The organism is Methylotuvimicrobium sp. (assembly GCF_050611805.1).
Taxonomy (GTDB): domain Bacteria; phylum Pseudomonadota; class Gammaproteobacteria; order Methylococcales; family Methylomonadaceae; genus Methylotuvimicrobium.
Map to the genome: position 1 here is coordinate 1 of NZ_JBNGHF010000033.1, position 49,816 is coordinate 49,816.

Here is a 49,816-nt window from a genome sequence, read left to right on the forward strand (position 1 = left end):
TGGGTTGGCCGTTTTTAGCTTGACGCGCATGGCTTGCGAACCCCGTCCTGCTAAGAGTATGCTGATCTTTGGGCTTTAGCTGAAGAAACTTGCTAATCAGGACCGACTAAGGTCTACCGGCAAATCACAACCAAGGCTGGGGCATTGATCGCGGCAGGAACAGTGTAACCGACTAAGGTCTACCGGCAAATCATAACCACGAAAGAACACCATAGTGTCAAGGTTCACACTGTGTTGTTCGATGGAATATTGTCGATTACCGATGCGGATATTTTTCAAACTCAAGTCGTTCGAGGTATCGGCCCGGCCAAAGCCTTCGGCTGCGGCTTGCTTTCTGTTGCCGGGGCTTAGTGTTATAGTCGACCGACAATAAGTCAGACAGGAGACGTGACATGCGCATTACTGCTCGCATAGATGAAGAATATGAGAAAAAAATAAAAACGATTCAACAAGTTACCCATTTAAATACGACTGAAATTATTAAGCAAGATTTGGACTTACTCTATGATAAAACTGAAAAAATTAAGTTAACGAGTAAAGAAAAAAACCAGCGTTTACTTGATATGTTGACAGGTACAGCGGGAGGTCCTGAGGACTTGTCGGAAAATTATAAAGAATATTTGTACCAAGGATGGAAAGAAAAACATGATATTGACTGATAATGGGTTTTGGTACGCTTTATTTAACGCTAAAGATAAACATCATCTGAAATCGGTTCAGATAATTCAAGAGTTGGATGAAGGATAGATTACAACCTGGCCCGTTATTACTGAAACCAGTTATTTGTTAGGGACAGCATTAGGCGTTCGGAGCCAACTTCGTTTTCTTTCTGCATTAGAATCTAATTACATTGAAATTTCAGCGATATCTACTCAAGATTTAGTGCGAATTTCCCAGTTGATAGAAAAATACGAAGACCTTCCCATGGACCTGGCTGATGCTTCATTAGTCATTTTGGCGGAGAAACTGGGGCACGGTCGTATTTTGTCCACCGATATCCGCGACTTTAAAACCTCCTATCGCTGGAAAAACCGCAAACCTTTTCAAAATCTCTTGTTACCCGATTCCTGATGCTTCCACCACTCAAACCCATCGCTATGAAAGAACGCGTTTCGATGGTCTTCATTCAGAAAGGCCAAATCGATGTCAAAGACGGCGCCTTTGTCGTCATCGACGAAACCGGTACCCGTACCCATATCCCGGTCGGCAGCATCGCCTGTATCATGCTGGAACCGGGCACGCGTTCCCCACGCCCGTGGGATTGATCCGATGTTCACTGGGTCGTTATCAAGCATAAAAAGTACGCGATGCGTTCCCTACGACTCACTTTGAATTTTCAATCGTTTCCGGAAATAGTTTTGGTGTTCTCAACTATTGGCGCATACAGAGCCTTTTTCAATCTATTCAAACATAGCTCGTTTTGTATTTAGCTTTCGTGAAAGATCGCGATTTTCTTGCCGTAATTCGTAAATATTAAACGCATCGCCGATTACTTGGCAAAGCGCTTCGTCTTCCCACGGCTTGGTCAGAAACTTATAGACTTCGCCGTGGTTTACCGCATCGATCACAGAGTTTAACTCGGTATAGCCCGACAGCACGATGCGTATCGTGTCGGGGTAAATGTCCTTGATCCGCCTTAGAAATTCGGTTCCGGTCATTTCCGGCATGCGCTGGTCGCAAATTACGACTCCCGGTTGATGAATCGCCATCAATTCGAATCCTTCTTTAATACTGGTAGTGCCGACGATGCGAAATCCTTTGCGTCGTAATACGCGCGTCAATGCCGAAATGATATTCGACTCGTCATCGATTAGTAATACGATCCGTTCCGGCTTCTCGATTTGCTTGGGCGGAATGCTTCGGCCCTCTCGTAATAACAAGGTAAAATCATCGGGCGGCAATGGGCGGCTGAATACAAAACCCTGGATTTCTTCGCAGTTGATGCCGCGTAAAAAACCCAGTTGTCCTTCGGTTTCGACGCCTTCGGCGATGACTTTCAAGCCTAAACTGTGCGCCATTCCGACGACCGCGCGAACGATCGCTGCATCGCTCGGATTAGAAGTGAGATTGGCTACGAAAGATTTGTCTATTTTGATTCGGTCAACCGGAAGCCGCTGCAAATAACTGAGCGATGAATAGCCGGTACCGAAATCGTCCAATGCGAAACCGATGCCTTCAGCCGATATCTCGTGCATCGTACGGATGACTTTATCGGCATCCATCAGTACGATGCTCTCGGTCAGTTCCAATTCCAGCCATTGCGGTTCAAGACCGGTTTTCTTGAGAGTTCGCTTGATTATGTTCGGAATATCGCCGCCATAAAATTGTCTAGCCGAAAGATTGACCGCCATGCGTAACGGCGGGAGTCCTTCGTCTTGCCACTTCCGATTGAGCCGGCAAGCCTCTTGCAGCACCCATTCGCCGATCGTGTTTATCATGCCGTTTTCTTCGAGCAGCGGGATGAAGTTCAGCGGCGATACCAAGCCGTAATCGCGGCTTTGCCAACGCAGTAAGGCTTCGGCGCCGACGATTCGGCCTGTCGATAAATCCAATTGCGGTTGATAGTGCAGAATAAATTCATTGCGCTCCAGAGCACGGCGCAAGGCGGTGTCGAGATTCAGTTGACGCCGCGAGCCTTCATCCATGTCGGCGAAGAAAAAACGGCAAATAGTATCGGTATCGGGGGAAGAGGCGGCCAGTATGGCGTGCTTGAGAACCTCCTTCGGTTCTCCGTCTAATGGAAATCTTGCGAGTCCGATGAACGGGTCGAGATAGTATTCTTGCCCGTCTATCTCGACGGCCTCGGCCAGGATTTTATGAGCTTTCCAGGCCAGCTCTTCCGCGACATGCAAGCCTTCCGGGTCTTGCAATAGCAGTGCGAATTTTGCCTCGTCGATGCGTGCGCGAGGGACGGCCGGCAATACCGATTCGAGTCTGTCGACTAGAGTCCGGATAATCGCCAGACCGGTATCGGGTTCCAGTAAATGCAAGACGATTTGTAGTCTGCGAAGATTGACGACCATCACGACAACTTGATGCGCATTTCCGTTATAACAAGACTCGCCCAAGCGTTCTTCGAACAGTGCGCGGCTGGGCAGGCCGGTTTGGGAGTCGTAATAGACGAAATAGCGCATTTTACTCTCGGCAACGATCCGCTCTTCCTCTCGGCGGATAATGTCGATCGCGAACGAAATATCATCCACCACTTCCAGTAATAGATTGATTTCGGCGTCGCGGAAAAAGCCCGGTTCTTTTGCCGCGATATTGAAAGAGCCGACGGTCTTGCCTTCAAGCCGTATCGGAAAGGAGGCGCCTTCAAGCAAGCCTAATTGCTCGGACATTTCGGTCCAGGATGCCAAGCGCGACCCGCCGGCGGTTTCCTTGTCGCTCGACAAGGTTTCGAATGTTCCCTCATCTAAATTCTTGAGCTGAGTTACCGTGACGTTACCGGCAGAGGCGACCGGTATCAGGCTTCCGGCTTCCGAATCGATCAAGCCTATCCATGCGAGTGCGAAACCGCCGCTTTCGATGGCGATGCGGCAAGCTGCAAAGTAAAGCTCCTGAGGGTCTTTGGTACGGATAATACACCGGTTGATATGGCTTAACATCGTATAGAGCCGGTTCCTCCTCTCCAGTTCTCCTTCCGTATTGGTTTCTCCGATAGGCGTATCACTCGATCCCATGACAGCCTCCCAGCAATTGATTGATACAGCCTTGTAAAGCCCAGCGGTCCAAGGGTTTGTTCAGGATCACGGAGATCCCGGCCGAAGTCAGTCGGGCTCGCGAGCCGGCGTCATCGAGCGCCGTCAACATCACGATAGGGATTCGACCGGTAGCGGCATCGGCTTTAAGCCGCCTGACCACTTCGAAGCCGTCCATGCCCGGCATCATCAGATCGAGCAGAATCAAATCGGGCGGGTCGAAGTCGACCGCATCCAGCGCGGCTTGTCCGGAATCCACGCTGCGAACATCGAAACCATTAGGTTTTAAAAGGCTTTCCACCAGTTTACGGTTGATCGGGTCGTCGTCGGTAATCAAGATTTTTTTAGGTATGGTCATGGCGTTCTTCCTTTTGGAGATTCATCGAAAGCGTTTTTTCAACTTCTCCAAGAAAATTTTTGTACTGAATCGGTTTGGCGATATAGCCGTCGCAACCGGCCGCGATCATTTTTTCCTCATCGCCTTTCATTGCGAAAGCGGTCAGTGCGACGACTTTAATATGCCTTGTAGCGTCCGCTTCTTTCAAAAGACGGGTCGCTTCCAACCCGTCCATGTCGGGTAATTGAATGTCCATCAAAATCAGGTCGGGCAAATGTCTTTGCGCCAGCGCGATGCCGTCTTTAGCGTTGTCGGCCCGCAACACCCGATAGCCGGCCTTTTCAAGCAGCATGCAGACGAGTTTCATGTTGATGAAAGTATCTTCCACTACCAGTATTTGCGCAGTCATATTGTTCTCTTGTTCAGTAGTAAGGCTCTTCGGACTTCGTTGGCGAAAGTCTTGTGATTGAAACTGGATTTTTCCATGATGGCCGCAACGTTTCCGTTCAAGACGGCGCGGTCTTCTGCCGCCAAGGTTTTGGCGGTCACCACTACAATCGGAATGTCGGCGGTTTCGGGGTTCTGCTTCAGTGTTTCCACGACATCGAATCCGTTGATACCGGGCATCATCAAATCCAACACCAGCAGATCGGGTCGTTGGCGTTTAGCTAGGGCGATGCCGTCCATGCCGCCATAGGCCTTCAATACAATATAGCCGGGTTCGAGTAGATAAGCCGATAACAGCTCCACGGATTTCGGGTCGTCGTCGACGACCAAAACTTTGACGCCTTTCATCGGCGCTACCGGCCTTAATTTTTTCAACACGTTAACCAATTCGCTTCGCCCCACCGGCTTTTGCAAAACCGCGCTGGCGCCAAGAGCGAAGCCTTTTTGCGCGTCTGCGACTATCGATACGATGACCACCGGGATGTTCGTTGCGGGGCTGTCGGATTGTTTGATACGGGCCAGCAGCTCCCAGCCGTCCATATCCGGCAAAAGGATATCCAGAATGATCAGGTCGGGTTTTAGGCATGACAGTAGCTCAAGTCCCGCTATAGCATTTTCGGCAAGCTCTATTTCGAATCCTTCCGGTTCCAGTTGCAAACGGATTAACTCGGCGGCCGCAGCATTATCCTCGATCACCAGAGCCAATGAATGCCCGGAGTCCAGTTCGGTTTGGCGAGTGGGGAGGGGAATGATACGATCGGCACCGATGCCGCGCCAAGGCAGCCAAACGATGAAACGGCTGCCCTGGCCGGGCGTGCTGGCCACGGCCATGGTGCCCCCGTGTAGATGGGCTAGTTTTAATACTAACACCAAACCTAGTCCGGTGCCTTCGCTTTTACGGGACAGTGAGGAATCCAATTGCGAAAAGGCATGGAAAAGGCGCGGTGCGTCTTCGGCAGAAATTCCGATGCCGCTATCCTCGATCTCGAATTCCAAAAATTGCTCGAAGCTGTTTACCGGCAAAGGCATTCGCAGACAAGTTTCCGCATCGGAAGTCCAGGCTTCGATGTCGGGGCGGCTTACACTGCGGGACCGTAGTGTCACCCAGCCGTCTTCAGGCGTAAATTTGACCGCGTTGGACAGCAAGTTATAAATGATCTGCTTGGTCTTACGTCCGTCAAGTATGGCCGGCCCTATCGGTTCTGCCGTTTTAAGCTGCAGCCGGACGCGGTGTGCCGCGGCTTTTTCCTTGATAATAGCAAGACTGTTGCGCAGTAAATCGTCGATATCGAGCGTTTCGAGATCCAAGACCATCTTGCCGGCTTCGATTTTCGACAGGTCGAGGATGTCGTTGATCAACGAGAGTAAATGCTGGCCGCTGTGAAAGATGTCGGTGACATATTCTCGCTGCTCCGGCGTCATTTCTCCGATCAGCTCGTCTTTGAGCACTTCGGAAAAACCGATGATTGCGTTAAGCGGCGTGCGTAATTCGTGGGACATATTGGCCAAAAATTCGCTTTTGATGCGGGATAAGGTTTCTGCGGATTCTTTGGCCTGAAGCATCGCTTCTTCGGCGCGTTTTCGATCGGTGATATCGTAAATGGTCGACCGGCTTGACACATAGTTACCGTTTTCGTCGCGAATCGAGGAAGCATTCAGTAATACCGGAAGAATCGTGCCGTTCTTGCGCAGCATCTCGAATTCGAGTTCGCGTATCCAGCCTCGTTCTTTGAAAATAGGAAAGTTTTCTTCGAAGGTTTTTCGGCTCGACGGCGTCAAGAGATCGAAAAAACGCATCTTACCGATTACTTCTTCCCGTGCGTAGCCCAACCAAGCCAATTCGGTGTCGTTGATGCGAGTGAAGCATCCCTGTTCGTCCAGCGAATGATATCCGCATGGCGCCTTATTGTAGAGGTCTTCGATTTCGTCGGCTTCCCGGCTACGGGCTTGATCGCGCAGTCTGCAAATGCCGTAAGCCAAATCGGCGGCCGCTTCCTTCAATAATTCGATTTCGACGCTGTCGAAAGCATCGGATTCCGTGGCATATATAATCAGCATGCCCAAAGTTTCATGATTACCGATCAATGGTAGTGCGATGCAAGAAGCGAAGCCGCATTGCAAAACCGCCTCGCGACATGAACGATATTCCGGCGCCATGGCGATGTCGGGCACGACTATCGGGCGGCCTTCGGCTATGGCTCGTTCGCAAGCGCCATGACGCGTGCCATCTTCTCCCCAACTAAGCTTTAGGCGGTCGACATAGTCCCGATCGCTGCCGGCATGCGCCACGGGTTCGATGCTTTTGTCGGCATCGTACCCGGCATATCCCACCCAGGCCATGCGGTAACCGCCTTTTTCCACAATCATCCGGGTGATTTCATTCAGCAAGCTTTGTTCGTCCTCGGTATGCAGCATGGCTCTATTGCCGGCGCTCAAGACATTCAAGGCGCGGTTGGCGTGCGACAGCGCCCGGTCGGATTGCATCAGGCGGGCCTCGCGGCTCTGTAATCGAGCGGCCGTTTGGTCGAATATGCGCGCGAGACGGCCGATTTCGTCATCGGATTTATCGAGGTTGGCGCGCGCGGACCAATCGCCTTCGCCCAGTCGTTGAGCCGCATCGGTTAAAATATTCATTCGATGCAAGACCAGCCATCGGCTACCGAACCAGGCAATTAACAATGCCGCAAAGCTAGCGGCCGATAATACGGCGATGTTCCGATACAGGCGCGATTCGACCGGCTCGAAAAAAACCTTTTTGGGCACGCCGACCCGCACATGGATGCATTTATCGTTGATCCATAGCACGGGTTCGGAGGCATAGATTCGTGAAATGCCGTCTACACCCTTAAGTTCTTCGAATGCCCGGCAGTTGTCGTTCGGTATTTCCCATGCCGGCGCGGATCGCCCTGTCCATTCGTAATCGGTATCCGGAACGCGCAGCAACACGGTATTGTCGGTATCGATGAGCGATACCACGGTCTCGTCGGACTGTAATAACGGTGTCAGCGCCGCTCTAAGCCAAGCAAGGTCGATCGAGGCATAGAGTACTTTCAATAATGCTCCGTTTTCAGCGAAGACCGGGTAGCTCATGATCAATTCAGGCGATTTTAAAGGTAGACCGAAGATGACATCGCCGATGGCGAACTCACGGTCAGCGACGGCGCGGCGAAACCATAACCGGTCGGTAAAATTGGCGGGGTTTTGAAAATTCAGAGCGTTGCATAATAAATTACCTTCGCTGTCCGCCATGCCAATGTCGGCGAATAAAGGATTTTGGCGATGAATGCGCGGCAAGGATTCTTGACAGAGAGGCAATAATTCGGGAACGGTGACATAAGGTATATTCGGTAATAACATCAGCAATTGGCGCGTTTCTTCGAATAGCCGGTTTTGTTTGTCTGCGATTCGTAAGGCTAAAGTTCGGGTTTGTTCTCGAGCTTCTCGTTCGGCGGCCCTTTGATCCTCGATCGCCGAATAGATGATTAAACCGAAAGCCGGAATCGACGAGAAAAAAACCAGCAACAGCAAGCGACCTCTAAGACTCATCGATACATTTTTGCGTAAATCGCTAGTGAAGATCTGCAGCAATGTTTTTTTCATGAATCCGCCTTGCTTAATCGATTAATTAAGCTGAAATGAATGTTAGGCTTGCTCCCGCGTAAAAAAACTACCTACAACACAGTGCATCCGCTCCTTTTTGGATAAAGGTTTTTCCTCGTTTCCAAGGCCCTCCGTTCGTCGTTAAACAAAAATTGTAGGATACGCTGAGCGTACCTTCATGTCGCTAAGGAATATGCACAAAGTAACTTATACAAGTAGTAGGTTTTGTGGCGGTTTGGTGACTCGCTTGACAGGACGCCGTGAACCCAGCACCTAAATTATCCACGGTAGTTAACCATAGCCAATGGACTATGGAATTTAGGTGCTGGGTGAATACGTCCATGTAGGTTTGACGGCGGAATCTGATTGCCATGGATGGCATGAATGCAGATTTTGCATTACGCCATGGATGGCGTGTATTAGGGCAATGCAGGAGCAATTGCCGAGGAGCAAAAATCTGCCCTGCCGCCGACACCTGTCAATTGAGCCACCAAACCCCCTCCAACAGTTGTCTAAGTTATTTCATGCTCGTTCCTAAGTATCGAATCCATACTCGGATCAAACCATAAGGGATTGTTTGGCATTGGTGGGGTTGCCGTGGTACGCATAGCGTACCCTACGGGGCTCGGTCGTTGCTTTTTGTACAATAGAATATTTGTACTTGTGTGTAACAGCGAGCGGAGCACCGAGAGAACCGGACAAAATTTGAGTTAACAAAAAAATAGACAAAATAGCGCTCCGGCGAAAACGATTTCTAACGCCGATTCTCTTGCTAATATGAAGGCAATGCACCTTTTATTATTGAAAAATGAGACGATTATCACATTTTTGTTTCTGTTGGCATTGCTTGCCTGTCCCTGACGTTTCCGCTTACCCAAGGAGCGTGGCCCAATTCCCGTATTCCGCTACGCTGCATACGGGCTACGGGCTATTTAAATATTTTCGTGTGTTTCGCGGACAAAATGCTTTTTTTAGGTTCAAGCTTCGAGATTATCGGATTTCATTTTACTAAACCCGAGGCGCTCTATTTAGAAATCCAAAGCTTCGATTCGCTCATCGGCTTTACCGGAAAAACTTTCCTCAAAGCGCCCTAACACGCCGGCTTCTCGGGCTAGGCGGCGGAAATTTTCGGAGCGATTGGTGGTTTCCGAGGCGAACAGGATAAGTTCCAATTCCAGCGGCTGCATCGCCTTCATCAGATTCTTAACAAGTTGCGGATTGACGCCGTTACCCCCGAAGTCGCCGAGCGACAAGGCTCTTGAGAATCCATAAAACTGTTGCATACGGCTTTCGCATAATTGACTGTAACGCAAGCGGTGCCGTTCGTGCTTGAGCGATTCTTTGATCGCCAGCGTTGCCGCCGCCGCATTGTATAAGGCATTTTGCACGCCGTGGGAAAATACCGGGTCGACAAAGGCCGCGGCATCACCGATGCAGTAATAGTTTTCGCCGCAGATATTCTCGGAATAATAAGAATAATTCGGTCTGAATTGTAGCGAGCCCTCGATAAATTTCGCAGGCTCCAGCAAGCGGTTCAAATGCGGCAAGCGCGCACAGGTTTGTAAAAAAAAGGCTTCCCGTTGTTGCCGATCCATGCCTTTGGTGCGTTCGGTCGGCGCGATGAGGCCGACGCTGGTTTTGCCGCGCAATACGATATGCCAGATCCAGCCATCTTCAAAGGACATGACAAAGGTGACCGGTTTGACTTTTGCCAGCTCGTCTTCGCTATGACTTTGACGATCGACGCCGACAAATCGTGAGTTTGTAAAATAACCCCACAACGATAAAAAATTCGTCTCGGTACTGATGGTCCGGCGGGTTTTAAACTGGTTGGCCAACAAGGAGCTCGGGCCACTCGCGTCGATGATAAAGCGGCAACGAATGCTGCCTTCATCGTTGCTACTGCCTCGCTTGTCGGTATAGTGTACTTTCGGCCAAAGGCTGTCGGAAAGGTCGATTTTTTTGACCGCGACTTCGTGAAACACCCGGGCGTCGCAGCTTTGGGCATGCTTTAGCAGGATGTCGTCGAAAATATCGCGTTCGACATGCAGGCCGGGGCGGGTATAACCGAAGTCCGAAAAGCGGATTTGTTTGATCTTGCCGTTCCAGACCGTGATGCTGCCGGCTTTAGCGAGAAAGCCTTCATGTTCGATTTTTTCCGATACGCCGGTCATATCGGTAAATTTCCAAATATGCGGAATTAGGCTTTCACCGACTTGATTGCGAGGGAAAGTCGCCCGGTCGAGCAACACGACATCGATGCCGGCTTGCGCCAGATGCGTGGCCGCGCTGCTACCGGCCGGGCCGCCGCCGATCACCAGAACGTCGCAAGAGCTGGGGATAGCAGTCATAAAGTGACCTTACAAATCGCCCAAAACGGCCTTTGCCGTCGGATGCGTCATCCATTCGGCGACATCGCGGCCTAAGGTTTTAACGCAGCGGCCCAGAATGGCGCAAGTGCCTTTATAGGCGCCGAACATGCCGCCTCCGGAATAACGCCGGGCCTTGAAATCGCCCAACTCTTTGCCGTTTTCAGTGAGCGTTCCGGTAATCGTGACGGTTTTAGGACCCGACCATGCTCCGCCGGCGGCGCCTTGCACTTCATCGATCGTGACGGTTAGAACTTTCGCGTCGGCAGATCCTGTTTCACTATCGGTAAGGATTTCGGCATATTGCCGCGCGGCATTTTCCTTGATGAACTGAGATAGCTTGCCGTCTAGGTTGCATTCTTCTTTGACTGCGCCTCGAATATAAGACTCGTCTTTAAACGCGATCGGTTTAATAATTAAGGTGCCGGTGCCGCTGGTTTGTATCGGCTGGCTGGCGGATTTCGAGCCTTGCGAAGCACAACCGCTCAAACCCAACAGAAAAACCGATAACACCAAATAAGTTAATTTCATCATTTACCTCCTCTTAGTATTAATAAACAAGCGTATAAGCATAGCGTAAGTATTCAGTCACACAGCAATTATCGTTCCTTCGCTCTGCGTAGGAACGATAGAGGGATGTGAATAATTAGCTCTTCATGATCAATACGGCTTTTACCATTATATATACCCGTCAACCATACGCTGTATACTGTTCATAAGCGAAGCTTTAAAAGCGGCATCATTTGCCCAAAGCTTATAGAAGTCCAAATCATCCTTTCGTTTTTGTAACATGATTTCCTTCACCATTTTTTCAAAAGCCAAATGCTGGTTGTGGGGATCGGCGCTTTCCAGATACTTACTTTTAAAATCCGGATGCTTAGTCAGTGCATCTCGCATACTCAATAAACGAATTCTTTGCTCTTCAGGCGTCACACTCCACCCTTGGAACCAGCGCTCATTAAAGGTACGGATGATTTCGTCTAGCGGATCAGCCTCTTTCTCGCCGCCATGCGCACCGCGAGGATTAGGGTTTTGCGGGTCGAGCTCTGTTTCTTGATCGTTTAGCTTGATTACATGGTTGAGTTTCACACGTTGTAAACCGTATGAGCTCAAGTCTACTGACTCCAGCAGTTCATCGATGGCATCCGCATCGGGGTCTGCCACTTTTAGTTTAGGGATCAAGAACTTCAGGAACCAGAATAGCTTTTCCCATGCCACCATCTCATAAGGCATGATCGATGCCATTTGTCCGTATATCTTAACAAACTGCTTGGCCTTGATTTTGAAGTCTATTTTAGCTTCAGGCGCCAGTTCCAATTCGCTCTCAAATCTGGCCGCTGCGGTATCAATAATCGGACTTAACGTTTGCGCGTCTTCATTGTTAAAAAAACGCGCAACAAAATTCTCTACCTCGTACCACTCATATACCCCTACCTCGTCCAGAGCATCCTTTAACTCATGCAGAACATTGATATCGGTTGCCTGAGACAACGAAGTCGCCGTATAGAACGGATCAAATGCAGCCTGAATATCTTCAGCGGAGTTAAAGAAATCCAAAACAAACAAGTCTTCCGTTTTTTTACCCCACTTCGGCGCACTACGGTTAAGGCGGGATAGTGCTTGCACGCACAAAACGCTGGCGAGTTTTTTATCGACATACATGGCGCAAAGCTTGGGTTGGTCAAAGCCGGTCAGGTACTTATTGGCAACCACTAATAAGCGATACTCATCGGTATCAAATTTGTCTTTGGTGTCGGTTTCTGCAAAGCCGTTGATATCCGCTTCGGTGTACTCAATACCGTCCACTTCCTTGGTACCGGAAAAGGCGATTAGAACCTTAAACGGATTGCCTTGCGCTTCCAAAATACGACGAATGGCTTTGTAGTAGCGGATCGCTGCCTCAATATTTTGAGTCACCACCATCCCTTTACCCTTGCCCTTAAGCTTTTTGGCATTCACCACCTGCGGAATGAAATGCTCAAGCATGATTTCGGCCTTGGTATCGATGGTGTGCTGGCTTCGCTCAACATAAGCCCTTAACTTTTTCTGTGCCTTCTTCGTGTCAAACTCAGGATTCTCGGCAATGGATTTTTCAATCTCATAGTAGCTTTTGTAGGTGGTGTAGTTGGCCAGCACGTCCAAAATAAAGCCTTCTTCAATCGCTTGCTTCATCGAATACAGATGAAACGGTTTGAATGTGCCGTCTGCTTGCTTCTGGCCAAACTTCTCTAAGGTGCTGTTTTTCGGGGTTGCCGTGAACGCCAAATAAGAGGCATTGCCACGCATTTTGCGTGAATTCATGGCTTGCAGAATTTTGTCTTGCGCACCTTCCGCTTCTTCGACATCTGTGCGCCCCATGGCTCGGTTCATGCTATCGTGCGCCGAACCCGACTGCGAGCTGTGAGCTTCATCGATAATCACGGCAAAGCGTTTATCACTCAGATCGCTAATGCCGTCAATAATAAAGGGGAATTTTTGAATGGTCGTGATGATGATCTTCTTGCCATTCTCTAATGCCTGTTTCAGCTCGGATGACTTATGCGCCGGGGCGATGATATTTTTGACCTCAGAGAATTCCTTAATGTTGTCTCTGAGTTGCTTATCCAATAAACGCCGATCCGTGACAACAATCACCGAGTCAAACAAAGGCTGCTCCAAGCCTTTGCCGCCGGATACCGCTTCAGACGCAGGGTAGGTTTCAATCAACTGATAAGCCGCCCAAGTGATCGAGTTTGACTTACCTGAACCGGCAGAGTGCTGAATCAAATAAGTCTGACCGACGCCGTTGTTCGACGCATGATCGACCAACTTTCGAACAACATCCAACTGATGGTAACGCGGGAAGAAGAGCGTTCGCTTTGGCAATGGATCTTTGCGGCCGCCATCTAGCCGAACAAAGTGCTGAATGATGTTGACCATGCTGTCTTTGGTGAAGATCTCTTCCCAAAGATAAGCTGTTTTATGACCCTGCGGATTTGGAGGATTACCCTGGCCCAGATTATGTCCTTTGTTAAACGGTAAGAAGAAGGTACTCTTCCCAGCCAATTTGGTGGTCATGTAAACTTCATCCGTATCCACCGCCATATGCACCAAGCAACGTCCAAACGTCAGTAACGGCTGTGTTGTATCTCGGTCTTCACGGTATTGTTTCTGGCCGTGATAACGCGCAGTCTGCCCCGTCCAAGCATTCTTTAGCTCAAGCGTGACCAGAGGAATGCCATTGATGAACAGCACCATATCGATCTCTTGCAGCGGATTGGCAAGCGAGTACCGAACCTGTCTTGTGCAGCTGAAAATGTTATTTGCAAAATTCTGCGTTACTTTCTCACTGCTACTGGCGAGTGGTGCGGGATACAGCAGGTTAAAATGCGCATCATCGACACTTAAGCCTTTTTTCAATAGATGTAAGATACCGTGCTTTTTGATCAGTCGGTCATAACGTTCAAGCAGCTTACGTTGCCAATCGCCCGGGTTGTTTTTCTGAAGCTTGGCCAGCTCTTGTTCCTGAGTTTTTTCCAGAAACTGCCAGAAGAAACGTTCATCGATGGCGTATTGGCTATTAAAATCTGATGCCTGACCAACTTTATAAAGTTTATTATGAAAATCATGTGTTACTTCTTGAACGCCCGCTTTTAGCTCCTCTAAGCAAGTGCCGGTTAGGCATTTTTCAATCGCCGCTTCAAGCGCTTGTTCGTTTGTTTGACTGACCATATACCCCGCCTAAAAATGTACTATTATCACCAAGCCTATGATATACCTTTCGCACTTCAAATTTCGGCAGTGCCTTAGGAGGCGCCGGGGTGTTCGGCAAAGGCTTTGCCAGCATGTAGCTGGCATAGAGCCTACATGGATGTATTTACCCAGCACCTAAATTCTATAACCCATTGGCCATGGATAATTGTCTTGGATAATTTAGGTGCTGGGTTTACGGCGTCCTTTGACGGGCACCCCGGTGCCGAATTTTGATCTCCGATGGGTATAAATAGCTTTCTTTATGATTCTTTGTGGTTTTTCTCGTGAGAACCTAACAGCTCAGTTTCAAATTCTGCTTCAATATCTTCGACGCTCGGTAGGCTTGGCTTTAAATCTTTCGGTAATGATTTAGTTAATTGATATTCAGATACGCCTATAGGTTTATTGATATCACTAAGCGCATATTCCACCACCATGCGATCTTTATTTTTGCAAAGTAAAAGGCCAATGGTTGGCAGATCGCCAGCGCGACGTAATTGCTCATCGACGGCTTTAATATAAAAGTTCAGTTTTCCCGCATACTCGGGTTCAAAGTCGTTGATTTTTAGCTCAATCACTACATAACAATGGAGCTGCGTATGATAAAACAACAGATCCAAATAGAAGTCTCGTTCACCCACAGCAATTGGCACTTGTTGTCCCATGTAGGCAAAGCCTGAGCCTAATTCAAGCAAAAATTGGGTAATGTGTTTAACCAAGCTTTGTTCAAGCTCGCGCTCGCTGTGATCGACGCTTAGCGTCAGAAAATCAAACATATAAGGGTCTTTTAGCGATTGTTGTGCTAAATCAGATTGGATGGCTGGCAGGGTCTGTTCAAAATTGGTGACCGCCATACCTTCTCGCTGCCATAAGCCTGATTCCATTTGATGAACCAGTACTGCTCGGCTCCAGCCGTGGTTTAATGACTGCTGAACATAATACAGCGCCTCTTGGTGATCTTGAGTTTTGCTAATAATGGCTAGGTTATGCCCCCACGGCAGTTGGCATAATTGGGCAACAGCCTGTTGCCCAATTGCAGCGTAAAAACTGCGCCATTGGCGGATATATTTAAGATTACGAACCGAAAATCCTTTGACAGCAGGAAATTCCGCCATTAAATCTTTGCTCAGTTGGGGAATAAAACCCTCGCCCCATTGCGTCTTTTTCTGTTTTTCTAAAATTTCGCCACCAAGCTGCCAGTAAAATTGCAGCAAGGCCTGATTCACCTTGATAACGGCTTTGAGTTGTGATTGGCGAAACTGCTGTTTTAATGCCTGAATCCAGTTAGCGTATTGGGTGTCTTTGATAATTTTCGTCATCACACGTACCCTATCATTTCTGGTGTGATTTTGATCTTCCCGGTGACGGCGCTGTTGATCAGGGTAGTTTTGTATTCTTTGAGTTTTTCGATTTGGGCATTCAGTAGCTTGTCTGCTGCTTCAGTCTTGGTTGCCAAGTCTTGTATGAACTGGATAATCTTTTCTTGTTCTTTCTTAGGAGGAACAACTGTTTTCAACTGCTTGAAGCCATCCCAGTATAATCTCTTACGAAAATCTGTAATTCCTTTAGAGTATCTATCCATCTGCTGTATAAACTTAGGGCACCGATACTGATACTCAAAAAAATCAGCAACAATTGCACCAATGGGCTTGGCAACAATATATGCAGGGCTAACCATTCCATCTGTCGTTACAGCACCAATTCCACCTTGCCAAGCACGCATCATGTTGAAAGCGACATCCCCTTTTTTAACAAGTACATATTTCGTTTTGTCCTCGATTTTGACGCGACGACGAACATTATCTTCCTCTGAGACCTCCTCAGAAGAAACACCTGAATGAATTGAAACTGAAAGCAGGGGTAATCCCTCTCTACCTGATTCTACGCGCTCAATAAACAATGTGCGATTAGCCAGCACTTCCCAATTTTCAGGAATCATCCCAATCCAATCCACGCCCGAATCTTTCATGGGTACGTTGGGGTCGAGGCCTTGCGTGACTGCTTGCTGGATGATGATTTGTTTGCGCTCTTTGAGCAGGCTGATTTGTTGCTGTTTGATGGCAATGGCTTCGTCGATTTGGGCGGTTTTAATGTCGAGGAAGTTGGCGATGAATATTTGTTCTTGTGAACTAGGAACCGGTATGTATTGATTTCCGATAAAATCAGAGCTTGCCCTTGGCATTTTTGAGCCATAAGTGCTCGAATCAATCAGGTTAATAAATGATTTTGAACCTAACAAATACCTAAAGTATTGAGGTTGCCCATTGGTCGCTCGGTAGACTAAAAACTCGGTTGAACAAGTACCTCTAAAATCAGGAATTGCTACCTTTGCCAAATAAGGTCGAAGTTTTCCAAAAAGGATATCAGAAGGTTCAAATCCACTTGCCAAACCCTCTACATCTGAGTTGTCCCCTAAGATTTTTCCGCTCCAAGATTCTATATTTTCCATGCCAATATAGGGGAGACCGGATTTAGCACTGACAATTTTTTCAGATACGAGCTTAAGAGAGTACTTTAAGCGAATACATTTCCAGTGTTCCGGAATAACGCTAAACCATTCGTTTTCAGAATCCTTATAAGACTCGTATTTCGGTATTTCTACAACGCTAATCATTATCTGTCCCGATCTCATTGTTCCCTTCGACTCCGCTCCCTTCGACTCCGCTCCCTTCGACTCCGCTCCCTTCGACTCCGCTCCCTTCGACTCCGCTCAGGGAACGGTATGTCCCGCTAACTGGGTTCAGGGAGCTTTGTGTTCCGTTGGCTGGGCTCTGGGAGCGTTTATGCACCGCTTCGGTCAGGGAGCGTTTATTCCCCGCTTCGCTCAGGGAGTGATTATGCTCTGCTTCGCTCAGGGAGCGTTTATTCCCCGGTGGCTGAGCGGAGTCGAAGCCGCCGGCATAATGAGTATTATTTTTACAAACAGCTAGCAAATGCAGTTGATTAAAATCACCTTGCATTAACGCTTCTTTCTTTTTTCTACTCCAGCCCTGTATTTGTTTTTCACGAGCAAAAGCATCATCAATTCGATCAAATTGTTCGACAAATACCAATTCCACTGGCAAATGTTTACGCGTGTGATTAGCACCTTGTCCATTCTGATGTTGCCAAAGTCTGACTTCGATGTTGTTTGTACTGCCCGTGTAATAACTATGATCCGCGCAACGGAGTATGTATACGTAACCTGTCATATTTTAGATTCCTTTGATTTTCCCTTCGACTGCGCTCCCTTCGACTCCGCTCAGGGAACGGTATGTCCGCTCGCTAGGCTCAAGGAACGGTATGTCCGCTGGCTAGGCTCAGGGAGCGTTGTGTCTCGTTGGCTGAGCGGAGTCGAAGCCAGAAACTCCTAAAATCTGGGCAATCAAGCCTTCGGCTTTTTGCTCCAGTTGGATAATATCAGCGGCAACGTCTTCCAGCGAGCGCAGCGGTTTATGGCGATAGAAATATTTGTTAAAGCTGATTTCATAACCGATTTTCACCGAATCGAGGTTAAGCCAGGCTTCGTCGACATGGGGCTGTACTTCATCCACAAAGTATTGATGAATAGCGGAATGTTCGCCCTTGGCTGGGTAGGTCAGCGGGATGGATTCGCTGTCGCGCAGGTCGGCGCTGCTTTCATAGGTGATGAATTCATTGCCCTTGAGCGGATAATAACCAAAATCGGGTAAATCGGCTTCGGTGCATTGGTAGCGTTCGAGCAATTCAGTCATTTTGTCGTTACTGAGTTTAACCACTTTTTTCACCACCTTGGCGGCGCTGTCGTCATACCAACTCACGGCGTTTAAAATGGCGTTTTTTTCTGAGGCGCTCAGTTTGGTTTTTTGCGCTTTCAGTTGGGCTTCGACTAATTCTTTAAACGGGTTGTAGTCGTTGTATTCCTCCTGGCCGATGGCGGCCATCAGCTCGGTGGCGACGCGGTGAAGGGCTTGCAGTGATAGCCAGTGTTTCACATCGAGTAATTTGCTTTTGGCTTTGGTGTTCAGGCTGATGTCGTTGTCTTCGCACCAACTGAGAATGGCTTTGTCGATGGATTTTAAAAAGCCGGCGTCGTAGACGCGCTCGCCGTGTTCTTGGTAAAGGTACTCCATTACTTCGCTAAGGGCTTTATCAAAGCGCAGCGGCGCGATGGCCTCTGGCGTGAATTGCGCTTTGCGCCGGTCAGGGCGCTCAATGCTGACTTTGTAATAGCCAAAGTCGGCATTGTTAAACACCTTGCTGGCCAGGCCAATGGGGTCTTGGTTGTCGTTGAGTTGGCGTTCAACTTCGGCGCAGGCCAAATAGGTATGGGTGATTTCTTCAATGTGCTCGGGGGCAAATTCGCAGTTTTTGTTACCCAGGTTTTTGCGCAGTTTGCGAAACAGCAGGCTGGCGTCGATTAACTGCACCTTACCTTGGCGTGATTCGGGTTTGTTGTTGTTCAAAACCCAGATATAAGTGGTGATACCGGTGTTGTAAAACAGGTTATTCGGTAATTGCACGATGGCATCCAGCCTATCGTTTTCGATGATGTAACGGCGAATGTTGCTTTCGCCACCACCGGCATCGCCGGTAAACAGTGACGAACCATTGTGAACAGAGGCGATACGGGTGCCGAGCGGGCTTCCGGCCGGGTCTTTCATCTTGCTGACCATTTCCATCAGGAACAGCAGCTGGCCATCACTGGAGCGAGGCGTGGCATCAACCACTTCCTCATTGCCCCAGTAGTCTTTCAGGTTTACTTTGAAACGCGGGTCAATCACATCACTACCGTCTTTGATGTGCTTCTGTTCACCGGCCCAGCTTTTGCCGTAGGGAGGGTTGGACAGCATGAAGTCGAACTTGGTACCGGCAAATTCATCGGTAGACAGGGTTGAGCCTTCTCTGATGTTTTCCGGGTTATTGCCCTTAATCATCATGTCGGATTTGCAGATAGCGTAGGTTTCGTCGTTGATCTCTTTACCATAGAGATACACATCACGATTGTCGTTCGGGTATTTTTCTTCGATGAAGTTTTGCGATTCGGTCAACATACCGCCACTGCCGCAAGCCGGGTCGTAGACAGTCATGGTCAGTGGAAGCCGGTCTTTTACCGGGTCAAAGACCAAATGGGTCATCAGTTCAATCACTTCCCTGGGTGTAAAGTGTTCTCCCGCTTCTTCGTTATTTTCTTCGTTGAATTTGCGGATCAGCTCTTCAAACACATAACCCATGCCCAGGTTGGTCAATGCCGGCATTTTGTTGCCATCCGGATCTTCAACGGATTCGTGCGTTAGATTGATATAAGACGAGACAAACTTTTCGACGACATCCAGCAGCACTTGCTTTGACGCCATGTGGCGAATCTGAGACTTCAAGTTAAAGCATTCAATGATTTCTTTGACGTTGTCGCTGAAACCGAGCAGGTATTCTTCAAAGTTTGCCAGCAAGATTTGCTGGTTGTTCGTTGCGGTATTGAAGAGTGACTTTAGCGTCCACTTGGACGTGTTATAAAACACATAGCCACTGGCGGCTTTTAACGGTTCGTCGTCCAACTCTGTGGCTTGCATTTCTTCTTTCTGAAATTTTACTTCTTCAAGCACCGCTTCTTTGGTTGGCTCAAGCAGGGTATCGAGCCGACGCAATACGACCATAGGCAGAATGACATCACGGTATTTGCCGCGAACGTACACATCGCGCAGACAGTCGTCGGCGATATTCCAGATAAACGAGATCAGCTTATTGTGTACACTGTGGTCCATTTTTTTCCTTTGAGTGCCCGGTTTCATCGGGAACTGATTCATTTCAGATGTTGTTCAATTTTTTTAAGGATTGGGTCGTAAATAACTTCCCCATTTTACGGAGGGTTCGGTTGCTCGATTGGCAGGTGTCGGCGGCAGGGAAAGCCGCCGTCAAGCCTACACGGACGTATTCACGGCGTCCTGCCAAGCGAGTTACCGAACCCTCAACAAAGCGCATAGTTCAAAGACGTTATTTATCACGAAATCCTAAGGCTTCTGATGCGTGTCATTCAAACCATTAGCCCGAGCGCCCCGGCGCCGAAATTTGACTAGATAACGACGAGCGCGGAGCGTGGAAGTAGGCTGTCGAAAAAATCCATTTTAGCTAAATTCTGTGTTCCCACTTTTTAATCTCAAAAAATCTTGGAAATTGTTGGTGAGCATAGGTTATAAAACGCCAGTTGTAGGGTGCGCATCGCGCACCTGGGTCGGGACATCTCGCCGGGTTCGCTATCGTGGAAAGGTGCGCGATGCGTGCCCTACGGCGCTCAAAATATCTTGAAAATCGGTAAATTACGACAGCCTAGCGTGGAAGCCATTTGGGGATGTTGTTTTTTACCGTATCATCAAGCGCCTTCCCGGTGCTTGATAATCAGCGGACAAAACAAAAAGCCCAGCAGCACGCCGAGCACGACGACGCCGGCCAGAATTCTAAGCGACGTGCTCTCGGCCGTACCCAGACAGCCGAAAGCCAACGCGCTGGTCGACATCGAGGCGGCCATCGCTTGATAGGTTAGTTTGATATTGCCGCCGCGGTTTTCCTGGTAAAAAATGCCGTAATCGACGCAGATTGCGACGACCAGCAGAAAACCGACCAAATGCAGAAAACTGATCGCCGCGCCGCCGAGCGACCAGAGACTTAAAATGAACAGCGCCGCCAGTACCGCCGGCAATAGGGTTTGCAGCGTTTTTACCAGGCTTCGGTAGCGCACGGCCAATAGCAGGACAATGATGACTAATCCGACCGCCAGCAAAGTTTGCGCACGCTCGGTATAGTCGCGGGTCATGTCGTTGAGCAGGTCGCGCTGGCTGAAATAGCGCGCATCCTCTATCGTAGCTAGCGCCGCCCGGAGCGCTTCGGGGTCATGTTCAGCCAGCCAGATCATCACGACGCTTTGACGCTCCGTGCTGATGATGCGGCTGTCGATCAATCTTTTGACCGGTGTTTCGAATACCTGCTTTAATGTCAGCGCGTCCTGTTTGTGATAGCCGAATCGGCCTAGCCGCTCGACCGACAAGCCTTGCTCCCGCAAAGCTTGTTGCCAAAGCTTTAGATTTTCGTCGGTCAGAGAGTCTTGCAATAGCGCTTGATTCCGTTGTTGTTGCGTTGCCGACAGCAGCCACGGATATAGGCCGAAATACTCGTTCAGTTCGCCTTGTCGTTTCAGTCGCTCCAACACAGGATAAACTTGCTCGGCTTTTTGCAGTACGGTTTCGATGTCTTGCCCGGTAATTAGCACGAAACGCCCCGGCTCTATGCTGACCATGCGCGCCCGGATCCGTTTGTCGTTTTCTTTCAGATAATCCAGTTCCGGCGTTAGATCCTGCATGTCTTCGAGCCAGCGTAACGACGGCAAGGCGAATAGCGATGAGCCCAGTAACACCAACAATGCCGTCAATAGCCAAGGCCGAAAACGCGCGCAGAAGTTTGCCCAACGCGAGACCAACGGAACCCTTAAGGTTCTGCGGTCGCCGCCCGCGACCAAGCCCGGCAGAATGAAGCGAGTCAACAATAAAGCGACAATGATGCCGGTGCCGGCATAGACCGCTATTTGTTGAAATCCCGGATAGCCGGACGCGCCTAAGGCCGTATAACCGACCAAGGTCGTTATGCCGCCCAGTAACAGGCTAGGCCAGATTCTAATAATTGCTGCGGTCTTGTCCTCGACGCGAACCGTTTGCGCGTGCGCAATCGCATGTATCGGGTAGTCGATACAGATACCGATCAGCGTGGAGCCGATCGCAATGGTCATGCCGTGCACATAACCGAACACCCAGGCGGTGCTCAATATCGCGCTCAGGATCACGATAATTAATAAGGTGAATACTTGCAGCAATGCGCCGAACGAGCGGAATAGCAGCAGAAACAGTGCCATTAAAGCAATGGAAGACAGAATGCTGATTTGGACGATATCGCCCTGAATCAATTGTTGCGTTGCCACCGCGAATACCGGCACGCCGGTCATTTCTAGTCGCCATGATTCCGGGCGCCCCTGCATCAGTTCTTTGAAGGTTTGTTCGATTGCCGCCTGAATTCGGCTTTGTCGCGGCGCGTCCAATCCGGGCATCTCGGTTTCCAGGATCAAATTCCGGTATTGCGTATTGGTGATGCCGGCTTGTTGCATTTGCGCGCCGACGGTGCTAAAGCCGTTCAGCGTCAATAACAAGGGATCTTGCAAGGCGATGCTTTTGATCATCGCGCCCTGCGGAGATAAGAGCGCTCGTTTCAAAAACTCGGCGCGTTGCGCCAAGCCTTGCGGCGTGAACAGCTCCGCCAAGTCCGATTCCGGGGTAAGACTGTAGAGCGCGCCGGCGTAATCGCGATATAGTGCTTGCACCGCTTCGATGTTTTGGTTTTGTCGTTCGGGCGACCAGACTTCGAGCACGCCGTCGATGGTGTTCAAGCGTTCTTGCAGCATCTTGATGAAAGCGCCGGTGACCGGTTCGCCTGTATCCGAGCCGACCGAAATTAAATAACGCCGCGACAATGCGCCGGACTGCATTTCGCTCGCGAGCAGCAGTTCCTCGGCATTGTCGCCGGCGATGATGAAAGCGGAAAGGTCGGTCTTGAATTCGACCGTTAATGCCACCCACAGTGTCAGCAATGGCGGCAACAGATAAAACAGGCTATTGCGTAGCTTCGGCAAATCAGTTCCCCAGCAATTCTTTATACAAGCGATTCACTTCGGTTTCGATCGTCTCGCCTTCGGCATCCTTGCTCAACAAAAATTCGCTGAAATCACCGTCATCCTGTCTGATTTCGATACGCTCGGCTTGTTGTCCAGGCGGGCCGGAAATAACGACAGTCAATCCGGATCGGTCGCCCCGCCTGGGCTTCAGCGTCATCAGCCAGTCTTGCTCCCGGGCGTCGAAATCGACGCGGTAGACTCTGTGCAGCAAGGCGACATCGGCATTGACCAAGGCATTGAAGAAGGCGATATGCAAGCTTAGCGGATTGGCCGCGTCCAGCTCGCCGCGATGGCGCATATTAGCCGCCGGATCGAAATAGAACATCCGGTCGCCCTTGATGCCCATCAAGACCCGCTCCGGTCGCAATTGTTCCTTGATCATCAAATCCGGCGCCTGCGAGTACAGATAACCGCTGCCTTGCCAAGGTTGGTCGATGAGTTCCAGCGTGCGGGTCTCTTGATAGGCGATTCGAACCGCGGTATTTGATTGCATCCTTTGCATGACTTTCCACTCGGTATCGACGGCATGGGCAGCTTTTGCCGATAAAAAGAACGGCAGTAGCAAAACAAATGTTGAGCAAAATGAGGTTATGTTAGGTTTTTTCATTAACGCGCCTGCGCATCCATCCAGATTCTACGTCCATTGACGATCATCGTTTTAATCGTCGAGCGCGGGTCGGGGATGCCTAGGCCGGGAAAGCGGAAATGGCGATAAATGTATTCTCCGATCATCAGAGCGCCGATCATCGCATAGATCAATGCGCCGTTATAGAGCGTCCACCAAAAATCGCTGCCCCAGATTGCCAAGACTGTACACATCGCGGCATTGAATGCGAAAAATCCGGTCCAGAGCAAAGTCAATTGACGGCAATAGACCAGGATTTCGGGAGGAATCTCAGGGAATTCCAGCCTTACGAAGCTTTCGATAAACGGCGGTCCCTTGTCTTTCAGCAAAGTCCGCCCGAAAACGCCCATCAACATGAGTTGAATCAATACCGGCAATATTTTCGCGGTGACGGTTTGCAGATAATACGCGCCCAACAGCAAGGCCAGCGCGAACAGGCCTTTGTAGATTTTGACTCTCAGGCTGGGCGCGGCCAACGCCCGCATCAGATAGAGGCCGGAAAAAATAGCCGGCGCCAGCCAGACCATGCCGCTTTCGATCCCCCGGTAAACCAGGTACGGATAGGATAGAAACAAGCCGGTGGCGATAATGCTTTTTATGAGGGCGATCATGTCGAAAAAGGATATATATAGTAGGAAAAAACAAAAATGGCGTTAGCGCCTGCCACTCATTTTCGCCTGGATCCATAAAGGGTTTCTGCGTATAGGCAAGACAGCGATGATATCAATGAAGTTGAATCGAATGTCGTAATAAATTGCATAAGGAAATCGTTTTGCCAGCATTCGGTAATAACCGTATTCCTTTAGGTGAACACCTGAGTGTATTAGCAATGATTCGATAACGGACAGAAGGCTATCCCAAAAATAGTTGCCGACTCCATGTTTTTGGTAAAAAACTCTTCCCTCTTCAAGATCCTTGGCGGCATCGTCCAGTATGCGAATAATTGGCATTTACCGACCATTTCCGGATTTTAGCTCGTCAAGGGAAAAAAACGTTGCTTCGCCTCGTTCAATACGCAAGCGTCTTTCGTCGAGAATGTCTCCGTGCCAGCCGGGCATGTCGATTTCAGTTTCGTCACGAACCAAGGAATCCCAAATTGCCTCCATGGTTTCAAGACGTTCTGTCGTAGTCATTTTGTTGATTTCAAATGTATTCATAATCATTCCTCGACCCAACTCACCTTGCCGTCTTTGAAATGCACATTGAAGCGATTGAAACGGTGGCTCCAGTAAACCCAGCGATTGCCGTCCAAGCTCGGTGTTTCGGTGATCGGTGGGTAACCGATCGCGACTATTACTGCGTCCTTACTCATGCCTTTGGCTACCGTGCCGTTTTGAATATGTTGCTTTTCCAAGGCGTTGAACCTTGATAAATCGATCTTATTTGGCGCGAATAATTTATCGAAGGCCTGATAGACGTCATCTCCGGTATGTTTTTGAACATTTTTTATCGTCAAATGCTGGCTGGAATTATCGACCTCGACTTCGATCGTTTTATTGGTCATTTTCAATAGCCTAACCGGGGTATTGACCGGAATCGACGCGCCGCGCCGGTAATTGGTCGTCGGATGGACGTCTTTTTCGTAACGCATCACGAATTGCGTGTAATAGGTGTCCCCCAATGAGATATGTGACGGGAGGGCTTCGGGCTTGATGGCCCTGGTGCAGGAGGTCAGCGAAAATAGTATTAATAAAAATAAACCGTAAGTAGTCGTACGCATCATTATTCTTCTCCTCTTTCACAAGCCGGCCGGTAACGCGCCGACCGGGCCATTCGATAATAGAACCACAAAAAAATGACGAAAACCGTCAGGCTGATGCCGATAATATTAGCAGTTAATGGAATCAATATCAGCGAGCTGAGCAACTCGACCAGGATCAAAAGGATCAAGATGACGGCAATGGACCGGCTATTCAGCTTAGTACAGCAAAAAGCGCCAAGCGGCGCGCCGATCACGACGACCGGCACTGCCGCTAGCCAGTAACGCTCTACTGTCGCGGTGAAGCTATCCAGCAAGAACCCATGTAGCGCAAATCCGGCCAGCGCATTGACCGCCATCAAGATCACCGAAGTCGGCGTCGACACCTTTTCCGATAAACGGAACCACAACACCATCACCGAAAAACAAATGATATCGATGCCGCTACCGACCAAGCCGGTCATGCCGCCGCCGACGGTTCCGGTCAACAGCATAATGGCTTTTTCGCGCGCGCCGAAAAACGGCAGCGTGTCATTATGCAGTCGCTTTTGCCAAGTCAAGATCGTCAACGGCAATGCAAAAGCGGCGATCATCGCGGTGAACAGCATTTTTAATAGAGCGGGCGGCAACAAGGGCGCCAATGCCGCCGAACTGATCGAAACGCCGGCCAAACCACCCAAACTGGCCCAAGCAATGACCGGCCAGGCCACCGGAACCCGCAGTGCGATAATCGTCAACGACGCGGCGGTCATGCCGACGCTTTGAATCACCAATGAAAACACCTTCGCATCGAGCGGGGCGATATGCAGTACTTTCGTGAACACAGGAAAAGCGACCGCCCCGCCGCCTTCGCTGGTCGCGCCGGCGATGAACGAACCGAAGACCATCGTCAAAGTGACGGTCCAATATTCTTCGATGATCGATAGGCTATCAGGCGAGCTATAGGCATACCAAGCAAGCCAGACCGCGAGTGCCAAAGCCGTGCTAAACAGTAATGGTTTATTTATACCCATCGCAGATCAAAATTCGGCACCAGGGTGTCCGTCAAAGGACGCCGTGAATACATCCCTGTAGGCTCTATGCCAGCTCCATGCTGGCAAAGCCTTTGCCGCACACCCTGGTGCCTCCTCAGGCACTGCCGAAGTTTGAAGTGCGAAAGGTATAAACGGCTGGTTGGATGAATTATCGTTTGCTTGTCGATCAAGGGTGATGAATGCTTAATCCGCAAGAACATCCTCAAAAATTTCAGCGAGCGGAATCGTTAATTCGAGACTGGAAAATCGGCAATCTTGTTGGCCGGTGTAATCATGCAGCAGCCATTCGTTGTCCGAAGTTCGCTGATAACACTCTACCCGTAGCGCGTCGATATCGACAATGACATATTCCTTGAGCGACTCCAAACTGCGGTACGCGGCGAATTTATGGCCTCGGTCGAATGCCGCCGTGGAATCGGACAAGACTTCTGCGATGAGCGTCGGATGGGCTAAAAATTGTTCGGCCTTGCGGTCCTCCGGATGGCACGTCACCATGACATCGGGATAGAAGAATGCGTCGGCCGACTCGACCCGCAGTTTCATGTCGGCCATGTAGGATTGGCAGGGCGTTCCGCGTAATCGCTGTTTTAGCGAAGAGGCTAAATTTAGGCTCACCAAGACATGCTCGCGCCGCGCGCCGACCATCGCGAAGATTTCGCCGGTAATGTATTCGTGCTTCTCGGTTTGGGACTCCTCCCAGGCCAAAAAATCGTCGGCGTTGAATGTTAATGCTTCTGCTTGTTGCATAAATCTATTTATCCTGAAAATCTAAAATGACAAAATGGTAACGAATCAAAACCGGTCTTCGGGTCGACGGCTAGCCATTAGCGCGTTATGTTCGGCTAGATAGTCCGGGCGGTGCATCGGCTTGATTAAAATCAGTCCTGCGATAAAACCGCCTGCATGCGCCCAAAAGGCGACACCGCCGGCTTCATCGCCGATTGCCGGAATGCCGCTCAACAATTGAATCAAAAACCAATAACCCAGCATGAAGCCGGCGGGAACGGAAAACGAAGTGATATAAAAGCCAATCGGAATGATCGTGTGTACCCGTGCTCTCGGATATAAGCGGGCATAAGCGCCCATGACGCCGCCGATCGCACCTGACGCGCCCACCATAGGTATCGCGGCTCCCGGATTGCTATAAATTTGAGCCCCCGCCGCGGCGAGCGCGCACAGCAAATAAAATGCCACGAAGCGAAAGCTACCCATCACATCCTCGACGTTATCGCCGAAAATCCATAAAAACCACATGTTGGCGATTAAATGAAACCAACTGCCGTGCAAAAAGGCATGGGTCAACAGAGTGCTATTGCCGGTTTCGCCGCTCAGAATACAGCCGTAGTTCGCAGTCACTTGAATTGTCATGCCCTTAGGCACCGTATTCAATAATTCACCCGGAATCAAGCCGTAATGACACAGCGACTTAACCAATGCAGCCTCTACGCCCGCACCTTGTAGCAATAGCCATACCGCGATATTCGCAGCAATGATTACGATCGTGATCACGGGAGGGCGAACGGTGGGGTTATCGTCTCGTATCGGTATCATGTTTAATCTCGGTAGGCTTTAATGCTTTTCACACTAAAACTTTTTTGCAGGGTAGGCAAACGGTTTAGCAAGCGGTTCGCCGATAAAAATACCTTGACCGGGCCGTGCCACGCTTTTCCAATAGGACTCAATTAGCGTGCTGCCTCTAAGATAATAAAACATCAGTACACCGGGGTGTGGAAATTTTTCCGGAAAATTGCACGGCTCGACTACGGCTCCATAGCTTCCGGTGAGGCCGGCCTCAATCCACTCGATGATGCTCATTTGCTTACTGCCGGTTAATACGCCGCCGGTCGATGTTAAATGATCGGCAACGGCTCCGGGCGGGTAACGATTATCTTGTATGTGCGGAACATGTGTTAGGCCGGTAAAATAAAACATCACATCTGACTTGTCCTTGATGAATTCGCGCTTAAGGAAATTAACCGGCCATGTACCATTAAAACTCTCGCTTATCCTCGGAAATAATGCCGCACGCGAGCTGCGTGCCTTATCATTGGTTAGCAGCAAATAGGCCGATCCTTTGGGATGCGTATAATCGGCGGCGATACCTCTATCGATTAATTTTTTAGCTTCTTCAAAATTTCTGCCGGCGAGTATGATGCTGGGGCGCCATTGATAATCTTTGAAGGGTTTGGCGCTCTCCGAAGCGAAATAGGGACTTTTGCGGGTATTTAGGCAACCTTTGGCGCAGAACTGTTGGTTGTAGCCGGCAGCGAATGCCGTGGTAATCGACATGCAGTCGACCCGGAACGGCTGCAGCCAAGTCAACACGAATGCCTGAACATGGTCCGGTGTCTGCGCATCGACTTCGGCCTTGATCGCTTCGAATTGCTCCGGCTTCATGACTTTCATTGCCGGGTCGAAACGAACGCGAACAATTTGTTTGTTCGGAATGCCTCTTTTGCGTCCATAATAGTCGGCAATCTTAACGCTAAGTGGATCGGCTTCATTGACAATAACAACTAAATCATTGGCCGTGAGCGCAGAAGCCGGTCTTAGCATCTGCAGTGTGCTTGCGCCGAGTGCCGAAACGCTGAAGCCAAGCGATAAAAGACTTAAAAAAACGGCATATCTTGTTAAGATTAGAATAGATTGCACTGGCATCCTCATCGGTTATACAAAAAAACGCTAATTTTTATAAATTGAGCGTTATTATTTGAGTGGTAATATGGGGAAATAGAGGGTTAAACCATTTCGTCCGTTTTTCGAGGTCATCACTATGGACAAACAAAATTCCGATAATTTCCTGAAAATATTAACCGGTTTTCTGATTCAATTACTGAAGTCGCTCAAAACGGCGTTGACCGGTCTTTATCGGACATTATTCAAGCCCGATCCGGAAAAGGAAATCAATGCGCCGGAAAAGCCCGATAAGAGCGAAAAATTGACACGCTATTTGTTGATTGGCCTGGGTGTGTTGATGATTTTGTCTATCTTCAATCAGGCTAACGAACTGCAAAAAGACGAACTACCCTACAACCAATTTCTCGAATTGGTTAAGAATAACAAAATCCAGCGTGCCGTGGTCACCGAAAAAACGATTACCGGCCTGATAAAACCCGACGAACCGTCTGATTCTCCCCAACACTTCATGACTATTCCTCTGTGGGATGAACATCTCGCAGAGACGCTTGCCGAACACGATGTCGATTATGTCGTTAGAAGCGGAGAAAGTTGGCTTGGCAATATACTATTCAATTGGATCATTCCGATGCTGATCTTAGTCGCGATTTGGTCCTGGCTGTTTCGGCGCATGGCCGGCGGTGGACCGGCCGGACGCGGCTTTTTGAATATCGGTAATAAAATCAAGATACATCCGGAAACGCAACCGAAAATTACGTTCGACGATGTTGCCGGTAGCGAGAGTGCGAAGCAGGAACTGAAGGAGTCGATCGAATTTCTTAAAGCCCCGGAAAAAATTCAAAAACTCGGCGGCCGTATGCCGAAAGGCGCATTGTTGGTCGGCCCACCCGGTACCGGGAAAACCTTGCTGGCGCGAGCGGTGTCGGGCGAAGCCGGCGTGCCGTTTTTCAACATTAGCGGTTCGGAATTTATCGAACTGTTCGTCGGCGTCGGTGCCGCACGAGTTCGCGATTTATTCGAACAGGCTCGCCAAAAAGCTCCTTGTATTATCTTTATCGACGAACTCGATGCGATCGGCCGCTCGCGCGGCGGTCCGATGGTGATGGGCGGCCATGACGAACGGGAGCAAACGCTCAATCAATTGCTGACCGAAATGGACGGTTTCGATCCTTCATCGGGGGTGGTCGTATTGGCCGCGACCAATCGTCCGGAAATTCTCGACAAAGCCTTGCTGCGCGCCGGGCGCTTCGACCGGCAGATTATTGTCGACAAACCGGACCTCGAAGACCGTGTCAAAATTCTCAAACTGCATACCGCGAAAATGCAGCTTGCTTCCGACGTCGATTTGACCGTCGTCGGCAAACGCACGCCGGGATTGGTCGGCGCCGATTTGTCGAATATCGCGAACGAAGCCGCGATTCTAGCGGCGCGCGTCAATCATGATAATGTTGGCATGGAAGACTTCGAAGCGGCGATCGACCGTATTTTGGCCGGTCCCGAGAAAAAATCGCGTGCGCTGGGACCCGAGGAAAAACGCCGCGTTGCTTACCACGAGGCAGGCCATGCATTGGTCGCGAAGCATGTACCCACCGGTCAGCCGATTCACAAGGTGTCGATCATTCCGCGCGGTGTTTCGGCTTTGGGTTTTACGTTGCAACTTCCGGTCGAGGAAAAATTTCTATCCACCGATGCCGAACTTAAAGATCAAATTGCGATTTTGATGGGCGGGCGCATGGCGGAAGCGATCGCATTGGGCAATGTGTCGACCGGCGCGCAAAACGATTTGGAAAAAGCCAGTGAAATTGCTCGGGCCATGGTGTGTTATTTGGGCATGAGCGCCAAACTCGGTGCGTTGACTTACGGCAAGCGTCAACAACTGCAATTTCTCGAAACCGAAGGGACCGAATATCGCAATTACAGCGAGGAAACCGCTAAGCTGATCGATGCCGAAGTCAAGGCGCTGGTCGATGAGGGAATCGAGCGCGCAATGGATATTTTGACTGCTAAACGGCACATTTTGGATCAGCTTGCCGAAATTCTTCAGGAAAAAGAAGTGATCCACGGAGAGGATATCGATGCACTTTTGGGTTAAGGAGAGTCAAAGCGGAAATAGGCAAGGCCAAAAGACATTTATCGGCGAAAAATACTGCTCTCCCATGAGGGAGTTCAGGGCGTACTGACTTGGAGTATCGGTGAGACGAACGTAACCTCGATCTCATTAATAAGGGATGGTATTGGAGTGGACTTCTATGGCAAGAACAACAATAACAATTCTAACTTTTGGGGAGTTTTACTATGAGTATTTTAAGTGAGTTCAAGGAATTTGCGGTTAAGGGAAACGTAATCGACATGGCGGTCGGTATTATTATCGGAGCTGCATTCGGTAAAATCGTTTCCTCATTTGTCGGTGACATTATCATGCCTCCAATCGGCGTTTTGATCGGGGGAGTAGATTTTTCCGATCTGGCTATTGTGCTAAAGGAAGCCACGGAAGGTGCAGAAGCCGTCACATTAAGTTACGGTAAATTCATTCAAGCATTAATCGACTTTACTATCGTCGCTTTTGCAATTTTCATTGCAGTCAAATTTATTAACAGGCTTAAGAAGCAAGAGGCGGCAGCGCCGGAAGTTGAGCCGGAGCCTTCCAAGGAAGAACAACTATTAACCGAGATTAGGGATCTGCTTAAAGAGAAAAAATAAAAACTCATAAATCTTACTGATTAGTAAGCTTCTTCAGCTAAAGCTCAAAGATCAGCATGTCCATAGCAGGACGGGGTTCGCAAGCCATGCGCGTCAAGCTAAAACGGCCAACCCACATCACGCTCTTTCCCAAGCTCCAGCTTGGGAAAGCCCCCCCGGAAGCTCCCCCTTCGACAAGGCTCTCCTGAGCGCAGCCGAAGGGCTCAGGGCAAGAGCTTCCTGAGACCGACACAACCTCCGCACATTCTCAATCAACCCCGACTCGCTCGTTCAATCTTTCTTGATTGTCGGGAAGCTAGAGCTTCCTGAACAGGTTACCCAAGCTGGAGCTTGGGTAACAGCATATTTTAGTTTTTGCGACTACGACTAGCCCCTGCTCGGACACTTGACTTCGGTAAGCTGAAGCATCTTGCTAATCAGGTGGCGGAATGACGGAGTTTCCTTAACTTAATGGCAGTAAGCTTTTCCATCGGCTACCCACAAGGCATTGAAAACATAGTGCAAATAAAAGTTTTGGCGCTAAGATGTACCCAGCCTTGGTTGTAACGGCTGGGTTAATTATGCTTTGGCAGATAAAAAAGGCAGTTATGTCTGTCGGGAAATGACGGCCAGAAGCGCAGAAGGAACTCTCAAACTAAACAAAGAATGAGCTAAATCTCTTTTATTGCGTAATAAGAAACAATCTATCAATTATTATGTCTATTGTTAACACAAAGGTAACTAGGTATAGTTGTCCTCAATCCCACTAATTCATACCTTTTCACTAGGATATTGCGAAATGACTGATTTTCAGAAAGATGTCGCGCTCGGTTTGATGTTTATTATCGGAATTTTCGGATTCATTTCCGGAGCTTTTATCGTTTCAGCAATGATATTTGCCTCGGCCGCGATGTTTAGCATCATGTTTTCCAATCGCCGTATTCGCGATTAATTCTCTCCCCTCGTTACCTTTTTTACCTCGTGTGTTGTTTTGCCGGAGCTTTACGCTCCGGCTTTTTTTTGTCCTGCGAATTCTCGCAAATAAATAAAGCGCCTAAATTTAATCTATTACTCCCTTTAACTCAAAAATTAGTTAACTTTATGAAGGTATGGGTGTGGCTAGCGAGGATGTCGGCAGCAGGGCAGATTTTTGCTCCTGCAAAATCTGCATTCACGCCATCCCTAGCGTTCGATTGCTGCCGTCAAGCCTCCATGGATGGGTTTACCCAGCACCTAAATTCCATAGTCCATTGGCTATGGTTAACTATCTGAGATAATTTAGGTGCTGGGTGAACGGCGGTCCTCGATAGACACATCCCATACTTTTTATTCTTAGACGGTTTTTCGACCAAAAGGGAGTATGGTTAAACTTCGAGCGAATGTGGCCTCGCAAAGTATATTATTATCCGCGATATTTTATCGTTAGAATAAGTTACGTAATTTTGCTACGGAGCCACAATCATGTCGGGATTTTTCGCTACCATCAATCGTTTGAAATATATTCAACGTTGGGGACTTAAGCGTAATTCGATCAATGAAAACGTCAAGGAACATTCATTCGATGTTTGCGTGATAGCGCATTTATTATGCACCATCAAAAACGAGCTATTCGGCGGGGCGATCGACCCCGGCGAGGTTGTCTTGGCCGCGCTTTATCATGACGCGCACGAAAGTATTACCGGAGATTTGCCGACGCCGATCAAAAAATTCAATTCCGGAATATTAAATCATTATAAGGACATCGAGTCGGTCGCCTCGCAGGCCTTAGTCGATACCTTGCCCGATGCGTTAAAAGACGACCTGTATAACTATGTCACCGAATCTTGCGAGGAGTCGATTTCCGAATTGGTCAAGGCTGCCGATACGATCAGCGCCTATGTCAAATGCGTCGAAGAGACTCGGGCCGGCAATTTCGAGTTTAAAGACGCTATGGACGACATTGAAATACGACTCAACAAGATCGATTTACCGGAGGTCGATTATTTTCGGGAGCACTTTCTGCCGGCCGTACATTTAACGGTGGATCAGCTATATCAAGGAGAATAATGTCGGTTAGCGGTTAGAAGGTGGCGGTCGCTACAAAACTCATAGCTCCAGGAAGTTATTTTTCACGAAATCCTAAATTAAGCAGTCCATGGTTCGACAGGTTCATAACGAACGGCTTAGCTTAAGGCTATGTTCTCGTTAATAGTTGATACTTTTGAATTTAAAGCCAACATGAAACCCAAGGATACAACTCTGAATAACTTTCCTTTTTTCAATATCGCGCTAATGGTTGAAAGGAGGGTACGGTTGCTCGATTGACAGGTGTCGGCGGCAGGGAAAGCCGCCGTCAAGCCTACATGGACGTATTTACGGCGTCCTGTCAAGCGAGTAATCGTACCCTCTTCCACGCTCAGTGTATTGGAAAACAATCATTGACTAGTTCCAAAATGGTTTATTTAGTAGGAAGGAGAACTGTTTCAACTGCTAACGCGAACATAGCCTAGTTTAATAACAGTAAGGTAGCGGCAATTCTATGTTTGCCCAAGCGTTTCGATCAATCGCCAGAACTCGGCTTGCTGTCTAATTCCCAACACTTTTTGTGCGGCCTGCACGCCGGATACACTTACGCCGTATACGCCGCCGCCAGGCGAAGTCCAATGGCCGGCGAAATACAGTCCCGGCAGCGGCGATTGATTGGGTAGGCGCGCGGGGCCGACTTGGCTCGGCGAAACGTCCCAGCCGTAAGCCGCGCCCTGAAAATTTTGCGTGTAGCGGCGCATCGTCGCCGGAGACCCGCCTTCGATAAACAAGACATGATCCTCGAGCCCGGCGATATACTTTCCAGCCAGTTTTAGCATCGCATCCATATAGCCCGGTTTGGCCTGTTGCCAAGAGTCCGTTGCTTGATAAGGCAGCAAGGTCGTTAGCATCAAAAGATGCTGACCTGGCGGGGCCAGATTCGGGTCGACCAGCGTCGGAGCGGTGATACTGAGCCAAGTAATCTCGCCGTTGCAGGTCGCGGCAAAATTCTTCTCATGGTCGAAGTCTTGGAAACAAAACGACTCGTGAGCCAATTTCTGCGCGATGAGATCGATATCGGTCGCGATATAGACCGCGAAAATCGACAAAGAATGCTGCATTTTTTTGATGCGTTGAATATAGCGTGTCGGAAAATGCTGTTCGCCGATCATCTCGCAAACCGTATGCCGGATGTCGGCATTGGCGATCACGACCGGCGCGGCAAACTTTTCGTTTTTTACCTCGACACCGGCAGTCCTTCCGTTTTCGATCAGAATTTTATCGACCGGCGATTTGAAGCGGATCTCGCCACCGTGCTGTGCGAGACCGTCGACCAGCGTATCTGCCAAATGCTGGAAACCGCCCTTGCAGTAATAAGCGCCGTCGACCATATAGCCAATCAACATCGTCGACCAATAGACAAATGAGACTTCCGAAGGCGGCAGGCCAAGATAAGGCCAATTGCTTGCGAAGAGCCCCAGTAATTTCGGGTTGGCGATGAACTTCCGCGCCACTTCGGCCAGGGTTGCTTTGCGGTATTTGCATAAGGCTGGCAGCAAGCGTTGTGCCTCGGCTAGGTTCGTTCCGGCTATGATCTCATCGGCGACGGTAATTTCTTCGGCCACCTGCAGACATAAACGGGTCAAGTCGCGCAAACCCTGCTGCTCTTCCGGAAACAGCCGTCCCAACCGTTCACAAAACGCCTCGACCGACTGCGGCAAAGCGGTGTCCAAATCCGGATAACGGGCATGGCTGAATGGGTCTATGTTGATGAATTCGATACTATGTTCGACATCGAGCGCCTGTAACACCTTGTAGATGATTTGTCCGCCCCGGTAACCGTCAGGGCCGCAGCCGCTGATCAAATGCACGCCGGAATCGAAACGGTATTTTTTGCGCCTGAATCCGTGCGCATAACCACCCGGCCGGTCATGGCTTTCGAGTACCAACACCGACTTACCGGATTTCGCGAGCAAGCCGGCCGCAGTCAAGCCTCCGATGCCGCTACCGATCACAATGACATCATAGTCCTTCACGATGCGTTAAGTCCCAATTTTTCCAACAATACCGGCGGCGATTCGTAGCACATTTCGCCGCCGGAGATCTCGACCGCGACTTGGTAGGTATAGCCGCGCGTCAAGCGCGCGCCGGTTTGTTTGTCGAGAATCAGATAATTGATTTTCATGCGGTTTTCCCATTCGGTCAATTCAGCATGCACGATGATTTTTTGACCGAACTTCGCTGGTTTCGCATAGCGGACGCGCACATCGACGACCGGCCAGGCATAGCCGGATTCGCGCATTTGCATATAGCCGTAATCGATCTTATCGAGCAGTGCGCAACGGGCGATTTCGAAATATTTTAGATAATGGCCGTGCCAGACAATTTCCATCAGGTCGACATCGAAAAATGGCACCTCGATTTCGACTTCACAGGAGACGATGGCCTTAGTCATACAGAACCCAATGCCGGTCGCGGATCAATTGCAGACAGAGGCGCAATTCCCGTTCCAATGCTCGGTCGGCTTCGAGAAAACCGATCTCGGCCCTCACTTGTTGCAGCGTATGCTTGAGACCGGCGCTCAAACCCGACCGTCCCCCGCGCAATTCAACGCCCTGGATGACGGCGATCAAAACGGCCGCCGCGACCTGCTCGGTCAATTCGATGATGCGCACGCAGTCTCTCGCGGCAATCGTGCCCATGCTGACTTTGTCTTGATTGTGGCATTCGGTCGAACGCGAAAACACGCTGGCCGGCATCGTCAATTTAAGCGCTTCGGCGGTCCAGGCCGACACGGCGATTTGTACGGCTTTGAAACCGTGATTCAGCATCGCCTCGTCGCCTCTCGCGCCGGACAGATTGGCCGGCAAGCCGTGATTGAACTTGGTGTCCATCAATTGCGCCATCTGCCGGTCCATCAGGTCGGCCAGATTCGCGACCGCCGTTTTCAAGCTGTCCATCGCGAACGCGATATGACCGCCGTAAAAATGTCCGCCGTGCAAGACATGCTCGCCTTCGGCGTCGATAATCGGGTTGTCGTTCGCGCTGTTCAATTCGTTTTCGATAAATTGCCGTAGCCACGGCAGCGCGTCTTCCAAGACGCCGATCACATGCGGCGCGCAGCGTAGCGAATAGCGGTCCTGCAGGCGCGTATCGTTGCGCGGCGTCTGTTCGGTGACATGCAAGTCGCCTCGAATACGCGCCGCGACCTTGATTTGCCCGGCATGCGGCTTGACCGAGAATAATTTTTCGTCGAAATGATAGGCGTTGCCGTTCAGCGCGACCGACGCCAGCGCGGTGATGCGTGTGCACAATTGCGACAAATAGGCCGCGCGTTGATAGGCCAGGCAGGCCAACGCCGTCATCGCCGCCGTACCGTTCATGATCGCGAGGCCTTCCTTCGGTTTCAGCGTCAACGGAGCGATGCCCAATGTTGCCAGCACTTTCGCGGCTTCCTGCTTCTCGCCGCGAAAGATTACTTCGCGCTCACCGGCCAGAACCGCCGCTAGATAAGACAACGGCGTCAAGTCGCCGCTGGCACCGACCGAGCCTTCCTGCGGAATCAACGGCAGCACATCATGTTTCAGTAATTCGGCTATCTGTTGCAGCAAGCGGTAACGCACGCCGGAAAAACCCCGTGCAAGGCTGTTCAAACGCACCGCCATGATCGCGCGGGTTTGTTGTTCGTCGAAATGCGCGCCGAGGCCGCAACCGTGGAAGGTATAAAGATGGCGCGACAAGTCGCCGGCCTTGTCCAGCGGGATCGACACGGTGCAGGAATCGCCGTAACCGGTCGTGACGCCGTAGACGAAGCCTTCCTCGCGCAGCAGCGTTTCGATGAATTCAGCGCCTTTGTCGATGCGCGCGACGAAGGCCGGCGCATCGCTCAATTCGAGTCGATGCGAGCGGTCCGCAACCGCGACAATATCTTCGATCGTCAAGTCTTGTCCGTCGACGATTACGATTCGTTTAGTCATTAGCGGCTAGCAAAAAGATCAATTAAATCGATTGATAAGTCAGGAAATAGATAAGATGATGCCGACTTATCGGCAAACATGGCTTTAAGCCGATACTGCCCTTCAGCATCGAGAACAAACTGATGAATCGCTTGTTGTTCAGGGTAAACCAACCAATATTCTTGTACGCCACATTCTTGATAAAGCTGATATTTGATTTGCATCTCCCGCTTGGAATTGCCTGGAGAGAGAATTTCGATAATCCAATCCGGCGCGCCGTTGCAACCTTGTTTATCCAAGATTTCAGGATTACAAATGACGCATAAATCCGGTTGTACGACGGTAAAAATTTCCTGACTACTCAGCACGGATTGTTTTCTATCGTATAAACGCACATCGAAAGGTGCCGGAAAAATTTCGCATCGCTTATTTTTCAAATGGAGGTCGATGCCGACCAGTAGTTTTCTTTCGATACGTTGATGCAGGACATTCGGTGCGGGCGACATCATCATGACTTTGCCTTTGATCAATTCGACGGTTTCTTTGATTTGCCAGGTCAAATAATCGGCATAGCTATAGGTTTGCTTAGTGTCGAGTTGCGACAAATCGGTGATTTTAGGCATAATGATTACCTTCTCTTAATTTTAGCCAGGGTTGTCGAGGGGCTAAGCAAGGGAGCATCCTATCACATCGCCCCTTAATCATTTCCATTCTGCCAAAAATCGTAAAAATTGAACCACTGCAGCGGTTCCAGCAGACAATAGTGCTGCAAGCGGTCGGCATAGTCCTGAGCATAACGCCTGGCACGCTCTTCGCGAAGTTTTCTCGGTAGATTCAGGCCGTCGCTGAAATGATCGAAATAAATCGCTTGCTTGCCCTGACGCTTCAAGCAAAACAAGGTATAGACCGGACATTTCAGCAGCGAAGCCAAGATGTATGGCCCTTGCGGAAACTTTGCTATTGCGCCCAGAAAGCGCGCATTGATTACACGCCCTTGCCCTGTGACCGGAATTCTGTCGGCGGCGATCACGACCAGTTCGCCGGCTTCGATTTTGTCTTGCAGCAGCATTGCGGTCGCGGCGTTCATTTCGGTGACTTGAATCAGATTCATGCGCCCGGATTCGGCATAACGGTTTAACAGCGCATTGAATTTTTCGGCATGCTTGGTATGCACCAAGACATTAACAGTGACGTTTTTGCGCAGCTTGGCGATGACCCGGCACACTTCCATATTGCCCAGGTGTGAACCCAGGATCAAAACGCCTTGGCCGTGTTCAAGATGACTGACGATCGCGTCTCTGCCATGGTATTCCACATCGTTCAACGAGATCGCGCCGCTCCAGGCAGCCAGCTTATCGATGATCGCATTCGCGAAAGCGATGAAATGCAGATAACTGCCGTAGCGTCCGCCTCGTATCGTGTCCGCGGGCAAAAAAGCCGACACGCGGCGCAAATAATCGATACTGGCAGCACGCGCCTTACCGTTGAGCAGCCAGTAATAACTGACCACCGGATATAAAAACACTTGCAGCACCTTGCGTCCGAATAACAGATAGACCTTGAGCAGCAACTGCATGCCCCAGATGACGCCGCGCTCTTCCATGTTGGCCCAATGCTTCATCGCCAATGCCTCATCCATAAGCGCGGCAGGCGTATCAGCATGCCGAAAAACAATTGCGCATGTTTTCTCGAAATCAATAGGTTATCGCGCAGCATGTCGAAATGAGAAACGCCGTCCAGCGGGTAGCGCACTTCGGTTTCGACATTGAGCACATCGATGCCTTGCCAGTAGAGACGCACGGCGATTTCGATGTCGAAGTCCATGCGCAGGCCCATTCGGGTCGATTTCAGCAAGGGATCGACCGCCGCGAGCGGATAGCAGCGAAAACCGCACATGCCGTCGGCGATCGAAAGCGACAGCGTATTGATCCAAATCCACAGGTTCGTGAATTGACGACCGTACAAGCGGCCCTTAGGCACGGTGTCATCGAAACGAGGCTTGCCGAGAATCAGCCGGTTTGGGTGTCGTTCGGCTACCTTCAGCAGACGATCGATGTCCTCGAGCCGGTGCTGTCCGTCGGCATCGATTTGTAGCGCATGGCTGAAGCCATCGGCTATCGCCAAGCGCAAACCGTCGATGACCGCCGCGCCTTTGCCGCCGTTTTCTGGGCGTTCGTATAACACGATCCAATCCTGCTCACGTTCCGCCAATCGCTTCAACACCGAAGTGCAGGACGGCGTGCTGCCGTCGTTGATCAGATAGCAAAGCAGGTCGTAGGGTTTTAATTGCTCGACGACCGTGCCGACCGCGTCTTCGTGATTGTAAACCGGGATAATGACGCAAACCTTCATGAGCGTGCTCCGTACACCATCCGTCCAGAACTATGCGATTCGCTGACCGAACTCAGATCGAAATAGAGCTTACAGGTCTCGTCTCGCCATTCCAGCGTCATCTTGATCAAGGCATCCGGTAGGATGATTTTTTTAAATTTGACCGCTTCCATTGTCAGAAAAGGCTGCTCGATCGAAAAAAACAACTTGCCGTAATGCTCGGCCCAAGCCAATTGCGTCACGCCTGGTAGAATCGGCATGCCCGGAAAATGACCGTCGAAATAGACCAGTTCGGGCTGAATGCGAAATTCCAGTTCGGCGCTGTTGGTGGCGATCTGGCAGTATAGCAATTGCGGATATTTGGCCGAGTCCAACGCGAACAATTGCCGAAGCAAGGCATGATCGATTTTACCCTGTCGGGTTATCGGCAAGCTGTCGAAGAATAGCCATTTACGCGGCAATACCACCGATTCGAAGGCTCGTTGCAATTGCCGCCGCAATGACTTGAATACGGCCGCACGGCCTTGCCGGCGTAGCGCATCCAAGCCGCTTTCGGTCAACACGATAGCGGTCGCCACACGGTCCCGCCGGTTGCTGAGCAGCAAACAGTGCGCCTGCTCGACCCAATCGGATTGAGTCAAGGCGTTTTCCAATGCGTCCAACGACAAACGTTTTTCCTCCACCTTGACGATGCGGTCGAGCCGGCCCATCAGGCTAAAGCGTCCGTCGCCGTGCAGTTCGATCCGGTCATCCATCGGATAGGCACTTGCATCGGGCAAATACGGCGATGTCAACAAACAGCGTCCATCCTCGCCCCGACTGAATCCGATACCGGCAAAGGGCGTCCATCGCGTATCTTGAGCGGAGCAGCGCCACGCAATCCCGCCGGTTTCGGAACTGCCGTAGACTTCGATGACCCGCTGCCCGCAAAGCCGCTCGATTTGCGCTGCGGCCTCGGGCGGAAGCGGCCCGCCCGAACTGAAAATGGCGCTGAACCCGGCTAATTGATCCCATTCAGTCAATTCATCGAGCCTTTTCAATTGCGCGGGGCTCGCGACCCAATAGGCGGGTTGGCCGGCCAAGGCTTTCAACATCGGCTCTGGACTCAAAAATAGCTGGCTGTGAAAACAGCGCCCCGACGCCAGCGGCCATAACAATCTGAACAACAATCCGTAAATATGCTGATGACTGACGGTCGCGGCCGCCGCCGACCCTCCCAACAATAGGCCCCACTGGGCTTCCAGGGCATCGATCTCGCGTTGCAATTGCGGCAAGGTCTTGACGATGGCCTTAGGTCTGCCGTTCGAACCGGAGGTAAAAAGCGTCAATTGCGTATCGGCCGGGCTCAGAGCATGCAATTCGATGTTTACTTCGGCAGGGCTGGCCAATGGCGATTCGCGCCCTTGCCAGGCACCGATCAATGCGCAGCCTTGCCCGGCCAGTTCATCGGCGGTCGCCGGACAGTTATTGCCGGCAATGACGACTATTTTGCCGGCATGCCACAAGGCAAAGAGCAGCACCGCGAACAGGTAGGCGTCTTCATGATACAGGGCATAGCAAGGCGGTGTTTGATGCTGTAATGCTGAGACCGCGGCAGCGACATCGGCGCAGAAGCGTTGCCGGTCCAACAGTTGTCCTGCATGCGCGGCAACCGTCCGTTCGGGATGCGCGGGTAATGCGCAGCGGCTCAGCGGAATCGGTTCAACGCGCATGATCCTGCGTCCTGATTCGCACCCAATATTCGATCGCCATCAATAACCCCATCAACACATAAGCCAGCAGGCCATTATACAGGCTCCAGCAGGCAAAACTGCACCACAGCGCGGTCGCGGCGGCAATCAATCCGTTCAGTAAAAAAAACACGCACCAGATCTGGGTGACCCTTCTGGTGTAAAGCACGCCTTGAGGGGGCAAATCGGGATGTTGAAGACGCGCCAGCCGTTCGATCACCGGCGGCGGAAAATACAGGCTCGACGCAAACACCAGTAGCAAGCCCAGATTCACCAAAGCAGGATAAAAACGCAGGGTGATCTCGTTATTATTCCAGACGGCCAGGCCGCAAAACAGTAGCGCGGCGATGACCAAGCCTTGATTGGCCGCGCCGGTAGTCCGTCCGCAAACCAGGCGCACGAGCAACAGCGTGGCCAAGGACATGGCAATCTGCCAGGGCTGCACCGATTGAATGCCGAAATAAACGGCCAGCGGATATAACAGCATCAAGACACCGATGACGCCGTTAAGCCATTTGCGCATTAGATATGGATCAGTTTATCGACGGCTTCGACGACATCGCCTACGGTGCGTGCGTTCTTGAAATCTTCCGGTTTCACGGCCTTGCCGGTCAATTCCTTGAGTTTGACAATCATGTCGACCGCGTCGATGCTGTCGAAATCGAGGTCTTCATAAAGACGGGCTTCCGGCGTCACGTCTTCCGCGTCTATCTCGAACATCTCCTGCATGATGTCCCTGATCATTTGCAGAATGTCATCGCGATTGTTCATGCTGCCCTCTGCTCGGAATCAATAAATTCAGCCAGCGCGGCGACCGACGCGAAAATATTAACCACGTCGTCTTTTTCCGAATCGATCCGGATATTATATTTTTTTCTAATCGCGAGGCCCAGTTCCAGGGCATCGATCGAGTCCAGCCCCAAGCCGTCGTTAAACAAAGCTTCGTGACTATCGATATCATCCACGCCGATATCCTCCAAATCGAGTGACTCGATAATCAATTTTTTTAATTCATTTTCCAAACTGCTCATACATTTCTCTAAAAATTATATCAATAGCGGTTGCCGCCAAAATCGAGGATAACGTCAGTCGTAACGTTTTTCCCAACTCCAACTCCGGCGCGGCATGCAGAAGGTCAGTCGAGTCTGCGGCTCGGTCAAAAAGCGAATAAAGGCCGGCAATTGTACCGGTTGTTCGCCGTCGTTTCCGATTAATGCTGAAGAAAATAGTGTCAACGCTTGTCCTGTGCCGCTTTTTGCAATCATCAATGCTAGCGCACAGCTCGAATCCGAAGACAATCGATAAGGAGAAGACGGATAAAAGGCGGGCAAGGGTTCATCGTAAAACACCAACAACACCCGTTCCGCGCCTTCTTGAAGTAAGCCTAATCCTTCAATAAATGCGGGCGCCATGCCTTCCTCGCCGGGAGCGAGCACGGTACATTGCAGCTTGTTTTTCCAGGCCATCGAAAACAAACCGGCAATGGCATTGTGGACCGACAGGCTAAACCCGGTCGGCGAGATTTCCTCGCCGACCTCGAGCATTTCCATCATCGACAAGGATTTAGCCAATTCGCCGTGAGCGGAACTGAATACCGCAGGCACCATGCCGTCTTCGTCAAGGCACTGAGCAACGGTACAGAATACGGTCTTAGCCAGCGGTGTCAAGCGCCTTTTCAGCATGGGGGATATGTCGGAAAGCCATTGGGCGGCGCTATCTTGCTCAGGCGACAAAGGTGGCCAGACAGCCCATTTATTTATGATGAAATCCAATTGCATGCGTGTCGTTAATGGTATAACTTTCGTACATCAAATTTCGGCAGTGCCTGAGGAGGCACCGGGTGTTCGGCCCCTCACCTAACGCTAGGTGAGGGGCCAGCATGGAGCTGGCTAGAGCCTACAGGGATGTATTCACCCAGCACCTAAATTAGCCATAATATTAAATCATTACCAATGACCTATGGAATTTAGGTGCTGGGTTCACGGCGTCCTTTGACGGACACCCCGGTGCCGAATTTTGATCTACGATGAGTATAACTAATCCGAAAATGTAGTTGTGAGAAAGATTAAGTGTAGATTTTACAGACTTAAGTTTGGCGGAATGCGTCTTTTTCGAGCGCGTTTTGGTCTATTCGATATTTTGAATTTGTTCGCGCATTTGTTCAATCAAGACTTTCAAGTCTATCGCAATGCCGGTCATTACCTTGTCGGCAGACTTAGAGCCTAAGGTATTGGCTTCGCGGTTCATTTCCTGCATTAGAAAATCCATTCTGCGGCCGACTGGCTCTGAGTCTTTGAGGGTACGTCTTACTTCGTTGACATGCGTTTCGAGACGATCTAACTCTTCTTCGACATCCAGTTTTTGGGTCAAAAAAACTAATTCCTGTTCCAGTCGGTCGAAATCGGGTTCGATTACTAAATCGTGAATTCGGAGCTTCAGTTTTTCCCGCAGATGAACCAAAACTTCGGGCATTCTGCTACGCGCTGCAACGACTAATTCGCTCATCTTTCGGCAGCGTTCATCGATAAGGCTTGCTAATTGCTCGCCTTCCCGATTTCTGACCTCGATCATTTGTTCGAGCGTGCGCTCGATTAAAGCAGTAATACCCTGACCAAGAATGGCATTGTCTGTGCCGATTTCCTGTTGAATACCCGGGTAAGTCAAAATATCGAGAGCCGAAAATGTTCGGGGCTCGGGCATAAGCGATTCGATAGTGCGGGCTGCGTTCAAAAGTGCCTCAACCGCCTGTAGATCTATGTTAAAGTTTTGCGGAAGCTTTTTATAATTTAATGCGCATTCGACTTTGCCGCGTTTGATTTTTGCGGCAATGGCGCTACGTATCGGCGCTTCGGCAAAGCGGAAGCGCTCGGGTAATTTGACAGTGATGTCGCAATAACGATGATTAACCGATCGCAGTTCGCAAAGAACGGTTAAATTTTCGATGACTGCCTCATCTCCGGCAAATGCCGTCATACTTCTGATCATTTTTCACCTATAATTGTCGTGTTTTTTCACGAATTAACCCAATGACGCGACTCAGTGGCTGAATACTACGATCCGGATAACTATCCTAAACAATGGAATTATCTCCAATCCGGCACCATTATAGACGACTATATGATCGAGCGTGAATTGGCGCGCGGCGGATTTAGTTCCGTTTACTTGGCCCGCAGGCGATTAGATCAGGTTCAAGTCGCGATCAAGGAGTATCTGCCTAGAAAATTAGCCCATAGAACGTGGAATAATCAAGTCGTGGCTAACAGCGAGGAAACCAAAGCTTTGTTCAAGCGAGGTAGAGCGCTATTTTTCGAAGAAGCGATGGTGTTGGCGAAGTTAAAACACCCGAATATTGTTGAAGTCATCAATTTTTTTCAAGAAAATTCGACAGTGTACATGGTGATGACTTACGACTACGGGCTTACCTTGGAAAAAATTCTGCAAAAAAGATTACTGGAGATGAGCGAGGAGTTTTTAGTACAAGTATTCGTTTCATTATTAGATGGCGTCGGGTTTATTCATCAACATAATCTCGTTCATCTGGACATCAAGCCGGCCAATATTTTGATTCGCCCGGGAAACGATCCTGTATTGCTGGATTTCGGCGCGATTCAGACTTTTCCTAATCCGGCTCGACATAAACAAAGCAAAGTACTGACCAACGGGTTTTCGCCGGTCGAACAATATTTAAGCAATAAACCGCTAGGGCCTTGGACCGATCTTTATGCGATCGGCGCGAGCATGCGGGCCTGCCTCGACTATAAAGCGCCTCCTCAAGCAACCGAGCGAGCTCAGAATGACTCGCTGATCCCTGCGGTGAAGGCTCACAAAAAAAAATATTCCAAAAAACTGTTGGCGGTTATCGATTGGGCGATGGCGGTTAAGCCGTCCGATCGTCCGCAATCTGTGGCCGATTATCTAAAAGAGTTGACTGCTAATTGAATGCTCAAAAGCCCTCTTTAAATGAAAGCTTTCGGTTATACTGTCGCGTTATTTAATCATGAGTAGCACTATGAGACCAAGCGGACGTAATCCTGATCAATTGAGAGACATTAAATTTACCTGCGGATACACCAAGCATGCGGAAGGTTCCGTGCTGGTAGAATTTGGCGACACGCGTGTGATATGCACGGCCAGTGTCGAAACTAACGTGCCGCGATTTCTCAAAGGTAAGGGCGAAGGCTGGATTACCGCCGAATACGGGATGTTGCCCCGCTCCACACACGACCGAATGGGGCGTGAAGCGAGTCGCGGCAAACAAGGCGGGCGCACTCAGGAAATTCAACGCTTGATCGGTCGATCGCTAAGAGCCGCGGTCGATATGAAAGCGCTGGGTGAAAATACCATCACGATTGATTGCGACGTGCTGCAAGCCGATGGCGGAACGCGAACGGCATCGATTACCGGCGGTTTCGTTGCCTTGTCATTGGCGGTGCAGAAAATGCTCGCTAAAAAGCAAATCAAGAAAAATCCGCTGCACGGACAAGTCGCATCGGTTTCAGTCGGCATTTTCAAAGGCGTTCCGGTTTTGGACTTGGATTATGCCGAAGACAGCAATGCCGAGACCGATATGAATGTCGTCATGAATGACGCTTCGGCATTCATTGAAGTACAAGGTACTGCCGAAGGCCACGCGTTTCGTAAGGACGAGCTCGATGCGATGCTGAGCTTGGCCGAGCATGGCATCAAACAATTGTTGGAAAAACAAGCCGAAGCTCTGGAAAACTTTTAAATGTTATCGAATCCTTCCCAGCCGGTCGTTCTGGCCAGCGGTAATCCCGGTAAGATCCGGGAAATCCAAGCTATTTTGGCCGGTCATCCGATTGTGCCTCAGTCGCAGTTCCAAATCGCGGAAGCCGATGAAACCGGCAAGACCTTCGTCGAAAACGCGCTATTGAAAGCCCGTAATGCGGCATTCCATTCGGGACTGCCTGCAATCGCCGATGATTCCGGGTTGGCGGTGGATTATTTGCACGGCGCCCCGGGAGTGATCTCGGCGCGTTATGCGGGTTCGGATGCCAGCGATCAAGATAATGTCGATAAGTTGTTGAAGGAATTGTCCGGAGTGCCGTTCGAACAGCGCACTGCGCGTTTCATCTGCGTGATCGTGTTCATCGAGCATGCCCAGGATCCCTGTCCCGTGATCGCACAAGGGACTTGGGAAGGTCGGATTTTGGATGAACCGGTCGGTGACAACGGCTTTGGTTACGACCCTGTATTTTGGGTGCCCGAGTACGAATGTGCATCGGCGCAGTTGGCGCCTGAAGTCAAAAATGCGATCAGTCATCGGGGCAAGGCGTTAAGCGTTTTGGCCTCGGCTCTTTAAAGTCGAGCGCTATCCGGCCGGATCGACGACGACAACCTGCGCGAATCCTCCGCCGGGTGTACGGAAGTTAGTCGTCTGGCCTTGATACAATCTTGCGCTGACTAACTGCACTTGACCGTTGTAAACATAATTACGCAAGTCCAATTTAAAACCCATCACTGCGTCATCAACTTCTAAGTGCCTTTCGCTTGGCGCTACCCATTGTTGCGCGACATAATCGCCTTGCAAGATTTCCCCAAATACTCGCCGAGTGAGTTTATCGCCGCGGTAAGCAGCCTTACTGCCGAAGCCTTTGGCCGGTTTGAAAAATAAACGTTTCCGATCAGACCAAAGTTTTTCCCCGTCTTGTTCTCGCACAACGACGGTTTGTGCGATTCCTGATAATAAAATCTCGCGAGTGGCAGCATCTACGCCGATTTCTTCTAAAACCGCAGCGTCGGTCAACACGGCCAAATTGCGTTTGTCAGCATACAATGCGTGATTTCTGGGATAAGGCGTCACGACCACGGCATTGCCTAAGTAGGCATTGCGCAATGCTTGCGAGGCTATTTCTTCCAAACCGAAATCGGTCAGACGGTTATAAACGAGATCGATGTGAAGCTCTCGATATAACAGCTTGCCATTGATGAAGGTCAACTCCGACGGATCGCAAATTACCGCTTCGATACCGTGCCGCTCGAAGAGTTTTTCGAATAGTAAAAACTCCGGATACATATATTGCTCGGCCGGTTGCTCATCGACGATGGCAACCGTTTTTAATGCTTGCTCGCCCCGCTCCTGTCGCCATTCTTCGAGGAACATATCGGTGAAAACTTGCTCGAGCGATTGTTTTAACTCCATCCCGGGTAATTGACCCGGACGCCTGTCGCCTGCTTGCTCGCAACAAGTGACTTGAGCGCGCGCCAGGATCGCATTGACCAGGGCGCCGCCGGCATTCGTATTAATTTCGATTAATTGCGGTCCATTGGGTCCGATATGAAAATCGTAGCCCAAAAAAACGCCCCGGGCTTTCGGCGTAAAAAGGGCGGTTTCAGGCGCATAAGCCAATACCCGCTGTTGATAAGCCGGTAAATCGATGACTTTTTCCAGTGCCGCGATAATTTCCCATTGCCGCCGTAAGCAGGATTCATCGACGAATACGGCCGATTCTGCGAATAAATACGGACGCTCTTCGGTGAGCATGCGGAATAGATTAAGATCGTTAAGAGCCAGCAATTCATCGCGCAGAGCATGACGGTCTAACGACACGCAACGGCATTCGCTATTTAATAATTCGACTTTTTTGGCGCATGCCGGATCGTTACAAGAAGTCATGAGTGCGTTTTGAGACAAATACAGGGAGAGTAGGAAAGGAGGTTAGTTTAACTCAGAAATATCGGAACGTCAGGAACAAAGCATTTCGTTTGTAATGGGCGTTTTCAGCAATTCCCAGTTGGAGAAATTTTTCCGTGTTCAGGGTGCGGGGTATGCCAGTCGAGGAACGCCGTAAACCTATCCATGGGACCTCCCTGCCGCCGACATCCTCGCCAAGCACACTCCGCACCTTTTTTTATTCTCAAACTGGGAATTGCTGGGGCGTTTTAGAAAACTGAACATGCCCTTGCTCTGAGTATATAATGAGTTTTGATCAAGCCAACGCATTAGGAGATGATACGATGAAAATACCTACCCTATTTACCTCGTTGTTTTTATTGGCACTGAATACTTCCTCGGCATTTGCGGCCGATCTCGACCGTGCGCAAATCGAACAACTGCTAAGCACGGCCACAAAAGAGAAACCGGCCGATTTGCGCCGGAAGGACTTACGCGGAGTCGACTTATCCGGCTTGGATTTTCGCCATGCCGATTTATGGGGCGCCGATTTGAGAAAGGCCGATTTTAGCAATAGTAATTTGTCCGGTTTGGTATTGGATTTGACCGTAATGACCGGCATCAATTTATCCGGCGCCGATCTTTCGAATAGCAGCGTGTTCGGTGTCAGTTTAGTCAAGGCCAATTTGAGCAAGGCTAATCTAAGAGGCAGTCGTTTTATTGCCGTGATGGACGGTGCTAATTTAAAGGGCGCCGATCTGAGAGAAGCCAATTGGGGGGCGGATATGAAAAATCAGCCGATGGGTTTAATGCGCGCCAATTTAAAAGGCGCCGATTTAACCGGAGCCAATTTGGCCGGGGCTAATTTGAGTCGGGCAATGTTGCGTTTGGCCAAATTGAACGGCGCCAATCTGCAAAACGCTAATTTAATGGTCGCCGACATGGCCGGTGCAGACCTCACCGGTGCCGATTTGTCGGGTGCCGATCTTTCCCAAGCCAAACTGCTGGATACCGATTTTTCACAAGCCAACCTTGCCGGCACAAAATTTCATGGCATAAAAGATAAAGGCGAACTTAGAGGTTTAGAAAAGAGTAAAAATTTAGACCAAGCGCTGTTCGATTGATTTGTTCGGCCGAGCATTTTGAAGAGTCATGTATCGCGCGCAAAGACGCAGAGTAAAATATGCTGTTACCCAAGCTCCTGCTTGGGTAACCTGTTCAGGAAGCTCTAGCTTCCCGACAATCAAGGAAGATTGAACGAGAAAGCCGGGCTGATTGAAAATGTGCAGAGGTTGTGTCAGTCACTGGAAGCTGGAGCTTAGGAAAAAGCGTGAATTTAGACCCAAGCGCTGTTCGATTGATTTGTTCGGTCGAGTTTTTTGAAGAGTCATGTGTCGCGCGCAAAGGTGCAAAGTAAAATCAGCAATTCCCAGGTTGGGCGTTTTACCAAGCTTAGGATTTCTTAACAGATAATTTCCCTATTTATCATCGTTCCTACGCTCCGCGTGGGAATGCATCCGGGGACGCTCTGCGTCCACAGCTGTCGACGCGGAGCGTCTAAAGCGGCATTCCCACGCGGAGCACTCGCCGTTATACACAAGTATCGGTAAACTTGCTAAACAGAGTTCGTCGT

General features: G+C 50.0%; 46 protein-coding genes. 12 read left to right on the forward strand and 34 right to left on the reverse strand.

Annotated elements, in window-relative coordinates; translation table 11 throughout:
* The first annotated feature begins 192 nt into the window (after positions 1-192).
* The 4 genes from cas6e (at position 193) to ACRJJO_RS15225 (ending at position 1,265) form a co-directional block, all read left to right on the forward strand.
* Positions 193-351 (forward strand): type I-E CRISPR-associated protein Cas6/Cse3/CasE, encoded by a 159-nt coding sequence (gene cas6e / locus ACRJJO_RS15210; RefSeq protein WP_431066567.1) that lies wholly within the window; start codon positions 193-195, stop codon positions 349-351.
* Positions 352-392: 41 nt separating this feature from the next.
* The gene (locus ACRJJO_RS15215) at positions 393-659 is read left to right on the forward strand and encodes a hypothetical protein (protein WP_431066526.1); all 267 of its coding nucleotides are present in this window, start codon (positions 393-395) and stop codon (positions 657-659) included.
* Positions 660-783: 124 nt separating this feature from the next.
* On the forward strand, positions 784-1,071 hold the full coding sequence (locus tag ACRJJO_RS15220) for a type II toxin-antitoxin system VapC family toxin (protein ID WP_431066527.1): 288 nt from the start codon (positions 784-786) through the stop codon (positions 1,069-1,071).
* Positions 1,072-1,097: 26 nt separating this feature from the next.
* Complete coding sequence (locus tag ACRJJO_RS15225) at positions 1,098-1,265, forward strand: hypothetical protein (RefSeq protein ID WP_431066528.1); 168 nt, start codon at positions 1,098-1,100, stop codon at positions 1,263-1,265.
* A gap of 135 nt (positions 1,266-1,400) precedes the next feature.
* Here ACRJJO_RS15225 and ACRJJO_RS15230 read toward each other — a convergent pair whose 3' ends face one another.
* From ACRJJO_RS15230 to ACRJJO_RS15330, 21 genes are all read right to left on the reverse strand, one after another.
* On the reverse strand, positions 1,401-3,683 hold the full coding sequence (locus ACRJJO_RS15230; RefSeq protein WP_431066529.1) for an EAL domain-containing protein: 2,283 nt from the start codon (positions 3,681-3,683) through the stop codon (positions 1,401-1,403).
* Positions 3,670-4,059, reverse strand: coding sequence for a response regulator (locus ACRJJO_RS15235; RefSeq protein ID WP_431066530.1), 390 nt, complete (start codon positions 4,057-4,059; stop codon positions 3,670-3,672). Before ACRJJO_RS15235 ends, ACRJJO_RS15230 begins: the two co-directional genes overlap by 14 nt.
* Positions 4,046-4,447 carry a response regulator gene (locus ACRJJO_RS15240; RefSeq protein WP_431066531.1) on the reverse strand — a complete coding sequence of 134 codons (402 nt, stop codon included), beginning with the start codon at positions 4,445-4,447 and terminating at the stop codon, positions 4,046-4,048. The genes ACRJJO_RS15235 and ACRJJO_RS15240 overlap by 14 nt, the downstream gene beginning before the upstream one ends.
* Positions 4,444-8,085: a response regulator gene (locus ACRJJO_RS15245; RefSeq protein WP_431066532.1), complete on the reverse strand. Its 3,642-nt coding sequence runs from the start codon at positions 8,083-8,085 to the stop codon at positions 4,444-4,446. Before ACRJJO_RS15245 ends, ACRJJO_RS15240 begins: the two co-directional genes overlap by 4 nt.
* A 1,028-nt stretch (positions 8,086-9,113) precedes the next feature.
* Positions 9,114-10,436, reverse strand: a complete 1,323-nt coding sequence (locus ACRJJO_RS15250; RefSeq protein ID WP_431066533.1) for an NAD(P)/FAD-dependent oxidoreductase — start codon at positions 10,434-10,436, stop codon at positions 9,114-9,116.
* 9 nt (positions 10,437-10,445) lie between these two features.
* Entirely contained in the window at positions 10,446-10,985 is a 540-nt protein-coding gene (locus ACRJJO_RS15255; RefSeq protein ID WP_431066534.1) for a hypothetical protein, read from the reverse strand.
* A gap of 147 nt (positions 10,986-11,132) precedes the next feature.
* Positions 11,133-14,165 (reverse strand): type I restriction endonuclease subunit R, encoded by a 3,033-nt coding sequence (locus ACRJJO_RS15260; RefSeq protein ID WP_431066535.1) that lies wholly within the window; start codon positions 14,163-14,165, stop codon positions 11,133-11,135.
* A gap of 281 nt (positions 14,166-14,446) precedes the next feature.
* Positions 14,447-15,505: a PDDEXK nuclease domain-containing protein gene (locus tag ACRJJO_RS15265; RefSeq protein ID WP_431066536.1), complete on the reverse strand. Its 1,059-nt coding sequence runs from the start codon at positions 15,503-15,505 to the stop codon at positions 14,447-14,449.
* Complete coding sequence (locus tag ACRJJO_RS15270; RefSeq protein ID WP_431066537.1) at positions 15,505-16,800, reverse strand: restriction endonuclease subunit S; 1,296 nt, start codon at positions 16,798-16,800, stop codon at positions 15,505-15,507. Before ACRJJO_RS15270 ends, ACRJJO_RS15265 begins: the two co-directional genes overlap by 1 nt.
* A complete protein-coding gene (locus ACRJJO_RS15275) occupies positions 16,793-17,377 on the reverse strand; it encodes a GIY-YIG nuclease family protein (RefSeq protein WP_431066538.1) in 585 nt (194 codons plus the stop codon). The genes ACRJJO_RS15270 and ACRJJO_RS15275 overlap by 8 nt, the downstream gene beginning before the upstream one ends.
* Before the next feature lie 108 nt (positions 17,378-17,485).
* A complete protein-coding gene (locus ACRJJO_RS15280) occupies positions 17,486-19,948 on the reverse strand; it encodes a type I restriction-modification system subunit M (RefSeq protein ID WP_431066539.1) in 2,463 nt (820 codons plus the stop codon).
* A 563-nt stretch (positions 19,949-20,511) separates the two neighbouring features.
* Positions 20,512-22,812 (reverse strand): MMPL family transporter, encoded by a 2,301-nt coding sequence (locus ACRJJO_RS15285; protein ID WP_431066540.1) that lies wholly within the window; start codon positions 22,810-22,812, stop codon positions 20,512-20,514.
* Position 22,813: 1 nt separating this feature from the next.
* Positions 22,814-23,461 carry a LolA family protein gene (locus ACRJJO_RS15290; protein WP_431066541.1) on the reverse strand — a complete coding sequence of 216 codons (648 nt, stop codon included), beginning with the start codon at positions 23,459-23,461 and terminating at the stop codon, positions 22,814-22,816.
* Positions 23,461-24,090: a hypothetical protein gene (locus ACRJJO_RS15295; RefSeq protein WP_431066542.1), complete on the reverse strand. Its 630-nt coding sequence runs from the start codon at positions 24,088-24,090 to the stop codon at positions 23,461-23,463. Before ACRJJO_RS15295 ends, ACRJJO_RS15290 begins: the two co-directional genes overlap by 1 nt.
* 42 nt (positions 24,091-24,132) lie before the next feature.
* A complete protein-coding gene (locus ACRJJO_RS15300) occupies positions 24,133-24,429 on the reverse strand; it encodes a type II toxin-antitoxin system RelE/ParE family toxin (protein ID WP_431066543.1) in 297 nt (98 codons plus the stop codon).
* Positions 24,430-24,636 (reverse strand): addiction module protein, encoded by a 207-nt coding sequence (locus ACRJJO_RS15305; RefSeq protein ID WP_431066544.1) that lies wholly within the window; start codon positions 24,634-24,636, stop codon positions 24,430-24,432. It lies immediately after the preceding gene.
* Between the two features lie 2 nt (positions 24,637-24,638).
* Positions 24,639-25,202: a hypothetical protein gene (locus tag ACRJJO_RS15310; RefSeq protein WP_431066545.1), complete on the reverse strand. Its 564-nt coding sequence runs from the start codon at positions 25,200-25,202 to the stop codon at positions 24,639-24,641.
* A complete protein-coding gene (locus ACRJJO_RS15315; protein ID WP_431066546.1) occupies positions 25,202-26,191 on the reverse strand; it encodes a TSUP family transporter in 990 nt (329 codons plus the stop codon). The genes ACRJJO_RS15310 and ACRJJO_RS15315 overlap by 1 nt, the downstream gene beginning before the upstream one ends.
* Before the next feature lie 204 nt (positions 26,192-26,395).
* Positions 26,396-26,959 (reverse strand): Uma2 family endonuclease, encoded by a 564-nt coding sequence (locus ACRJJO_RS15320; RefSeq protein WP_431066547.1) that lies wholly within the window; start codon positions 26,957-26,959, stop codon positions 26,396-26,398.
* Between the two features lie 45 nt (positions 26,960-27,004).
* Positions 27,005-27,763: a rhomboid family intramembrane serine protease gene (locus ACRJJO_RS15325; RefSeq protein WP_431066548.1), complete on the reverse strand. Its 759-nt coding sequence runs from the start codon at positions 27,761-27,763 to the stop codon at positions 27,005-27,007.
* A 33-nt stretch (positions 27,764-27,796) separates the two neighbouring features.
* The gene (locus tag ACRJJO_RS15330) at positions 27,797-28,864 is read right to left on the reverse strand and encodes a TIGR03790 family protein (RefSeq protein WP_431066549.1); all 1,068 of its coding nucleotides are present in this window, start codon (positions 28,862-28,864) and stop codon (positions 27,797-27,799) included.
* A gap of 121 nt (positions 28,865-28,985) precedes the next feature.
* Between ACRJJO_RS15330 and ftsH the strand changes: the two genes are divergently transcribed.
* The 4 genes from ftsH to yfbR all read left to right on the forward strand — a co-directional run bounded on the left by ftsH (position 28,986) and on the right by yfbR (position 33,574).
* Positions 28,986-30,941, forward strand: coding sequence for an ATP-dependent zinc metalloprotease FtsH (gene ftsH / locus ACRJJO_RS15335; protein WP_404358339.1), 1,956 nt, complete (start codon positions 28,986-28,988; stop codon positions 30,939-30,941).
* A 203-nt stretch (positions 30,942-31,144) separates the two neighbouring features.
* Positions 31,145-31,549: a large-conductance mechanosensitive channel protein MscL gene (gene mscL / locus ACRJJO_RS15340; RefSeq protein WP_431066550.1), complete on the forward strand. Its 405-nt coding sequence runs from the start codon at positions 31,145-31,147 to the stop codon at positions 31,547-31,549.
* Between the two features lie 778 nt (positions 31,550-32,327).
* Positions 32,328-32,480, forward strand: coding sequence for a hypothetical protein (locus ACRJJO_RS15345; protein ID WP_431066551.1), 153 nt, complete (start codon positions 32,328-32,330; stop codon positions 32,478-32,480).
* A gap of 509 nt (positions 32,481-32,989) precedes the next feature.
* Complete coding sequence (gene yfbR / locus ACRJJO_RS15350; protein ID WP_431066552.1) at positions 32,990-33,574, forward strand: 5'-deoxynucleotidase; 585 nt, start codon at positions 32,990-32,992, stop codon at positions 33,572-33,574.
* Positions 33,575-34,044: 470 nt separating this feature from the next.
* Here the strand turns inward: yfbR and ACRJJO_RS15355 are convergent, their stop codons facing one another.
* The 12 genes from ACRJJO_RS15355 to ACRJJO_RS15410 form a co-directional block, all read right to left on the reverse strand.
* Entirely contained in the window at positions 34,045-35,568 is a 1,524-nt protein-coding gene (locus tag ACRJJO_RS15355) for a phytoene desaturase family protein (protein ID WP_431066553.1), read from the reverse strand.
* Positions 35,565-35,987, reverse strand: coding sequence for an acyl-CoA thioesterase (locus ACRJJO_RS15360; protein WP_431066554.1), 423 nt, complete (start codon positions 35,985-35,987; stop codon positions 35,565-35,567). The genes ACRJJO_RS15355 and ACRJJO_RS15360 overlap by 4 nt, the downstream gene beginning before the upstream one ends.
* A complete protein-coding gene (locus ACRJJO_RS15365; RefSeq protein ID WP_431066555.1) occupies positions 35,980-37,509 on the reverse strand; it encodes an HAL/PAL/TAL family ammonia-lyase in 1,530 nt (509 codons plus the stop codon). The genes ACRJJO_RS15360 and ACRJJO_RS15365 overlap by 8 nt, the downstream gene beginning before the upstream one ends.
* Positions 37,509-38,111 carry a Uma2 family endonuclease gene (locus tag ACRJJO_RS15370; RefSeq protein ID WP_431066556.1) on the reverse strand — a complete coding sequence of 201 codons (603 nt, stop codon included), beginning with the start codon at positions 38,109-38,111 and terminating at the stop codon, positions 37,509-37,511. The genes ACRJJO_RS15365 and ACRJJO_RS15370 overlap by 1 nt, the downstream gene beginning before the upstream one ends.
* A gap of 74 nt (positions 38,112-38,185) precedes the next feature.
* Positions 38,186-39,109, reverse strand: coding sequence for a hypothetical protein (locus ACRJJO_RS15375; RefSeq protein WP_431066557.1), 924 nt, complete (start codon positions 39,107-39,109; stop codon positions 38,186-38,188).
* Entirely contained in the window at positions 39,106-39,840 is a 735-nt protein-coding gene (locus ACRJJO_RS15380; RefSeq protein ID WP_431066558.1) for a glycosyltransferase family 2 protein, read from the reverse strand. The genes ACRJJO_RS15375 and ACRJJO_RS15380 overlap by 4 nt, the downstream gene beginning before the upstream one ends.
* Positions 39,837-41,531: an AMP-binding protein gene (locus tag ACRJJO_RS15385; RefSeq protein WP_431066559.1), complete on the reverse strand. Its 1,695-nt coding sequence runs from the start codon at positions 41,529-41,531 to the stop codon at positions 39,837-39,839. Before ACRJJO_RS15385 ends, ACRJJO_RS15380 begins: the two co-directional genes overlap by 4 nt.
* On the reverse strand, positions 41,521-42,072 hold the full coding sequence (locus tag ACRJJO_RS15390) for a hypothetical protein (RefSeq protein ID WP_431066560.1): 552 nt from the start codon (positions 42,070-42,072) through the stop codon (positions 41,521-41,523). The genes ACRJJO_RS15385 and ACRJJO_RS15390 overlap by 11 nt, the downstream gene beginning before the upstream one ends.
* Positions 42,072-42,320: an acyl carrier protein gene (locus tag ACRJJO_RS15395; RefSeq protein WP_431066561.1), complete on the reverse strand. Its 249-nt coding sequence runs from the start codon at positions 42,318-42,320 to the stop codon at positions 42,072-42,074. Before ACRJJO_RS15395 ends, ACRJJO_RS15390 begins: the two co-directional genes overlap by 1 nt.
* Positions 42,317-42,580 carry a phosphopantetheine-binding protein gene (locus ACRJJO_RS15400; RefSeq protein WP_341326584.1) on the reverse strand — a complete coding sequence of 88 codons (264 nt, stop codon included), beginning with the start codon at positions 42,578-42,580 and terminating at the stop codon, positions 42,317-42,319. Before ACRJJO_RS15400 ends, ACRJJO_RS15395 begins: the two co-directional genes overlap by 4 nt.
* 54 nt (positions 42,581-42,634) lie before the next feature.
* Entirely contained in the window at positions 42,635-43,327 is a 693-nt protein-coding gene (locus ACRJJO_RS15405) for a beta-ketoacyl synthase chain length factor (RefSeq protein WP_431066562.1), read from the reverse strand.
* A 349-nt stretch (positions 43,328-43,676) separates the two neighbouring features.
* The gene (locus tag ACRJJO_RS15410; RefSeq protein ID WP_431066563.1) at positions 43,677-44,534 is read right to left on the reverse strand and encodes a YicC/YloC family endoribonuclease; all 858 of its coding nucleotides are present in this window, start codon (positions 44,532-44,534) and stop codon (positions 43,677-43,679) included.
* A gap of 54 nt (positions 44,535-44,588) precedes the next feature.
* Here ACRJJO_RS15410 and ACRJJO_RS15415 point away from each other — a divergent pair, with 54 nt between their 5' ends.
* From ACRJJO_RS15415 to rdgB, 3 genes are all read left to right on the forward strand, one after another.
* Positions 44,589-45,488 (forward strand): serine/threonine protein kinase, encoded by a 900-nt coding sequence (locus ACRJJO_RS15415; RefSeq protein WP_404358309.1) that lies wholly within the window; start codon positions 44,589-44,591, stop codon positions 45,486-45,488.
* 70 nt (positions 45,489-45,558) lie between these two features.
* Positions 45,559-46,278 carry a ribonuclease PH gene (gene rph, locus ACRJJO_RS15420; RefSeq protein WP_404358308.1) on the forward strand — a complete coding sequence of 240 codons (720 nt, stop codon included), beginning with the start codon at positions 45,559-45,561 and terminating at the stop codon, positions 46,276-46,278.
* Complete coding sequence (gene rdgB / locus ACRJJO_RS15425; RefSeq protein ID WP_431066564.1) at positions 46,279-46,872, forward strand: RdgB/HAM1 family non-canonical purine NTP pyrophosphatase; 594 nt, start codon at positions 46,279-46,281, stop codon at positions 46,870-46,872.
* 9 nt (positions 46,873-46,881) lie between these two features.
* Here rdgB and ACRJJO_RS15430 read toward each other — a convergent pair whose 3' ends face one another.
* Positions 46,882-48,186 carry a hypothetical protein gene (locus ACRJJO_RS15430; protein WP_431066565.1) on the reverse strand — a complete coding sequence of 435 codons (1,305 nt, stop codon included), beginning with the start codon at positions 48,184-48,186 and terminating at the stop codon, positions 46,882-46,884.
* Positions 48,187-48,527: 341 nt separating this feature from the next.
* On the opposite strand from ACRJJO_RS15430, the gene ACRJJO_RS15435 reads away from it, so the two are divergent.
* Positions 48,528-49,307, forward strand: coding sequence for a pentapeptide repeat-containing protein (locus tag ACRJJO_RS15435; RefSeq protein WP_431066566.1), 780 nt, complete (start codon positions 48,528-48,530; stop codon positions 49,305-49,307).
* Positions 49,308-49,816 lie beyond the last annotated feature (509 nt).

Coding starts and splice junctions, on each gene's coding strand:
- ACRJJO_RS15410 (WP_431066563.1), bottom strand. CDS start 44,534: ATGATCAGAAGTATGACGGCATTTGCCGGAGATGAGGCAGTCATCGAA.
- ACRJJO_RS15240 (WP_431066531.1), bottom strand. CDS start 4,447: ATGACTGCGCAAATACTGGTAGTGGAAGATACTTTCATCAACATGAAA.
- ACRJJO_RS15255 (WP_431066534.1), bottom strand. CDS start 10,985: ATGAAATTAACTTATTTGGTGTTATCGGTTTTTCTGTTGGGTTTGAGC.
- ACRJJO_RS15320 (WP_431066547.1), bottom strand. CDS start 26,959: ATGCAACAAGCAGAAGCATTAACATTCAACGCCGACGATTTTTTGGCC.
- ACRJJO_RS15435 (WP_431066566.1), top strand. CDS start 48,528: ATGAAAATACCTACCCTATTTACCTCGTTGTTTTTATTGGCACTGAAT.
- ACRJJO_RS15290 (WP_431066541.1), bottom strand. CDS start 23,461: ATGAAAAAACCTAACATAACCTCATTTTGCTCAACATTTGTTTTGCTA.
- ftsH (WP_404358339.1), top strand. CDS start 28,986: ATGGACAAACAAAATTCCGATAATTTCCTGAAAATATTAACCGGTTTT.
- rdgB (WP_431066564.1), top strand. CDS start 46,279: ATGTTATCGAATCCTTCCCAGCCGGTCGTTCTGGCCAGCGGTAATCCC.
- ACRJJO_RS15375 (WP_431066557.1), bottom strand. CDS start 39,109: ATGAAGCATTGGGCCAACATGGAAGAGCGCGGCGTCATCTGGGGCATG.
- ACRJJO_RS15280 (WP_431066539.1), bottom strand. CDS start 19,948: ATGAATCAGTTCCCGATGAAACCGGGCACTCAAAGGAAAAAAATGGAC.
- ACRJJO_RS15225 (WP_431066528.1), top strand. CDS start 1,098: ATGAAAGAACGCGTTTCGATGGTCTTCATTCAGAAAGGCCAAATCGAT.
- mscL (WP_431066550.1), top strand. CDS start 31,145: ATGAGTATTTTAAGTGAGTTCAAGGAATTTGCGGTTAAGGGAAACGTA.
- ACRJJO_RS15345 (WP_431066551.1), top strand. CDS start 32,328: ATGACTGATTTTCAGAAAGATGTCGCGCTCGGTTTGATGTTTATTATC.
- ACRJJO_RS15275 (WP_431066538.1), bottom strand. CDS start 17,377: ATGACAGGTTACGTATACATACTCCGTTGCGCGGATCATAGTTATTAC.
- ACRJJO_RS15260 (WP_431066535.1), bottom strand. CDS start 14,165: ATGGTCAGTCAAACAAACGAACAAGCGCTTGAAGCGGCGATTGAAAAA.
- ACRJJO_RS15370 (WP_431066556.1), bottom strand. CDS start 38,111: ATGCCTAAAATCACCGATTTGTCGCAACTCGACACTAAGCAAACCTAT.
- ACRJJO_RS15395 (WP_431066561.1), bottom strand. CDS start 42,320: ATGAACAATCGCGATGACATTCTGCAAATGATCAGGGACATCATGCAG.
- ACRJJO_RS15215 (WP_431066526.1), top strand. CDS start 393: ATGCGCATTACTGCTCGCATAGATGAAGAATATGAGAAAAAAATAAAA.
- ACRJJO_RS15300 (WP_431066543.1), bottom strand. CDS start 24,429: ATGCCAATTATTCGCATACTGGACGATGCCGCCAAGGATCTTGAAGAG.
- ACRJJO_RS15430 (WP_431066565.1), bottom strand. CDS start 48,186: ATGACTTCTTGTAACGATCCGGCATGCGCCAAAAAAGTCGAATTATTA.
- ACRJJO_RS15400 (WP_341326584.1), bottom strand. CDS start 42,580: ATGAGCAGTTTGGAAAATGAATTAAAAAAATTGATTATCGAGTCACTC.
- ACRJJO_RS15325 (WP_431066548.1), bottom strand. CDS start 27,763: ATGATACCGATACGAGACGATAACCCCACCGTTCGCCCTCCCGTGATC.
- ACRJJO_RS15230 (WP_431066529.1), bottom strand. CDS start 3,683: ATGGGATCGAGTGATACGCCTATCGGAGAAACCAATACGGAAGGAGAA.
- ACRJJO_RS15235 (WP_431066530.1), bottom strand. CDS start 4,059: ATGACCATACCTAAAAAAATCTTGATTACCGACGACGACCCGATCAAC.
- ACRJJO_RS15305 (WP_431066544.1), bottom strand. CDS start 24,636: ATGAATACATTTGAAATCAACAAAATGACTACGACAGAACGTCTTGAA.
- rph (WP_404358308.1), top strand. CDS start 45,559: ATGAGACCAAGCGGACGTAATCCTGATCAATTGAGAGACATTAAATTT.
- ACRJJO_RS15360 (WP_431066554.1), bottom strand. CDS start 35,987: ATGACTAAGGCCATCGTCTCCTGTGAAGTCGAAATCGAGGTGCCATTT.
- ACRJJO_RS15245 (WP_431066532.1), bottom strand. CDS start 8,085: ATGAAAAAAACATTGCTGCAGATCTTCACTAGCGATTTACGCAAAAAT.
- ACRJJO_RS15365 (WP_431066555.1), bottom strand. CDS start 37,509: ATGACTAAACGAATCGTAATCGTCGACGGACAAGACTTGACGATCGAA.
- ACRJJO_RS15385 (WP_431066559.1), bottom strand. CDS start 41,531: ATGCGCGTTGAACCGATTCCGCTGAGCCGCTGCGCATTACCCGCGCAT.
- ACRJJO_RS15250 (WP_431066533.1), bottom strand. CDS start 10,436: ATGACTGCTATCCCCAGCTCTTGCGACGTTCTGGTGATCGGCGGCGGC.
- yfbR (WP_431066552.1), top strand. CDS start 32,990: ATGTCGGGATTTTTCGCTACCATCAATCGTTTGAAATATATTCAACGT.
- ACRJJO_RS15380 (WP_431066558.1), bottom strand. CDS start 39,840: ATGAAGGTTTGCGTCATTATCCCGGTTTACAATCACGAAGACGCGGTC.
- ACRJJO_RS15390 (WP_431066560.1), bottom strand. CDS start 42,072: ATGCGCAAATGGCTTAACGGCGTCATCGGTGTCTTGATGCTGTTATAT.
- ACRJJO_RS15315 (WP_431066546.1), bottom strand. CDS start 26,191: ATGGGTATAAATAAACCATTACTGTTTAGCACGGCTTTGGCACTCGCG.
- ACRJJO_RS15265 (WP_431066536.1), bottom strand. CDS start 15,505: ATGACGAAAATTATCAAAGACACCCAATACGCTAACTGGATTCAGGCA.
- ACRJJO_RS15405 (WP_431066562.1), bottom strand. CDS start 43,327: ATGCAATTGGATTTCATCATAAATAAATGGGCTGTCTGGCCACCTTTG.
- ACRJJO_RS15310 (WP_431066545.1), bottom strand. CDS start 25,202: ATGATGCGTACGACTACTTACGGTTTATTTTTATTAATACTATTTTCG.
- ACRJJO_RS15295 (WP_431066542.1), bottom strand. CDS start 24,090: ATGATCGCCCTCATAAAAAGCATTATCGCCACCGGCTTGTTTCTATCC.
- ACRJJO_RS15270 (WP_431066537.1), bottom strand. CDS start 16,800: ATGATTAGCGTTGTAGAAATACCGAAATACGAGTCTTATAAGGATTCT.